At 44.9% G+C, this 54814-nt stretch carries 42 protein-coding genes and 1 other annotated feature; of the genes, 23 read left to right on the top strand and 19 right to left on the bottom strand.

Annotated features, from left to right (window positions below):
- The 5 genes from R7P67_RS19260 to carB form a co-directional block, all read left to right on the top strand.
- Window positions 1-1413, top strand: a 1413-nt coding sequence (locus tag R7P67_RS19260) for an SEC-C metal-binding domain-containing protein (RefSeq protein WP_318086044.1), incomplete at its 5' end; no start/stop codon positions are given.
- 155 nt (window positions 1414-1568) lie between these two features.
- Entirely contained in the window at window positions 1569-1967 is a 399-nt protein-coding gene (mutT, locus tag R7P67_RS19255) for an 8-oxo-dGTP diphosphatase MutT (protein WP_005387387.1), read from the top strand.
- Between the two features lie 110 nt (window positions 1968-2077).
- Window positions 2078-2887: a 4-hydroxy-tetrahydrodipicolinate reductase gene (gene dapB, locus R7P67_RS19250; RefSeq protein WP_065274178.1), complete on the top strand. Its 810-nt coding sequence runs from the start codon at window positions 2078-2080 to the stop codon at window positions 2885-2887.
- 481 nt (window positions 2888-3368) lie between these two features.
- Window positions 3369-4508 carry a glutamine-hydrolyzing carbamoyl-phosphate synthase small subunit gene (carA, locus tag R7P67_RS19245; protein ID WP_017821483.1) on the top strand — a complete coding sequence of 380 codons (1140 nt, stop codon included), beginning with the start codon at window positions 3369-3371 and terminating at the stop codon, window positions 4506-4508.
- A 16-nt stretch (window positions 4509-4524) separates the two neighbouring features.
- Window positions 4525-7758 (top strand): carbamoyl-phosphate synthase large subunit, encoded by a 3234-nt coding sequence (carB, locus tag R7P67_RS19240; protein ID WP_005381854.1) that lies wholly within the window; start codon window positions 4525-4527, stop codon window positions 7756-7758.
- 323 nt (window positions 7759-8081) lie between these two features.
- Here carB and R7P67_RS19235 read toward each other — a convergent pair whose 3' ends face one another.
- Window positions 8082-8507: a hypothetical protein gene (locus R7P67_RS19235; RefSeq protein ID WP_017633621.1), complete on the bottom strand. Its 426-nt coding sequence runs from the start codon at window positions 8505-8507 to the stop codon at window positions 8082-8084.
- A complete protein-coding gene (locus R7P67_RS19230; RefSeq protein WP_017633622.1) occupies window positions 8504-9373 on the bottom strand; it encodes a hypothetical protein in 870 nt (289 codons plus the stop codon). Before R7P67_RS19230 ends, R7P67_RS19235 begins: the two co-directional genes overlap by 4 nt.
- A gap of 304 nt (window positions 9374-9677) precedes the next feature.
- Between R7P67_RS19230 and R7P67_RS19225 the strand changes: the two genes are divergently transcribed.
- A complete protein-coding gene (locus tag R7P67_RS19225; RefSeq protein WP_017821480.1) occupies window positions 9678-10457 on the top strand; it encodes a TSUP family transporter in 780 nt (259 codons plus the stop codon).
- On the opposite strand, the gene R7P67_RS19220 is transcribed toward R7P67_RS19225, so the two are convergent.
- The 10 genes from R7P67_RS19220 to gltB (R7P67_RS19175) form a co-directional block, all read right to left on the bottom strand.
- Entirely contained in the window at window positions 10399-11253 is an 855-nt protein-coding gene (locus tag R7P67_RS19220) for a LysR family transcriptional regulator (RefSeq protein ID WP_064353625.1), read from the bottom strand. The two genes, R7P67_RS19225 and R7P67_RS19220, sit on opposite strands and share 59 nt — an antisense overlap.
- 128 nt (window positions 11254-11381) lie before the next feature.
- Window positions 11382-12002: a TRIC cation channel family protein gene (locus R7P67_RS19215; protein WP_005387377.1), complete on the bottom strand. Its 621-nt coding sequence runs from the start codon at window positions 12000-12002 to the stop codon at window positions 11382-11384.
- Between the two features lie 69 nt (window positions 12003-12071).
- Complete coding sequence (gene btuF, locus R7P67_RS19210; protein WP_237306520.1) at window positions 12072-12893, bottom strand: vitamin B12 ABC transporter substrate-binding protein BtuF; 822 nt, start codon at window positions 12891-12893, stop codon at window positions 12072-12074.
- Window positions 12893-13846 carry a cobalamin biosynthesis family protein gene (locus R7P67_RS19205; RefSeq protein WP_262652804.1) on the bottom strand — a complete coding sequence of 318 codons (954 nt, stop codon included), beginning with the start codon at window positions 13844-13846 and terminating at the stop codon, window positions 12893-12895. Before R7P67_RS19205 ends, btuF begins: the two co-directional genes overlap by 1 nt.
- An 11-nt stretch (window positions 13847-13857) precedes the next feature.
- Window positions 13858-14553 (bottom strand): 5'-methylthioadenosine/S-adenosylhomocysteine nucleosidase, encoded by a 696-nt coding sequence (gene mtnN / locus R7P67_RS19200; RefSeq protein ID WP_005381837.1) that lies wholly within the window; start codon window positions 14551-14553, stop codon window positions 13858-13860.
- Window positions 14554-14616: 63 nt separating this feature from the next.
- Complete coding sequence (locus tag R7P67_RS19195; protein ID WP_025768418.1) at window positions 14617-15045, bottom strand: DUF1499 domain-containing protein; 429 nt, start codon at window positions 15043-15045, stop codon at window positions 14617-14619.
- 91 nt (window positions 15046-15136) lie between these two features.
- A complete protein-coding gene (locus R7P67_RS19190) occupies window positions 15137-16549 on the bottom strand; it encodes an FAD-dependent oxidoreductase (protein WP_005381833.1) in 1413 nt (470 codons plus the stop codon).
- Window positions 16550-16569: 20 nt separating this feature from the next.
- The gene (gene gltB / locus R7P67_RS19185) at window positions 16570-21033 is read right to left on the bottom strand and encodes a glutamate synthase large subunit (RefSeq protein ID WP_262652803.1); all 4464 of its coding nucleotides are present in this window, start codon (window positions 21031-21033) and stop codon (window positions 16570-16572) included.
- Between the two features lie 448 nt (window positions 21034-21481).
- Window positions 21482-22951, bottom strand: coding sequence for a glutamate synthase subunit beta (locus R7P67_RS19180; RefSeq protein WP_005384582.1), 1470 nt, complete (start codon window positions 22949-22951; stop codon window positions 21482-21484).
- The gene (gltB, locus tag R7P67_RS19175) at window positions 22951-27501 is read right to left on the bottom strand and encodes a glutamate synthase large subunit (RefSeq protein ID WP_262652802.1); all 4551 of its coding nucleotides are present in this window, start codon (window positions 27499-27501) and stop codon (window positions 22951-22953) included. The genes R7P67_RS19180 and gltB (R7P67_RS19175) overlap by 1 nt, the downstream gene beginning before the upstream one ends.
- Before the next feature lie 551 nt (window positions 27502-28052).
- Here gltB (R7P67_RS19175) and R7P67_RS19170 point away from each other — a divergent pair.
- The 4 genes from R7P67_RS19170 (at window position 28053) to R7P67_RS19155 (ending at window position 33836) form a co-directional block, all read left to right on the top strand.
- Window positions 28053-29012, top strand: a complete 960-nt coding sequence (locus tag R7P67_RS19170; RefSeq protein WP_005384584.1) for a TIGR01212 family radical SAM protein — start codon at window positions 28053-28055, stop codon at window positions 29010-29012.
- 35 nt (window positions 29013-29047) lie between these two features.
- Window positions 29048-30793 (top strand): diguanylate cyclase domain-containing protein, encoded by a 1746-nt coding sequence (locus R7P67_RS19165; protein ID WP_262652800.1) that lies wholly within the window; start codon window positions 29048-29050, stop codon window positions 30791-30793.
- Window positions 30794-31030: 237 nt separating this feature from the next.
- On the top strand, window positions 31031-33385 hold the full coding sequence (gene arcB, locus R7P67_RS19160) for an aerobic respiration two-component sensor histidine kinase ArcB (protein ID WP_262652798.1): 2355 nt from the start codon (window positions 31031-31033) through the stop codon (window positions 33383-33385).
- A gap of 1 nt (window position 33386) precedes the next feature.
- Complete coding sequence (locus R7P67_RS19155) at window positions 33387-33836, top strand: hypothetical protein (protein WP_193837552.1); 450 nt, start codon at window positions 33387-33389, stop codon at window positions 33834-33836.
- An 85-nt stretch (window positions 33837-33921) separates the two neighbouring features.
- On the opposite strand, the gene arcA is transcribed toward R7P67_RS19155, so the two are convergent.
- Window positions 33922-34638, bottom strand: coding sequence for a two-component system response regulator ArcA (gene arcA, locus R7P67_RS19150; RefSeq protein ID WP_005381824.1), 717 nt, complete (start codon window positions 34636-34638; stop codon window positions 33922-33924).
- A gap of 361 nt (window positions 34639-34999) precedes the next feature.
- Here arcA and R7P67_RS19145 point away from each other — a divergent pair, with 361 nt between their 5' ends.
- Both R7P67_RS19145 and R7P67_RS19140 read left to right on the top strand, forming a co-directional pair.
- Window positions 35000-35407 (top strand): DUF3293 domain-containing protein, encoded by a 408-nt coding sequence (locus R7P67_RS19145; protein WP_262652797.1) that lies wholly within the window; start codon window positions 35000-35002, stop codon window positions 35405-35407.
- 63 nt (window positions 35408-35470) lie between these two features.
- Entirely contained in the window at window positions 35471-35953 is a 483-nt protein-coding gene (locus R7P67_RS19140) for a putative 4-hydroxy-4-methyl-2-oxoglutarate aldolase (protein ID WP_005381822.1), read from the top strand.
- Here the strand turns inward: R7P67_RS19140 and R7P67_RS19135 are convergent.
- Complete coding sequence (locus R7P67_RS19135; RefSeq protein WP_262652796.1) at window positions 35950-36420, bottom strand: ribonuclease regulator; 471 nt, start codon at window positions 36418-36420, stop codon at window positions 35950-35952. The two genes, R7P67_RS19140 and R7P67_RS19135, sit on opposite strands and share 4 nt — an antisense overlap.
- 440 nt (window positions 36421-36860) lie before the next feature.
- Window positions 36861-36980 (top strand) — a sequence feature (Thr leader region).
- A 53-nt stretch (window positions 36981-37033) separates the two neighbouring features.
- Here R7P67_RS19135 and thrA point away from each other — a divergent pair.
- The 4 genes from thrA to R7P67_RS19115 all read left to right on the top strand — a co-directional run bounded on the left by thrA (window position 37034) and on the right by R7P67_RS19115 (window position 42547).
- Window positions 37034-39493 (top strand): bifunctional aspartate kinase/homoserine dehydrogenase I, encoded by a 2460-nt coding sequence (thrA, locus tag R7P67_RS19130; protein WP_262643549.1) that lies wholly within the window; start codon window positions 37034-37036, stop codon window positions 39491-39493.
- Window positions 39494-39513: 20 nt separating this feature from the next.
- Window positions 39514-40470, top strand: a complete 957-nt coding sequence (gene thrB, locus R7P67_RS19125) for a homoserine kinase (protein WP_017635074.1) — start codon at window positions 39514-39516, stop codon at window positions 40468-40470.
- Window positions 40467-41747, top strand: coding sequence for a threonine synthase (thrC, locus tag R7P67_RS19120; protein WP_262652795.1), 1281 nt, complete (start codon window positions 40467-40469; stop codon window positions 41745-41747). Before thrB ends, thrC begins: the two co-directional genes overlap by 4 nt.
- A 140-nt stretch (window positions 41748-41887) precedes the next feature.
- A complete protein-coding gene (locus tag R7P67_RS19115; RefSeq protein WP_054822993.1) occupies window positions 41888-42547 on the top strand; it encodes an NADPH-dependent FMN reductase in 660 nt (219 codons plus the stop codon).
- A 111-nt stretch (window positions 42548-42658) separates the two neighbouring features.
- Here R7P67_RS19115 and grcA read toward each other — a convergent pair whose 3' ends face one another.
- A complete protein-coding gene (gene grcA / locus R7P67_RS19110) occupies window positions 42659-43036 on the bottom strand; it encodes an autonomous glycyl radical cofactor GrcA (RefSeq protein WP_005381814.1) in 378 nt (125 codons plus the stop codon).
- 326 nt (window positions 43037-43362) lie between these two features.
- Between grcA and nfo the strand changes: the two genes are divergently transcribed.
- From nfo to R7P67_RS19095, 3 genes are all read left to right on the top strand, one after another.
- On the top strand, window positions 43363-44247 hold the full coding sequence (gene nfo, locus R7P67_RS19105) for a deoxyribonuclease IV (RefSeq protein ID WP_262652793.1): 885 nt from the start codon (window positions 43363-43365) through the stop codon (window positions 44245-44247).
- A 289-nt stretch (window positions 44248-44536) separates the two neighbouring features.
- Complete coding sequence (ung, locus tag R7P67_RS19100) at window positions 44537-45217, top strand: uracil-DNA glycosylase (RefSeq protein WP_005382846.1); 681 nt, start codon at window positions 44537-44539, stop codon at window positions 45215-45217.
- A 113-nt stretch (window positions 45218-45330) separates the two neighbouring features.
- On the top strand, window positions 45331-45882 hold the full coding sequence (locus R7P67_RS19095) for a hemerythrin domain-containing protein (RefSeq protein ID WP_005381807.1): 552 nt from the start codon (window positions 45331-45333) through the stop codon (window positions 45880-45882).
- A gap of 236 nt (window positions 45883-46118) precedes the next feature.
- Here R7P67_RS19095 and R7P67_RS19090 read toward each other — a convergent pair whose 3' ends face one another.
- Window positions 46119-46304: a DUF3545 family protein gene (locus R7P67_RS19090; RefSeq protein WP_005381805.1), complete on the bottom strand. Its 186-nt coding sequence runs from the start codon at window positions 46302-46304 to the stop codon at window positions 46119-46121.
- 721 nt (window positions 46305-47025) lie between these two features.
- Here R7P67_RS19090 and R7P67_RS19085 point away from each other — a divergent pair.
- Both R7P67_RS19085 and yaaA read left to right on the top strand, forming a co-directional pair.
- Window positions 47026-48459 (top strand): alanine/glycine:cation symporter family protein, encoded by a 1434-nt coding sequence (locus R7P67_RS19085; protein WP_005381800.1) that lies wholly within the window; start codon window positions 47026-47028, stop codon window positions 48457-48459.
- Window positions 48460-48569: 110 nt separating this feature from the next.
- A complete protein-coding gene (gene yaaA / locus R7P67_RS19080; RefSeq protein WP_151514425.1) occupies window positions 48570-49346 on the top strand; it encodes a peroxide stress protein YaaA in 777 nt (258 codons plus the stop codon).
- A 109-nt stretch (window positions 49347-49455) separates the two neighbouring features.
- Here yaaA and srmB read toward each other — a convergent pair whose 3' ends face one another.
- Both srmB and R7P67_RS19070 read right to left on the bottom strand, forming a co-directional pair.
- Window positions 49456-50679 carry an ATP-dependent RNA helicase SrmB gene (gene srmB, locus R7P67_RS19075; protein ID WP_005381797.1) on the bottom strand — a complete coding sequence of 408 codons (1224 nt, stop codon included), beginning with the start codon at window positions 50677-50679 and terminating at the stop codon, window positions 49456-49458.
- Window positions 50680-50786: 107 nt separating this feature from the next.
- A complete protein-coding gene (locus R7P67_RS19070; protein WP_213972911.1) occupies window positions 50787-51506 on the bottom strand; it encodes a tRNA1(Val) (adenine(37)-N6)-methyltransferase in 720 nt (239 codons plus the stop codon).
- Window positions 51507-51836: 330 nt separating this feature from the next.
- On the opposite strand from R7P67_RS19070, the gene brnQ reads away from it, so the two are divergent.
- Window positions 51837-53147: a branched-chain amino acid transport system II carrier protein gene (brnQ, locus tag R7P67_RS19065; RefSeq protein ID WP_005381792.1), complete on the top strand. Its 1311-nt coding sequence runs from the start codon at window positions 51837-51839 to the stop codon at window positions 53145-53147.
- Window positions 53148-53233: 86 nt separating this feature from the next.
- Here the strand turns inward: brnQ and fldB are convergent, their stop codons facing one another.
- Entirely contained in the window at window positions 53234-53752 is a 519-nt protein-coding gene (gene fldB, locus R7P67_RS19060; protein ID WP_005381790.1) for a flavodoxin FldB, read from the bottom strand.
- Between the two features lie 157 nt (window positions 53753-53909).
- On the opposite strand from fldB, the gene xerD reads away from it, so the two are divergent.
- On the top strand, window positions 53910-54814 hold a 905-nt coding region (gene xerD / locus R7P67_RS19055; RefSeq protein ID WP_318086043.1), incomplete at its 3' end, for a site-specific tyrosine recombinase XerD.

Here is a 54814-nt window from a genome sequence, read left to right as displayed (position 1 = left end):
ATTGAAGATATCAAAGAGCGCGTTGCGAAAGGTCAGCCAACATTGGTTGGTACAGTATCGATTGAAAAATCAGAACTTCTTTCTAACGCATTGAAGAAAGCGAAGATCAAACACAACGTATTGAATGCGAAATTCCATGAAAAGGAAGCGGAAATTGTTGCTGAAGCGGGTATGCCTGGTGCGGTAACTATCGCGACCAACATGGCCGGTCGTGGTACGGATATTGTGCTTGGCGGTAGTTGGCAATCAAAAGTGGAAGCTTTGGAGAACCCAACTCAAGAACAAATCGATGCGATTAAAGCAGAGTGGAAAGTGGTACATGATCAAGTACTAGATGCTGGTGGTCTACACATCATTGGTACTGAGCGCCACGAATCTCGCCGTATTGATAACCAGCTACGTGGTCGTTCTGGTCGTCAAGGAGATGCAGGTTCATCTCGCTTCTACCTATCTATGGAAGACTCTTTGTTACGTATTTTCACTTCTGATCGTATGGCGAGCCTTATCCAAAGTGGTATGGAAGAAGGTGAAGCAATTGAATCGAAAATGCTTTCTCGCTCAATTGAAAAAGCACAGCGTAAAGTGGAAGGTCGTAACTTTGATATCCGTAAGCAGCTACTAGAATACGATGATGTGGCGAACGATCAGCGTAAGGTTGTCTACGAGCTGCGCGACGAATTGATGAACGTTGAAGACATCAGCGGTATGATCGAGCAAAACCGTGAAGATGTGCTAACAGCGGTTATTGATGAGTACATCCCGCCACAATCACTAGAAGATATGTGGGACGTTGAAGGTCTGCAAGAGCGCTTGAAAGCAGACTTCGATCTTGATGCGCCAGTGAAGCAATGGCTTGAAGAAGACGATAAGCTTTACGAAGAGGCGCTACGCGAGAAGATCATCAATCTAGCCGTTGAAGTGTACAAAGAGAAAGAGGAAGTGGTGGGTGCGCAAGTGCTTCGTAACTTCGAGAAATCGGTTATGCTTCAAACGTTGGATACGCTTTGGAAAGAGCACTTGGCAGCAATGGATCACTTGCGTCAGGGTATTCACTTACGCGGCTATGCGCAGAAGAACCCGAAACAGGAATACAAGCGTGAATCGTTTGAACTGTTTGAAGGTCTACTAGAAGCGCTGAAAACTGATGTGATTACTGTTCTATCTCGCGTTCGAGTTCAGCAACAAGAAGAAGTTGAACGTATGGAAGAGCAACGTCGTGCGCAAGCTGAAGAGGCCGCTCGTCGTGCTCAAGCGCAACACGCAGCAGCACAAAACCCTCTTTCTGAAGGTGAAGAATCTGAAGAAGGTTCAAGTCAGCCAATGGTACGTGATGAACGTAAAGTAGGTCGCAATGAGCCTTGCCCTTGTGGTAGTGGTAAGAAGTATAAACAGTGCCACGGCAAGATCGACTAACGTATTAGTCAGATAATTTTTTAAAGAGTCGCCTAGGCGGCTCTTTTTTTAAGCAAATTCTGTGGCTGTCGAATTTCATAAGTTTTGATAGCATCGGATAGTTTTAGAGATGCAAAGACCGTTGAAGTGTAACGGCTTGAGAGTTAGGAACCCCTATGAAAAGAATTCACATAGTCGCGGCTATTATTTTTAACCAAGACAAATCAAAAATTTTTATTACAAAGCGTCCAGACGACAAGCATAAAGGCGGGTTTTGGGAGTTTCCCGGCGGGAAAGTCGAGTCAGGAGAAAGTATTGAACATGCTCTAGCAAGAGAACTTGAAGAAGAAGTAGGAATTGAAGTTACTGAGCAAGCCCTTTTCGAGCATTTGGAATATGACTATCCAGACAAATCACTTAAGTTTGATTTTATTACGGTATCTAAGTTCAGTAATGAGCCTTACGGCCGAGAAGGTCAAGAAGGTCGCTGGGTTGAGATAAGAGAATTGGGTAACTATGCCTTTCCTGAAGCGAACGTGCCTATCTTGGAGCGTGTCGTAAAAGAGTTTGCTTAAGCCTGATGAACTTGCTTGTGGTAACCACGGTATGTTGTTAGTTTAAACAGATTAAGCGAAACGAGAGAACGAGAGCAAACCTCGTTATCCAGAGAAGGAGAGAAAGCGCAATGGTTCGTATTGCAATCGCAGGAGCAGCAGGCCGAATGGGCCGTAATTTGGTTAAAGCTTCACACCTTAATCCAGAGGCGACAGTGAGCGCGGGATCAGAACGACCTGAGTCCTCACTTGTCGGTGTCGATATCGGTGAACTTTGTGGTGAAGGCAAATTCGATGTGTTCTTAACGGATGATCTTGCTAAAGACGTCGATAATTTTGATGTAATCATCGATTTTACTGCCCCAGTAAGTACGTTGGCGAATCTTGAACTGTGTAAGAAGCATGGAAAGAGTATTGTGATTGGGACGACTGGTTTCAGTGATGCAGAGCGTGAGCTGATTGACGAAGCCGCTAAGCAAGTGCCTGTTGTCATGGCTCCTAACTACTCTGTTGGTGTGAACCTAGTATTTAAGCTTCTTGAGAAAGCAGCCAAAGTGATGGGCGACTACTGTGATGTTGAGATTGTCGAAGCACATCATCGTCATAAAGTTGATGCTCCTTCTGGTACTGCTATCGGGATGGGCGAAGCCATTGCTGGTGCGATGGGCAACAAGCTGAATGATGTAGCTGTCTATGCGAGAGAAGGTATCACAGGTGAACGTACTAAAGATGAGATCGGCTTTGCTACAATTCGCGCTGGCGATATTGTCGGTGAGCACACAGCCATGTTTGCTGATATCGGGGAACGAGTGGAGATAACGCACAAAGCGACCGATCGTATGACGTTTGCTAATGGCGCCGTCAAGGCCGCTGTTTGGTTGAGTGCCAAACCAGCGGGCTTTTATACCATGACAGATGTTTTGGGATTGAATGATCTCTAAATACATAATTATTCGCCGGCGGTAGCCGGCTTTTTTATATCTATAGAATTGTTTGTAAATGAAATGATTCTAACAGAAAGTATTTTGGTGCTTACTTTTGTTGTTGTTTTGGTTGTTTTGTGGGTGTTTTGGGTTTTGATGTCTAAAAACTAATGTCTTTTTTGTTGAGTGAACGTTTGCGTGAAAAACTCATACTTTTTTGTGATCTCTAAAAAGTTTAAATTTGTAAAATTCATTAAACCTCTATGCCTCTCTATGTAATAGCATGTAAAAGTTATCTTTTTGGGCCTTACTGATTCAAAATGACCTTACTCGCTAGAAATTAATCATTTATTTTTGATTGTAGGTTGACAGGTTTCGACTCCAACTTTAGAATACCGCCAATTTGTCTGAAATACCTATTTATGTAGATTTTATAGGTAAAGGAAGGCATGTTTGCAGTTTGATTTATTTTTTTTGCATTTTTATTCTGGAGGTTGTCTTGGGTAAATTAGCACTGTTGGTCCTAGAAGATGGGACAGTGTTCCGCGGAGTGTCCATAGGGGCAGATGGTCTTTCCGTTGGTGAAGTCGTTTTTAATACCTCGATGACGGGGTATCAAGAAATCCTCACTGATCCTTCCTATTCTCAGCAAATCGTCACTCTCACTTATCCTCACATTGGCAATACCGGAACCACTTCCGAAGATGAAGAATCCTCTTCCATTCATGCACAAGGCCTTGTGATTCGCGATCTTCCTCTAATCGCTTCTAACTTCCGTAACGAACAATCCCTCTCTGATTATCTTAAGTCTCAAAATATCGTTGGCATCGCTGATATCGATACTCGTAAGCTCACTCGTATCCTGCGTGAAAAAGGTGCTCAAAACGGCTGTATTGTTGCGGGCAATAACCTAGACGAAGCTTTGGCACTAGCGAAAGCAAAAGAATTCCCAGGCTTAAAAGGAATGGACCTTGCGAAAGAAGTTACAACAAAAGAAGCGTATCAATGGAAGCAAGGTTCGTGGACGCTTGAAGGTGGACTTCCAGAGGCGAAAGATGACAGCGAGCTGCCATACCACGTTGTCGCTTACGACTTCGGCGCAAAACGCAACATCTTACGAATGTTGGTTGACCGCGGCTGCCGCTTAACGGTTGTACCTGCAGAAACGTCAGCGGAAGAAGTTCTGGCACTAAATCCAGATGGCGTATTCTTATCGAACGGCCCTGGTGACCCAGAACCATGTACTTACGCGATTGAAGCAACCAAAGTGTTCCTAGAAAAAGGCCTGCCAATTTTTGGTATTTGTCTAGGTCACCAAATTCTGGCGCTAGCATCAGGTGCGCAAACGGTGAAAATGAAGTTTGGTCACCACGGTGCAAACCACCCAGTAAAAGATTTAGAGCGTAACGTTGTGATGATCACTTCGCAAAACCACGGCTTTGCGGCAGATGAAGCAACATTACCGGAAAACTTACGTGCTACTCACGTATCGTTATTTGATGGCTCTTTGCAAGGTATCCACCGCACAGACAAGCCAGCATTTAGCTTCCAAGGTCACCCAGAAGCGAGCCCTGGTCCACATGACGCGGCACCGCTATTTGACCACTTTATCGAACTAATCAAAAAACACAGCGCTTAATTCGGAGTAGTAGATAATGCCAAAACGTACTGACATTCAAAGTATTCTAATTCTTGGTGCTGGTCCGATTGTTATCGGTCAGGCATGTGAGTTTGACTACTCTGGCGCACAAGCGTGTAAAGCTCTTCGTGAAGAAGGCTACCGAGTTATCCTAGTTAACTCTAACCCTGCGACCATCATGACTGACCCTGAAATGGCAGATGCGACATACATCGAGCCAATCCAGTGGGAAGTTGTTCGCAAGATCATCGAGAAAGAACGCCCAGACGCGGTACTGCCAACCATGGGTGGTCAGACAGCACTTAACTGTGCGTTAGATTTAGAGAAGCACGGCGTTCTCGCAGAGTTTGGCGTAGAGATGATTGGTGCAACGGCTGATGCAATCGACAAAGCGGAAGACCGTTCTCGTTTTGATAAAGCGATGAAGTCTATCGGCCTTGAGTGTCCTCGCGCAGATACAGCGAAGAGCATGGAAGAAGCTTACAAAGTTTTAGATATGGTTGGCTTCCCTTGTATCATTCGTCCATCGTTCACCATGGGTGGCACTGGTGGTGGTATCGCGTACAACAAAGAAGAGTTCGAAGAAATCTGTCGTCGCGGTCTGGACTTATCTCCGACCAACGAACTTCTTATCGATGAGTCACTCATCGGTTGGAAAGAGTACGAAATGGAAGTCGTTCGTGACAAAGCGGACAACTGTATCATCGTATGTTCAATCGAGAACTTTGACCCAATGGGCATCCATACGGGTGACTCAATCACGGTTGCTCCAGCACAAACACTGACTGACAAAGAATACCAGCTTATGCGTAATGCATCGCTAGCCGTTCTACGTGAGATTGGTGTTGAAACAGGTGGTTCAAACGTACAGTTTGGTATCAACCCGAAAGATGGTCGTATGGTCATCATCGAGATGAACCCGCGTGTATCTCGCTCTTCTGCGCTAGCATCAAAAGCAACAGGCTTCCCAATCGCGAAAATTGCCGCGAAACTGGCTGTTGGCTTTACGCTAGACGAACTACAAAACGACATCACAGGTGGTGCAACACCTGCGTCATTTGAACCAACTATCGACTACGTCGTAACTAAGATCCCTCGCTTTAACTTCGAGAAATTTGCTGGTGCAAACGATCGTCTGACAACTCAGATGAAATCGGTTGGTGAGGTAATGGCGATTGGTCGTAACCAACAAGAATCTCTTCACAAAGCACTGCGTGGCCTAGAAGTTGGCGCAACTGGTTTTGATGAGATGGTCGATCTGGAAGCGCCAGATGCACTGACTAAGATTCGTCACGAACTTAAAGAAGCAGGTGCAGAGCGTATCTGGTACATCGCCGATGCATTCCGAGCGGGTATGTCAGTCGACGGTGTGTTCAACTTGACTCAAATCGACCGCTGGTTCCTGGTTCAAATCGAAGAAATTGTAAAACTCGAAGAACAAGTCAAGGCGGGCGGCTACGCAGGTTTGACCAAAGAAGTGCTTCGTCAGATGAAACGCAAAGGCTTCTCTGATGCTCGCTTGTCTAAATTGCTTGGTGTCGCTGAAAGTGAAATTCGCCGTGCTCGTGAGCAGTTTGATATTCATCCGGTTTACAAACGTGTGGATACATGTGCCGCAGAGTTTTCTTCTGACACGGCTTACATGTACTCATCTTACGATGAAGAATGTGAAGCAAACCCAACAGACAAAGATAAGATCATGGTTCTTGGTGGCGGTCCAAACCGTATCGGCCAAGGTATCGAATTCGATTACTGTTGTGTTCATGCATCACTTGCGCTGCGTGAAGACGGTTACGAAACCATTATGGTTAACTGTAACCCAGAAACGGTATCTACTGACTACGATACGTCTGATCGTCTGTACTTCGAGCCAGTAACTCTGGAAGATGTACTGTCTATCGCTCGCGTTGAAAAACCAAAAGGTGTGATTGTTCAGTACGGTGGTCAAACGCCACTTAAACTGGCTCGTGCTCTAGAAGCGGCTGGTGTGCCAATCATTGGTACTAGCCCAGATGCTATCGACCGTGCGGAAGATCGTGAACGCTTCCAAGCCGCTGTTGACCGTTTAGGTCTACTTCAGCCAGAAAACGCGACAGTAACAACGATGGAGCAAGCGGTTGAGAAATCGAAAGAAATTGGCTTCCCATTAGTTGTTCGTCCATCTTATGTACTCGGTGGTCGTGCGATGGAAATCGTGTACGACGAGCAAGACCTGCGTCGCTACTTCAACGAAGCAGTAAGCGTATCGAACGAGTCTCCAGTTCTGCTAGACCGTTTCTTGGATGATGCAACCGAAGTTGATATTGATGCTATCTGTGACGGTGAACGCGTCGTTATCGGCGGTATCATGGAGCACATCGAACAAGCGGGTGTTCACTCTGGTGACTCTGCATGTTCACTGCCTGCATACACGCTAAGTCAGGAAATTCAAGACAAGATGCGTGAGCAAGTTGAGAAGTTAGCATTCGAACTCGGTGTGCGCGGTTTGATGAACACGCAGTTTGCTGTGAAAGATAACGACGTTTATCTAATTGAAGTGAACCCTCGTGCTGCTCGTACGGTACCATTCGTATCGAAAGCGACAGGCGCTCCTCTAGCGAAAATCGCTGCACGTGTAATGGCGGGTCAATCTCTAGAGTCACAAGGCTTTACTAAAGAGATTATCCCTCCTTACTACTCAGTGAAAGAAGTGGTTCTGCCGTTCAACAAATTCCCTGGTGTTGACCCTCTATTGGGCCCTGAAATGCGCTCAACAGGTGAAGTAATGGGTGTGGGTGCAACGTTCGCAGAAGCTTACGCGAAAGCAGAGCTAGGTTGTGGGGCGGTTTATCCTGAAGGTGGTCGTGCGCTACTGTCTGTACGTGAAGGTGATAAAGAGCGTGTTGTTGACCTAGCTTCTAAGTTAGTGAAACTGGGTTACCAGTTGGATGCGACACACGGTACTGCTGTAATTCTGGGCGAAGCGGGTATTAACCCACGTTTGGTAAACAAAGTACACGAAGGTCGTCCACACATTCTTGACCGCATCAAGAACAACGAATACACCTACATCGTAAACACGGCTGCTGGTCGTCAAGCGATTGAAGATTCGAAAGTTCTACGCCGTGGTGCACTGGCAGAAAAAGTGAACTACACAACGACACTGAATGCAGCGTTCGCTACATGTATGTCTCATACTGCAGACGCAAAAGCGTCAGTAACTTCGGTTCAAGAGTTACACGCTAAAGTGAAAGCGAGTCTAGACGCGTAACAGATAAAAATCAGTAAGCTCATTAATCAGAGCTTACATGACAACCTCATTGCCCGCTCATTTGAGCGGGCTTTTTTATATCGAGGTTTTTCTAAAATGAAGAGCATTAAAGTGTGCTAGGAACGATTGGTATGCTTCGCTTTTGAAGATCATCAAGCTAATGATGGCAAGCGATGTACCCAAAGATGAATAAATAGTACTACCACTTGCTGCAACAAAATTAATGCTGTAGGACTGAGGTATTAAGCCGACCATAACTCTTTAAGCAGATAGGTAATTAGAAAAAGTTAAAATAAGCAGTGTCGAGCTTAAAAACATACTAACTATGGAGTGCTTCGGTAGGTTCTTTTTTCTAAGACTAAGTTATAAGTTGATTCTTCAGTATCAAGAGAGTATCCGTTACTTTTTGCAAAAACATCTGCTGCTAGTAGCGAGGGATAAAGAAGAAAAAAACTAGTTACCGATATAGTTAGGAATATCTTACTAGAGCTTTTAAACTCACTTTTAGTTAGGAAATTATTTGATTTTAATGTTTTTACGGACATTCTAGAGCATTCAAATAAGATCAAACTAGAGCCTATAATCAAAATATCAGCCTGATCAAAAGATGAATAACTTTCATTATTATAGATGTTAAGATAAAAGTCTGACAATCCATCAAAACCATATATTAACAGTGATATTGCTGATGCTAATAAAATTATTAAATAAAAAAACACTTGCGTTCGGTCGTAACTCCCTTTTTTCATCGTAACAAACCTCGCTGTATTTCTTGCGAGAAAATCATACTTTGAGTTTTACGTTGAATCTCATTATATTCTTCTTTTGCTCTTCTCTTTGCTTCTATATCTCTTTGCTTTAAGTAAATATCTATAGAGGCTATTAACTTCTGTGTTAAACCTCGTTTATCATTTTCTCTATTCAATAAAAGACCTACAGCCGAGCTTATCAGAATAGCCCCTAATAATGGGCCAGCACTTAAAGTTACAACACTGCCACCCACTGCTGCGGCAAAGTTTACAAATATAGCTGCTGCAGCTGACGATAACCCGATAGTGATTATATCACTAGCTAAAGTACCAAATAGTTTGGCTAAGGTTTGACGGTCATTGAGGAAAAAGTCAATCACTCTGTATGTGGATATTAAGATAATTGTTATTATGCCCCCACTTCTAATGGATTGTAATGCCCCTTCTGGTCCAACAGCGAACTTTGCCACAGTTGGAGTGGGAAGAAATTTTCCTAATCCAGAAAGCTTTGAGTGCATAGCAGGGGAGCCTGTGAGTATGATATGTGGAGCTCCAGAATAATTTTTAACGATAACAGAGCTATTATTTCCGTACAAATAGTTTGATAAGTTGGTTATAAAAACTAAGTCCTGTCCTGTAGCATAATAGTTTGCTGTATTTTCAAACATTCCCTTTATCTTTTCCCAACGTTCTAATTTCGCTTTATCTTTTACATTGTTCTTGACAACGATATCGAAGCTCTCGATAGATAAGATAATGGTTTCTTGATTTCGATGTTGATGATTTGATTTATAAAGAGGGTAGGTGCTTATACTACCACTATTTTTTGAGGATTGATGTCGTGATAAAGGGTAGTTGCTAGTCATGTATTTTCCTCAGATATCGGGCCTTGAGCGCTGACAATGTAAACTCTACATGCTGAACAGATCTTTCATACTCGTCTAGTTTTATATTTAAAGGTAAGCGTTTGATCTCATTATCAGGAATAGATTTGTGACAGTGATTCAATTCTTTCTGACAACTAAATTTTATATAAAAGTTTGGAGTCAAGTTTAAGCATTAATTCTATGAAAATTAGGAATAGATTGGTGTCTTGACTTTCCATTGGTAGTTTTGTGAATAAGTGCTACCGTTTCTTCCTCTTTGATACCTCTTCAAAAAGGAAGTGTAGTGGAAATCACGGTTGAGATTTTGTTGGCCTTATTTTTGGTTGCGACTGCCGCAGGCTTTATTGATGCGATGGCTGGTGGGGGAGGGCTCATTACGCTCCCTGCGCTTTTGGCTGCGGGGTTGAGTCCGACTCAAGCTCTAGCAACCAATAAGTTACAAAGTTCGTTTGGCAGTTTCTCTGCTAGCTGGTATTTCGTGCGTAACGGTATTGTTAGCTTAAAGGAAATGCGTTTTGCGATACTCTGCACTTTTATAGGCGCTGCAATCGGTGCCGAGGCTGTGCAGTTTATTGATGCTAGCGTACTCACCAGTTTGATCCCTGTTCTTTTGATAGCCATTTCCCTCTATTTTTTACTCGCGCCAAGTACGCGAAAAATCGATGGAGAACCAAAGTTATCTGAAGCGATGTTTGCGCTATGCATTGGTGGCGGGATCGGTTTCTATGATGGCTTTTTTGGCCCTGGGACTGGATCTATTTTTACTGTTTGTTTTGTTGCACTAGGTCACTTTTCTTTGGTCGAAGCCACAGCTAGAACCAAAATCCTCAATTTCACGTCAAACATTGCGGCACTACTCTTTTTTATCTTAGCTGGGTTGCCCGTGTGGAAGCTTGGCTTAACCATGGCTGTTGGCGGTTTTCTTGGTGCTCAGTTAGGAGCGAAGGTCGTGGTAAGTAAAGGACAAAAATGGATTCGTCCTCTAGTTATAGTGATGTCGATGCTTATGGCAACGAAACTTCTTTGGCAACAACATCAGCAATGGATTCTGTCAGTGCTTTAACTCGTTCGCTACGATATGTGCTGTGACGTAAGCAGATATGTATTGGTCGAACTAACTGATCTAGCTCTTCAAAGTCATAGCAGAACTTAGATGTGATATTAAGTGTCGTTAGGATAGATTTAGGGATTAAAGCGGGAGCCATACCTCCCAAAGCCAGTTGTGCTGCCGCAGTATACGAATCCATTTCCATCAAAGGTTCGATTCCGTGTTTGGATAAAATAGCTTGTTGATATGTGTTGGCAGGGTTAGTTAGGTCATTGGTCAAAATAGCTTTAGGTAGTTGTGAAAGTGAATGTCGACTGACAATTGAGAAAGGTTCATCGGCGAGGTGAAGGCTCATTAATCCATGATGAGGTGGTAGATAGCCAGCGCAAAATCCCAATGTTGCTTTGCCTGATTTCACATTCTCAATAATGCGTGGCGTATGATTGGTCGATATTCGTATGTACTGATCATGGGCAAAGTGTTCTGCCATGATCATGCTGAGGTATCCCGCCACTAAGGTTTCAGAGCAGTCCATTTTGATTAAAGAAGTATCTTCTATTTGTTGTTGATCGTGGATTTTTCCTCTTAACTCATTGAACGTGGGTTCTATTGTGTTTATGAGGGCAAGGCCATCGGAGGTCAGCTTTATGTGCCGACCATTTGGCTCTATCAATTTTTTTCCTAACTTCTTCTCTAGATTTGAAATACGTTTACTCACGGCAGATTGACTAATATAGAGTTGACTGCCTGTGCGGCTCATGGTTTTTTCTTTACTGAGGACAAGTAACGTTTCAATACCTTCAAGCAACATAATGATTAATGAAAGTTAGGAATGGTTGAGATAATTTAGCGAATTGCCCAAGAATTGGCGAATCAAATGAGCATAAATGAGAGGAGCCGACACTTGGTCGACTCCATAATGAGTGATGTTGTTGGTGTTTAACGGTTAATGGCGAAAGTTGGCAGGGATAGATGCCAACGAATCGCACCGAGACGTATAATGAGCGTTGAGATTACACCAGCGAGTAAAGCCGTTGAGTGGTCATAACCCATGTTTACCGCCATCGTATGGAAGATGCCGCCAATAATACATGCCGTAGCATAGACTTCACTTCTTAATACCATAGGAACTTCGCGAGCCAGCACGTCTCGTATAATGCCACCGCCACAGCCAGTAATAACCCCCATTATCACCGCGACCATCCCGGATGCATTGTAGGCGAGTGCCTTTTCTACTCCTATTCCCACAAACACAGCGAGACCGATGGCATCACAAACGGGTAATACCCACCATGAGAGTCGCTTGGGTCTTCGAATAACAAGCATGGTTAGTAGACACGTAACAAATATCACCCATAAGTAAGTCGTATCTGTTATCCAAAATACGGGAGTGGCACCAAGCGCCATGTCTCGGATTGTTCCGCCACCTATAGCAGTCACACTGCCGAGCACGATAACGCCGAATGGATCCATTTTTAAACGGCCCGCCAGTAATACGCCAGAGATAGCGAAAACAGCGGTACCGAACAAATCGATCATATAAAGCAGCATGGAGTCCATGTTACTTAGTACCTTTAAATAGTGTGAGAAAAAATGGGCGGAAATTGTACGGTATTTGCCACGAAATCGTTAGCGTTTTTGACGAACGCTTTTAAAGTGCTCACACACTTCCTTGATCGCGTTCAATGTGCGTGGTGTGGGACGGTTAATCCAATCAGAGTTTAGGGACCAGATGTGTTTGTTTTTAAGAGCAAGAAGCTCATTACTCCACTCAGTCCACATACCATCGTTACTCATTGCGTGACGAGAAGTAAAAATAACCTCTGGCTGTCGAGTAATGACTTGCTCGATGCTAACTTGAGGATAAGGCGCGCTAGATGCGGCGAAAATGTTCTCACCACCGCAAAAAGTAAAGACTTCACTTGGCCAGTTCTTTCCGGCGACAGTGATGATAGGCTTTTCACTCAACTGATAAAAGTAACTAACTTTCTCGTTCGTGTTGTACTGTTCTTTTAGTGTACTCAGCTGCGTTCTAAAATCTTCAGCGGCCTTTTTTCCTACTTGTGGAGTTTCGCTGTATTGGCTGAGTTGCTCAATATTATTGGCGATATCTTCTAATGAACCTGTAGTGGAGTAATAGATAGGAATACCGAACTGTTTAATTTTCTCCAACTCTTTAGCGGGGTTTCCGGCTGGCCAAGCAATCACTAAGTCCGGCTGAAGAGCAATAATGCGCTCTAATTTAATTCCTTGATAATTTGAGACTCTTTCTAGCTGCTTTGCCTGTTCTGGATAATCGCTCATTTCGCTGACAGCAACAAGCTGGTCTCCTAGCCCTGCTGCAAAGGCAATTTCGGTGGCATGTGGAGCTAAACTTATAATGCGTTGAGCGGGTTGAGCGAAGGTCGCTGTCGAAACAAACAGCGTTAATGCGAAGCATAATTTATTCATCATAATCCTTGATAAATTATTCCTAAAAGCAAACTTTGGATTGCGATCCAAGCCAAGACGCGCCAAACGAGGAGCGTATGTATTTGTGAAAGGTGAATAGCCGATGGCGCAATGCGCCCACCGATTTTTGCGCGCTCTGCACGCACACCTTGATAGATAGCAGGGCCGCATAAAGACAGTTGTAGTTTGTGTCCGATAGTACATAACACCCAGCTAGGTCCTGGTAAGGGCCAAGACTTCGCTTGCTGTTGTATTCCAGAGAGCACATTACTTGTATTCTTTCCGGCAGCTAAAAGTATGGCAAAGAGACGAAGTGGAATAATATCCAGAGTAGCAACCAGTTGAATCACAGGTTTACCAAACGGCAAATATTGGCGTCGGCTAGGGGACCACACTCGCGCTAATTCTGTTGTGAGTCGATACATTAACGCACCAATGCCACCTGTTAGTGCGTACCAAAATAGCACACCGATCACGTTGCGGCTGTATCCCATAATCAGGGTTTCTGAGCCAGCTTTACCTATGCCAACGATCGAGAGGCTACCAGTATCGCGATTAAGGTATGGTCTCAGTAATGCTCGACACTGAGCTTTGTCTTCCGAAGACATACTAGTTACGAGCTGTTTCGTTAACGTTTCGCTGTTGCGCCAGTCTAGCGCAAGGATCAATAGAACCAGTTCATATAAAGGGATTTGCCAAACAAATGGCTTTACTGCAATCAGTAATATCAAACAAGGAAACAGCATCAAGCCTAGTGCAAGACTGCCTGAGATTACACTCTGTGAGTAATTGTGATTATTGTTCACTTTGTTGGCTAGCTGTTCTGCTAGCTTTCGCCATAAAGTGATGGGGTGCACTGAATGGGGGATTGGCACTAGAAGGTGCAAGAGCAGTGCGCCCCACATTATAAGGAGCGCACCGTTGGCATAAAATGACTGAAAAACTTCTTCCATGAATGAGTCGTTTACTTAATGAGTTCCAGCATTTTGAATACCATTTCGGAAGAGCTTTTTGCTGCTAGAGGTAGAAACTCATCAAAGCTCATTGGTGATTCTTTATCAGCGACATCAGAGATTGCACGCACAACAACAAACGGTGTGTTGAATTGGTGACAAGTTTGAGCGATAGCAGATGCTTCCATTTCTACAGCGATAACTGACGGGAAGTGTTTACGAATAAACTCTTGACGCTCAGCAGTACAAACAAACGCATCGCCAGTACAAATTAGGCCGCGAACCGCATGAGTGTTTTCCATTTGTGCTAGGGCTTTTTCGGCTAAGTCCATTAGCTTGTCATCCGCTTTGAATGCAGCTGGTTGACCGGCCATTTGGCCAATCTCATAACCAAAAGCGGTTACGTCTGCATCATGATGACGAACTTCTGTAGAGATAACTACATCGCCAAGGTTTAAGCTTGAATCGAAACCGCCAGCAGAGCCTGTGTTAATCACAACGTCTGGTTGGTATTCATCAAGAAGGATTGTCGTGCCCACTGCCGCTGCAACTTTACCGATGCCCGATTGTAGTACGACGACTTCAACATCGTTAATTTGACCAGAGAAAAACGTACAACCTGCTTTATTTACAGTTTTGCAGTTTGTAATTGCTTGCTTCAGGATGGTCACTTCTTGTTCCATCGCACCGATGATACCAACTTTCATAACACTCTCTTTAAGTAAATATTTTAGTTGGCCGAGAGTATAGCACTCCCCGTTGGCAGTTTTCTATTTGATGAGCTTCGCTTGAGTGAGCTTTTCTCGTAATTGATCGGCGCGCTTTCTGTTTACGCCAAAGTCAGAGTAGCCCACACGAGATTCCGAGCGCACAATCAGTTGGTCTCCTGCTATTTTTAGTTCGAGGTCATCCACGAAGCGCATGATTTTAGATGTGCACTCGATACGAAGGTAGTTGCTTTCTTTCACCGCGGTTTTCGCGCCTGGCAGTTCAAGCGCAACTTGCTCAATAGCGTCGATGTTCGCTGAATCAACTAAGATAAATGGCGTTAGGTTGTATTTTTCTCGCGTGTCTTGGGTGGAGACGCAGTTTGGTTTGTCACCACAAGGTGATTGAGAACGATCCGTCATGGTTGTGACTCCTTGGCTACAAGCGGTTAAGCCGAGCAAAGTAATGGAAAGGAGAGCGGCTTTTTTCATTGTATTTACTCTTATAATTTTGTTTCTAATTATATGGATACAAAAGAAAAAGGATCCAATAACAGGACCCTTTTTGTGAGGTTAGCTGAGATTAAACTTCTAGGTAATCGAGAATGCCTTCTGCCGCTTTTCGTCCTTCATCAATTGCGGTTACGACAAGATCAGAACCTCGTACCGCATCGCCACCCGCGAAGATCTTTTCATTGCTGGTCTGGAATTGGAACTCTTGCTTCGCTGGGGCTTTGATACGACCCCATTGATCCAAATCGACATCAAACGGTGCTAACCAGTCCATTTTGTGCGGCTGGAAACCAAACGCCATGATAACAACGTCTGCTGGTAGAACGTGCTCGCTGCCTTCAACGGGCTCTGGACGTCGGCGACCCGCTTCATCAGGTTCACCAAGTGCGGTTTTCACCACTTTGACCCCCGAGACTTTGCCTGACGCATCCACTTCCACTCCCAAAGGCTGAAGGTTGAACATGAACTTCACGCCTTCTTCCTTTGCGTTTTTTACCTCGCGACGAGATCCCGGCATGTTGGCCTCATCACGACGATAAGCACAAACTACGTTGGAGGCACCTTGGCGAATTGAGGTACGAACGCAGTCCATTGCTGTATCACCACCACCCAGTACGACGACTTTCTTTCCTGCCATATCGATAAAGGGTTGGTTACTCTCAAGATCCATGACTTTGTAGGTGTTCGAAACTAAAAATGGCAGCGCGTCATACACACCCGGCGCATCTTCATTATCTAGACCTGCACGCATGTATTTATAGGTGCCAACGCCCAAGAAAACAGCATCGTATTCATCAAGTAGCTCTTGCATTTGGACATCTTTGCCTACTTCCATGTTCATGCGGAACTCGACGCCCATTTCAGTGAACACACGGCGGCGGTTTTCCATCACGCCTTTTTCAAGCTTGAATGAAGGAATGCCGAAGGTCAGAAGGCCTCCAATTTCAGGGTAGCGGTCAAACACGACGGGCTTAACGCCATTGCGCACTAGGATATCCGCGGCAGCCAAGCCAGCTGGGCCTGCTCCAATGATTGCGACCTTTTTATCGGTCCACTCCACCTTGGACATATCTGGCTTCCAGCCCATTTCAAACGCTTTGTCGGTAATGTACTTTTCTATGTTACCGATGGTGACGGCACCAAAGTCATCATTAAGCGTGCATGAACCTTCACATAGGCGGTCTTGAGGACAAACGCGCCCACATACTTCCGGTAGGCTGTTGGTTTGATGCGATAGTTCAACCGCTTCAAGAATACGACCTTCATTGGCAAGTTTTAACCATTGAGGGATGTAGTTGTGGACTGGGCATTTCCATTCACAATATGGGTTGCCACAATCTAAGCAGCGATCCGCTTGTGCAGTCGCCTGTTGTTTAGTGAACGGTTCATAGATTTCAACGAACTCGATCTTACGAACTTTGATAGGCTTTTTCGCAGGATCTACACGCTGCACATCGATAAATTGATAAACGTTCTGGCTCATGATTCAAACATCCTCCATGATTACTGTGCTTGAACACGCAGCTCTGCGGCACTGCGGCTCTGGTGACCAAGTAGCGTGCGAAGATCTGCCGCTTGTGGTTTCACCAAATAGAACTTTGGAATCCATTCATCAAAGTTCGCCAAAATATTTTCAGCATGACTCGACCCTGTTTCTTCAAGGTGTTCCGCAATTAGGCCACGCAAATGTTCTTGGTGGATGTAAAGATCGGACAATGAGATGGCTTCGACAGACTCAGTATTAACTCGACCTTCAAAGCTTTGGTTCTCATCCAGAACATAGGCAAAGCCTCCAGTCATACCCGCGCCAAAGTTCACACCTGTCGCACCAAGAATGGCAACAATACCGCCAGTCATGTACTCACAAGCGTTATCGCCAGCACCTTCAATGACGGCTATCGTACCTGAGTTTCGTACGCCGAAACGCTCACCTGCTTTACCGGCTGCAAATAGTTTACCGCCGGTCGCGCCGTACAGACAGGTGTTACCAATGATGGTTGCTTCATTACACTTAAATGCAGTGCCAAGGTGAGGTTTGATAACCACTTTACCACCCGCCATGCCTTTTCCCACGTAGTCGTTCGCATCGCCCGTGAGGTAAAGCTCTACACCACCTGCGTTCCAAACACCAAAGGACTGGCCTGCGGTGCCGTCAAGATAGATTTTGATAGGGGAAGCCGCCAACCCTTGGTTGCCATAGCGTTTTGCTATTTCGCCAGATAAGCGTGCACCAACAGAACGATCAGTGTTGATGACATTGTAGAAGAAACTTGCCGATTGACTGTTTTCGACCGCATGCATGGCATCATCAACGATCTTTTGGTTGAGCTCAGCTTTATCAAACGGTTTGTTTGGCTCTGTCCAAAATAGCGGATGGCCCTCAGGTGATACTGGAGCTTCTAGAATATTGGATAGATCCAGCTTGGTCTGTTTCGCTGTAAATCCCTCTACTGCCTCAAGTAAATCGGTACGACCAATCAAGTCCGTCAGCTTTTCAACGCCAAGTTCGGCGAGTAATCCGCGCACTTCGTCTGCCAGGCCGATGAAGTAATTCATCACCATTTCTGGTAGACCTTTGAAGTATTCTTTACGCAGTGTCTCGTCTTGAGTCGCAACCCCAGTTGCACAGTTGTTGAGGTGACAAATTCGTAGGAACTTACAACCCATAGCGACCATTGGCGCAGTACCAAAACCGAAGCTTTCTGCACCTAAAATTGCGGCTTTAACTACGTCTAAACCAGTCTTTAGACCACCGTCTACCTGTAGGCGAATCTTATGACGCAGACCATTAGCAACCAGAGCTTGTTGTGTCTCTGCCAACCCCAACTCCCAAGGGCTACCAGCGTATTTTACCGAAGTTAATGGGCTTGCTGCGGTACCACCGTCGTAACCCGAAATGGTAATAAGATCAGCGTAAGTCTTGGCTACACCCGTTGCGATGGTGCCGACACCTGGCTCGGAGACGAGTTTTACCGAAACCAGTGCATTCGGGTTGACTTGTTTAAGGTCGAAGATCAGCTGGGCCAAATCTTCAATCGAATAGATATCGTGATGCGGAGGAGGGGAGATCAGAGTCACGCCTTGTACCGAATAACGCAGTTTTGCGATTTCTGCGGTGACTTTGTGTCCTGGTAGCTGTCCACCTTCACCCGGTTTCGCACCTTGTGCCACCTTGATTTGCAGTACATCCGCATTAGTCAGGTAATGCGGCGTTACACCAAATCGGCCAGAAGCAATCTGTTTGATACGTGAGTTACGCTCAGTACCGAAACGGCGAGGATCTTCACCGCCTTCACCCGAGTTAGAGTAACCACCAAGACGGTTCATCGCCGTTGCAAGTGCTTCATGCGCTTCTGGGCTAAGTGCGCCAATGGACATTGCCGCTGAGTCAAAGCGTTTGAACAGTTCAGTGCGTGGTTCTATTTGCTCAAGTGGCAGCGGTGAGTCTGATTTTTTCAGCGACATTAAGTCACGCAGCATGGCAACAGGGCGTTGGTTTACCTGCTTAGCAAAGCTCTGATAGTCGTTACTTTCGCCAGATTTAACGGCCTGTTGCAGCGTGCCGACGACATCCGGGTTGTAAGCATGATATTCACCTCCATGGACGTACTTTAACAAGCCGCCATGATCAATCGATTTGCGTTTCGCCCATGCTTTACGAGATAAGTTTGTAAGATCTTGCTGGAAGTCGTCAAAATTCGCGCCTTCAATTCGAGTTGTGACGCCTTTAAAACACAGATCGACCACATCTTGGCTCAAGCCAACTGCTTCAAACAGTTGTGAGCAGCGGTAAGAGGCGATGGTTGAGATCCCCATTTTCGACATGATCTTGTACAGGCCTTTGTTGATGCCGTATTGGTAGTTTTGCATCACATCGCGGTAGTCTTTCTCTAGTGCTTTATCATCAATCAGTTTACCTAACGCTTCATAAGCAAGGTATGGGTAAACCGCAGTAGCACCAAAGCCAAGCAAGACAGCAAATTGGTGTGGGTCACGAGCTGTTGCGGTCTCAACAACAATGTTGGCATCACAACGTAAGTTGGCATCGATCAAGCGAGTTTGAACCGCACCGACCGCCATTGCTGCAGGAATTGGCAGCTTGCCTTTGACTAAAGCGCGATCTGAAAGCACGACTAAAACCGTGCCTTCACGAACGACTTGCTCTGCTTGCTCACACAGATCATTAATGGCTTGTTTAAGATCTTTTTGTTGTGGGTCGTAGTTGATATCGAGAATGGTATTACGGTAATGATCGTCACTCAGCTCTAGTAGTTGCTGCATGTCTGAATAGAGCAGTACTGGAGAATCAAAGGTTACACGATGCGCGTGGCCATCGGTTTCACAGAAGACGTTCATCTCTTGGCCGATGCTGGTCGCCAGCGACATGACGTGTTTCTCACGCAGCGGATCGATTGGTGGGTTGGTGACCTGCGCGAACTTCTGACGGAAGTAATCAGTCACCAAGCGCTCTTTCGAAGAAAGAACCGCCATCGGGGTGTCATCACCCATCGAACCGACAGCTTCTTGCCCCATATCACCGAGGACACGCAATACTTGATCGACTTCTTCATTGCTCATGGCAAACTGCTTTTGATAAGTCTTAAGCAAGTCTTCATCAAAGCTGCGCTCACCTACTTGATCTTCAGGCAGCTGAGAGAACGGTGTTAGTTTGCGAACGTTGTTCTCCATCCATTCGCGATAAGGGTGACGAGATTTCAGGTCATTATCGATCTCGCTAGACTGCCAAAGTTTACCTTTACGAGTGTCGATGACGAGCAATTCCCCCGGACCTACACGACCTTTTTTGGCAACTTCATCTGGGGCGTAATTCCAAATCCCTACCTCAGATGCCAGAGTGATCAACTTGTCTTTGGTAATTACATAACGCGCAGGACGTAGACCGTTTCGGTCTAGGTTACAAGCAGCATAACGACCATCGGACAGTACGATACCTGCTGGGCCATCCCATGGTTCCATGTGTTTGGAGTTGAAATCGTAAAACGCACGCAAATCCGGATCCATGTCAGGGTGGTTTTGCCATGCTGGCGGCACAAGCATACGCATGGCACGGAAGATATCCATGCCGCCAGCTAAAAAGAGATCTAGCATATTATCTAAGCTAGACGAGTCTGAGCCTGTCTCGTTCACAAACGGTGCTGCAGTTTGTAGGTCAGGCAGCAGTGGTGACGAGAACTTGTAAGCACGAGCGCGTGCCCATTGTCGGTTACCTTCAATGGTATTGATCTCACCATTATGAGCAAGGTAGCGGAACGGTTGAGCTAATGGCCAACGCGGTTGAGTGTTGGTAGAAAAACGCTGGTGGAACAGACAGATAGCAGATTCCATACGTAGATCGGCAAGATCAAGATAAAAGCGCGGTAAGTCCGCAGGCATGCATAGGCCTTTGTACACCAAAACTTGAGTCGACAAGCTACAGATGTAGAAATCCGGATCTTCGGTGATTTGTTTCTCGATGCGACGGCGTGCGATGTAGAGGCGACGTTCAATGTCGCGTTCGCGCCAACCTGCCGGTGCAGAGACAAAGACTTGCTGAATATTTGGAAGCGAGTTGGCCGCAATTGGACCGAGTACTTCTGAATTAGTTGGTACTTCACGCCAACCAGCCACAGTTAGCGTCTCTTGCGCCAGTTCTTTGTTGACGATGTCTTTAGCGAGTTGAGCTTTGACTGGATCTTGGTTGAAGAAAATCATCCCTACGGCGTATTGCTTGCCAAGGTTGAAACCATTTTCTTCGGCAATAAGACGTAAATAGGAATCGGGCTTTTGTAATAGAAGACCACAACCATCACCAGTTTTACCATCGGCGGCGATACCACCACGGTGAGTCATGCGGTCAAGTGCAGAAATTGCTGTACGTACCAGCTTGTGGCTTTGTTCGCCTTCCATATGCGCGATCAAGCCAAATCCACAGTTGTCTTTCTCAAGACTTGGATCATAAAGAGCCATTGCAATTCTCCCTTTGCTTATCCGTCATCCCGACAGATATATCAACACTGCTTACGTTGATATCGATGACTAACTATGCGTCATCTTTATAGCTTTATGTATAATTATTCAGTAAAAGTTGTGAAATATTTAACATTTTTTGAGTGTTTTATTTTCATCAACTTCACAAGCTATAGCTTATTGTAAAAAAGGTCAAGTTATTAGTGGATCATCACGTGAATATACGATTTACCATTTAATAAGCTAAAATAGTTTAATAATTTCAAATAGATAGAAAATTGATTGTTACAAAAAAGTAACATTTGATTCTGTGGGAGATAAAAAAGACCAGCATAAAATGCTGGTCAAAATAGAAAGATTGGAAGGAATTGTTTTCTTTCTTCACCGATAGCCATCGATATTGCTGATGGCTATTAGGCAATTGAAAGAGAGAAGCATGACTGCTTCGTTAAGCAGAAAGCATCAGTGAATCTGCTTTTGCTTCTAGGTTTGTGCCACCCATTAGGTAATCATCGATAGCACGGGCACATTCGCGGCCTTCATTGATACAACGAACCACCAAAGATTGGCCTGTTCGCATATCACCAGCAGCAAATACGCCTTCTTGGTTAGTAGCAAAATCTTGAGTTGCTACGTTACCGCGATCGTCTAGTGCGATATCCAGTTGAGCAAGTACGCCCGTTGGTTCAGGATGAAGGAAGCCCATCGCTAGGAATGCCATATCACATGGAATCACCCGCTCGCTGCCTTCAACTTCTTTAAAGCCTGGACGCTCGCCAGGTTTCGCCTCTTCCCAAACGATATCAGCCAAACGAAGACCAGTAACTTCACCTTTGTCGTTACCGATGAACTCTTTAGTTAGGATGTTCCAGTGACGATCAACGCCTTCTTCATGAGATGTCGAAGTACGTAGGATCATCGGGTACTGTGGCCAAGGCATATTGGCAGGACGCTTTTCTGGTGGAATCGGCATGATTTCCACTTGAGTTACACTTGCTGCGCCGTGACGGTTTGATGTTCCCACACAGTCTGAACCCGTATCACCACCACCGATAACCACAACATGTTTACCCGCAGCGTGAATTTCTTCCGTTTTCAGGTCCATGTTATTGGCGCGACGGTTGTTTTGACCTAGGAATTCCATCGCGAAGTGAACGCCTTTTAGTTCACGACCCGGAACGGGCAAATCACGTGGAACCGTTGAGCCACCGGTTAGTAGAACCACATCGAACTCTTGACGCAATTGTTGAGCATTTACATCAACACCGACGTGTTGGTTTACTTTAAACTCAATGCCAGCTTCTGCCATTAGATTGATCTTGCGATCAATGACTTCCATGCTCAGTTTAAAGTCTGGGATACCAAAACGTAGCAGACCGCCCACTTTCTCGTCTCGCTCGAATACCGTCACAGTATGACCAGCGCTGTTTAACTGCTCAGCAGCCGCAAGGCCAGCAGGGCCCGAACCGATGATCGCAACGGTTTTGCCAGTTCGAGAGCGTGGTGTTTTTGGTTTGGCGTACCCTTCACGATACGCCGTTTCCACGATGGTTTTCTCGATATTACAGATAGTAATTGGATCTTGGTTGATACCAAGTACACAAGCACTTTCACATGGAGCAGGGCAAACACGACCAGTGAACTCTGGGAAGTTATTGGTTGAGCTTAGAATGTTCCATGCTTCTTCCCAGCTATCACGATAAACTGCATCGTTAAACTCTGGGATGATGTTACCGATAGGGCAGCCGTTATGACAAAACGGCACACCACAATCCATACAACGAGAAGCCTGAGTATTGATCTTGTCACCAAACTCCTCGTTCAGAACGAACTCTTTGTTGTTCTTGATGCGTTCAGCTGGGTCGATCTTCTGTGGTAGTTCACGACCATGCTCTAAAAATCCAGTAGGCTTACCCATTATACGGCCTCCACTTGAGTTTCGTTTCCTTGAGACTGTGCTTCAGCTTTACGCTTTTGAAGAACCGCTTTGTAGTCACGCGGCATTACCTTAACCATAGAGGCTAGGCTTGCTTCAAAGTTGTCTAGGAAAGACTGAGCGACTTCACTTCCTGTGAATTGAACATGCTTAGTTAGCATGTCGAGTAATAGATCTCTGTCTTCTTGCTCGATTGGATCTAGGTCTACTAACTCTGGGTTCAGTTTTGACTCAAAGTCACCTGATTTATCCCATACGTAAGCCACGCCACCACTCATACCTGCGGCAAAGTTACGACCTGTTGACCCAAGGATGATGGCTGCACCGCCAGTCATGTATTCACAACCGTGGTCACCGACGCCTTCTACTACTACTTTCGCGCCTGAGTTACGAACACAGAAACGTTCACCAGCCATACCACGAATGAAAGACTCACCCGAAGTTGCACCGTAGAAGCACACGTTACCAACCACGATGTTGTCTTCCGCGACAATGCTTGATTTCGCATCTGGATAAAGTACTAAAGTACCGCCGGATAAGCCTTTACCCCAGTAGTCGTTCGCGTCGCCTTCTACTTCGAACTTCACGCCCTTAGCTAGGAATGCGCCGAATGACTGACCCGCAGAACCTTTGAACTTCACGTTCATTGGCTGAGGTAGACCGGCATCTTTGTACACTTTCGAGATTTCGTTCGACAACATGGTACCTGCAGAGCGGTCCGTGTTAACGATAGGGAACTCGGCATTCACCGCTTCGCCTTTCTCGAGTGCAGGAATCGCTGCTTGAATCAGCTTACGGTCTAGCACTTCTTCTAAGTTGTGGTTCTGCTGAGCTTGGTTGAATACACCATCAGCTTCACGTGGTTGCTCAACGTGAAGAACAGGAGACAGATCTAGGTTCTTGTATTTCCAGTGAGAAACGTCTTGGCGAATCTTCAGCTTCTGACCTTGACCGACCATCTCATCGATAGTGCGGAAGCCAAGTTCAGCCATGATTTCACGTAGACCTTGTGCCATGTATTGGAAGAAGGTGACGACGTCTTCTACGCGGCCATCAAAGCGCTCGCGAAGTGTCTTATTTTGAGTCGCGATACCAACAGGACAGGTGTTCTTATGACACTTACGCATCATAATACAACCTTCAACCACCAATGCTGCGGTTGCCACGCCCCATTCTTCTGCACCGAGTAGTGTTGCCACTGCAAGGTCGCGAGGTGTCTTCATCTGACCATCCGCTTGAACCACGATACGGTTACGTAGACCGTTCTTCAGTAGCGTTTGGTGCGTTTCTGCCAAACCAAGTTCCCAAGGAAGACCTGTATGACGGATTGAAGACATTGGGGATGCACCAGTGCCGCCGTCGAAACCTGCGATAAGTACAACGTCCGCTTTCGCTTTAGCAACACCAGAAGCGATCGTACCTACACCAGCTTCCGATACCAGCTTAACGTTTACACGGCCCGTGCGGTTCGCGTTCTTCAAGTCGTAGATAAGCTGAGCCAAATCTTCGATTGAGTAGATATCGTGGTGTGGCGGTGGCGAGATAAGACCGACGCCTGGAGTCGAGTGACGCGTTGCACCGATCCAGTCATCTACTTTATCGCCTGGTAGCTGACCACCTTCACCTGGCTTCGCACCTTGAGCCATTTTGATTTGCAGCTCATCAGCGTTAGTTAGGTAGTAAGAGGTTACGCCGAAACGACCAGAAGCCACCTGCTTGATTGCAGAGCGTTCCCAATCGCCGTTCTCTTTGCGCTCGAAACGCATTGGGTCTTCACCACCTTCACCAGAGTTCGATTTCGCGCCAAGACGGTTCATCGCAACAGCTAGTGTGGAGTGTGCTTCGTAAGAAATAGAACCGAATGACATAGCACCCGTCGCGAAGCGTTTCACGATGCTTTCAATTGGCTCGACTTCGTCGATAGAGATAGAACCGGCTGGGTTCTTAATGAACTCAAGTTGGCTACGCAGGGTTACCGCGTTGTCGCCCTGCTTATCTACTGCTGTTGCGTACTGCTTGAACTGATCGTAGTTTTTGTTGCGCGTAGACTCTTGCAGTAGAGAAATAGTCTCTGGGTTGAATAGGTGCTTCTCACCACGCTGTTTCCATTGGTAAACACCACCAACATCCAGCATTTGAATTGGGATTTCGCGTTGTGGGTAACCGATGCGGTGACGGATCAGCACTTCTTTGGCGATATCATCAAGGGTTAGACCTTGGATACGAGAAACCGTACCTGTGAAGTATTTGTCGACCACTGATTTGTGGATACCCAACGCTTCGAAGATTTGTGCGCCGTGGTAAGACTGTAGCGTCGAGATACCCATCTTCGAGAAGATCTTCAGAAGACCGCCATTAATCGCTTTACGGTAGTTGTTGAACAGATCACGAGGGTTCGCTTCTGGATCCAACTTCTTCGTACGTTGAAGTTCAATGATGGTTTCAATCACTAGGTAAGGGTTAACCGCATTCGCACCGTAACCAAGTAGTGTTGCAAAGTGGTGCGTTTCACGCGCGTCACCAGTTTCAACCACGATGTCACACTTCGCACGTAGACCTTTACGGATCAAGTGGTGGTGCACTGCGCCAACTGCCAGCATTGCTGGGATCGCAGCGTGGTTTGAATTCACTGCGCGGTCAGTGAGTAGGATGATTGAGTAACCATCGATAACCGCGTCTTCTGCGTATTGGCAGATACGTTTTAATGCACGCTCAAGTTTGCCTTGATCTTCACTAGCTTGGAATACGATATCCAACGTTTTCGCTTGTAGGTGCTCGTTATCGATCGCACGCAGTTTTTCAAGCTCTGAGTTCGCCAGAACCGGCGATTCTAATTCGACTTTCTGACAGTGAAGTGGTGTTTCAGTCAGAAGGTTTTGGTCTTTACCCAAGTAAGTGTTCAGCGACATAACCATACGCTCACGGATCGGGTCAATCGGTGGGTTAGTTACCTGTGCGAACAGCTGCTTGAAGTAGTTTGAAAGATGTTGAGACTGATGAGAGAGAACCGCAAGAGGCCAGTCGGCACCCATTGCTGATAATGGCTCTTTCGCGTCATTCGCCATTGGAACGATGATTTCGTTCACTTCTTCAGTGCTTACGCCAAACGCTTGTTGGCGGTGTAGAAGGTGTTCTGGCTTAGGTTGGCTGAATTGGTTGCTCGCATCTGGCAGCTTCTTCAAGCTCAGTAGGTTTTCTTCTACCCACTTCTCGTAAGGCTGTGCCGTTGCGATGGTGTCTTTCACTTCTTCATCAGAGATGATTCGACCTTGCTCTAGGTCTGCAACGAAGATACGACCTGGTTGTAGGCGACCACGGAACTCAACGTTTTCTGGTTCTATATCCACAACACCAGATTCAGATGCCATCACTAGGAAGTTATCTTTGGTCACCGTGTAGCGAGAAGGGCGCAGACCGTTACGGTCTAGTGTCGCACCAACTTGAACACCATCAGTAAAACATACGGAAGCCGGGCCATCCCATGGTTCCATGATGTTCGCATGGTACTGATAGAACGCGCGACGTTTAGGAGCCATGTTTTTGTTTTCTTGCCATGCTTCAGGAATCATCATCATCAATGCGTGTGGCAGGCTGCGACCAGACAGAACTAGGAGCTCAAGTGCCATGTCAAAGTTAGATGAATCCGAGCTGCCTTCCTGACAGATTGGAAGAAGCATGTCGATTTCAGCCTGAGTGAACAGGTCTGATTCTAGGATTGCTTCACGGGCTTTCATCCAGTTCAAGTTACCGCGAACTGTATTGATTTCGCCGTTGTGGGCAATGTAACGGAAAGGCTGTGCAAGACGCCATTTCGGGAAGGTGTTGGTAGAGAAACGAGAGTGTACCAGTGCCAGTGCAGTCACCATGGTCGGGTTTTGCAGATCGAGGAAGTACTGAGGTACTTGCTCAGTCGTTAACTGACCTTTGTACACTAATGTCTTGTAAGACATGGAGTTAATGTAGAAGTCGTCACCAATGTTCGAAACGCTTTCTAGGCAAACGCGTACGGTGTAATTACGAAGTACGTAAAGTTTGCGCTCTAGCTCTTCAGGCGTGATGCCAGGGCCGCCGGAGATAAACACGTGCTCAAATTGAGGCTCTGTGCTTAGTGGATCGGCACCAATCATGGAGTTGTCGGTTGGTAATACGCGGTAGCCGATGACTTCGAGATCTAAGCGTTTGGCATTACGCTCTAAAATGTCACGGCATTGTTCGCGTTTGTATTCGTCTTTTGGGAAAAGAACGACACCAACGCCATACTTTTCAAACGAAGGCAGTTTAATGCCTAGTTTAACGGCCTCTTCTAATAGGAATTCATGAGGTTTTTGCAACAAGATACCCGCACCGTCACCGCTGCATGGGTCACAACCTTGACCACCACGGTGTTCCATGCGAGCCAGCATATCCAATGCTTGAGTCACTACTTCATGAGATTTACGGTTTTTAAGGTGAGCAACAAAACCGATACCACAAGCGTCATGCTCCAGTTCCGGAGTGTACAGACCCTGTGGATTTTGCTCTCTATCTACCATAGATACATCCTTCCAGTTCAATGTCGACGCAAAAGTACCGGGCAGCAAATACTACCTAGACTATTGATTACGTCTTGTCCTTTATATTTATTATCGCCACCGATCTAGGTTGACCGGTCTTGATTCCTTTCCGTATCTCGCAGGAAAAGTTTTGCGAGAAAAACAATCCTTGGTGGTATCCCTTTATTTATTATCACTATCTAGTGATTTATATAGGTAGGAGTGGGATAACACCGACAAATCCCGCAGTGTGCTTTGTAATAAAAGTCACAAAAACAACGGGGTTGTGTAAGTATCCTACAATTTTGTCACTTCAGAATGCAATGAAAAACTCGGCGTTGTGACCCAATTTTTTCGTTTAATTATGCATTTTTAGTTTAACATTTACGCAACATGAACGATTTTTGCCTTTAATTATGCAAGTTTATTGATTTTGACCCGCATGATGGGTGTTTGAATTGATTAATATTGTGTGTTTTTTCTTGCAGGGATGTAATTTATTTACACAGATCGTAGTGAGATTGATTACGATTTATTGTTGGTGAGAATTTATGCAGTTACATGAGTTGGTCAATACAATCGGCCAAGATCTTCAGCGTCGATACGGTGAAAAGGTTCATAAGTTAACATTGCACGGTGGATTTAGTTGCCCTAACCGCGATGGCACGATTGGGCGGGGAGGATGTACATTTTGCAATGTGGCTTCGTTTGCAGATGAAGAAGTCCAGATAAAAAGCATTCACGAACAGTTAAAAGATCGCGCAGGTGAAATTCACAGAGCGAAGAAGTATCTCGCTTATTTTCAGGCCTACACCAGTACCTATGCAGAAGTACAAGTTCTCAAAAACATGTATGAGGAAGCACTAAAGGCTGCAGACATGGTTGGTCTTTGTGTGGGGACGCGTCCTGATTGCGTCCCTGATGCGGTATTGGATTTACTGTCGGGCTATGTACAGCAAGGTTATGAAATTTGGCTAGAACTAGGTCTTCAAACCGCCAACAATGACACCCTAAAACGTATCAATCGTGGTCATGACTTTGAGTGTTATGCCGAAATCACTAAGCGTGCGCGAACACTTGGAATCAAGGTTTGTACTCACTTAATTGTGGGTTTACCCAAAGAAACCCGCGCCGAAAATATTGAAACGCTGCAAAAAGTGTTGACCGTGGGAACGGATGGCATCAAGTTACATGGCTTGCATATTGTCGAAGGTAGCACCATGGCGAAAGCTTGGCGTGCTGGAAAGCTAGAAGCCCCTGAATTAGAAGAATATGTTGCGATCGCCAGTGAAATGATTCGTATGACACCACCAGATGTGATTTATCATCGCGTTTCATCAGCAGCTAGGAGGCCCACGTTATTATCGCCTCTGTGGTGTGAAAACCGTTGGCTAGCGATGACAGAAATTGGTCGAGATCTCAGTGCTCATGGTGCTCAAGGGAGCCTTACGGGGAATGCCTTTATCTATACTAAACCGGAATTAATAGCAGATCGCTCAATAAATAACTGATATATTTTAACCAGTGTTCTTTGAAGGTTTAAACGATGGATCAGTTACTCAATTGGCTTTGGGGTGGTCAAGGCGGTTATGGCTATGTCGTCTTGTTATTAATCGCAGGCGTGTGCGCGTTAGCACTGATCTATTTGCACTTTCAGACGTCACTTAAGCAACTAGTAACGGATTCTCCCTATCCAGTCATAGTGGTGGACACTAGCCATGCTCAGCTCTTGCTATCTAACCAGGCTGCGATGCAGTTATTAGGCATTCGCTCTTTGGGAACGGGGTATTTGTATCCTGCTTTATTCGATATTCATGAGCTTGAGCAGTTTCTCGATCGCTTCTCTAGTCGTCATTTTCGTCAGCAGGCTTTTGACTGGCGACTATCTGATAGTGAATCTATTAAAGTGGAGCTGTCAGGCAGAAAGAGTTTATTGCGCAATCATCGAGTTTGGATTCTTTATGCTCAGCCATATCAAGCCACTCACCAAGAGCAGCAACAAGAACTTGCGCAATTAATCATCGCACGTTCGGCATTAGACTCACTTTCAGAGCTGATTTGTACCCAAGACCGCCAAGGCAATCTGTTAACGACCAATCGAGCATTTGATCAATTCTGGCAAGGGCGAAGGGAAGAAGCTTGCGCATCCAAGGCCTTGGGTAAGATGACCAGAAAAAGCGAACGTATATGGACAACGGATCCACAAGGTCGAAGTTGCTTATTGGAAGTCAATCAAAACTCTCTTGTTTCGCCGAGTGGTGAGCTTATCGGAACGCTGTCTATTAGTCATGACGTGACTGAATGGCACAAGATGCAACAGAATCTGCGAGATGAAATGGAGCGTCGCAAAGATACAGAGGTGGCGCTAGCGCAAAGAGATACTATCTTACAAACGATTCTGGATGCCAGTCCGGACTCTATTGGTATTTTCAATGAGAACATGGTCTATCAAGCGTGTAATCAGCCTTTTGTTAAGGCGTTAGGCATTTCAAAAATTTCTGATTTGATAGGTAAGCGCCTCCAAGACGTGATTCCTAAAGAGATGTACGCGCGCTTAGCAGACAGTGACTTAGAAGCATTACGCCAGTTAGAGCCAGTTCGATACATAGATAAAGTCGTGAGTAGTGATGGTAAAAGTACGTGGTTTGATGTGGTGAAATCGCCTTTTAAAGATAAAGCATCAGGAACGAATGGTGTGCTGATCATGGCGCGTGATATTTCTGAGCGTTATCTTGCAGAACAAAAGTTGGAAAAAGCCAACCTAGAGTTAGAAAAATTGAGCTTTATGGATAGCTTAACTCAAGTATCGAACCGACGCCGTTTCGACGAACAACTGCAGGTATTGTGGTACCACCACGCTCGAGAAAAGCTGCCGCTCACCATCATGTTATGTGACATCGACTTTTTCAAAGATTACAACGACTGTTACGGTCACCAACAAGGTGATGAAGCGTTAGTCAGTGTCGCTACCGTGTTTACACAAGTCATCAATCGTTCTTCGGATTGTGTTGCGCGTTATGGTGGCGAGGAGTTTGGTTTTATCTTGCCGAATACCACCACGGAAGGTGCGCGCAACGTAGCACAGCGTATTCATGAGAAAATTCTACAGCTTGATATGGAACACGACAGTTCAGAAGCATCTGAACGCCTTACCGTCAGTATCGGTCTGGTCTCTTACATTCCTCAGCATGGTGATGAACCCGAAATGGGCATCGCTATGGCTGACAGTGCGTTATACCAAGCTAAAGCTGATGGACGTAATCGCACCTGTATTCACCCCAGTTCTTGCTAACGCTTTGTGACCGCTTGCTCTAAGTTGATAGCTGATTGTTTAAATCACCGTATTAAACACGTTAAACTTACAGAAGCCTGTGCGCTCGTTGGTTTATCTTTCTATCTCGTGTCACAAGCGCAGATCGCACCGTGTGTTTTTCACTAATCAAACAGACCTAAATTGCGTTAGGTCGAGTGCATTTACCTGTTTTTCATCATCGAATGGCGCTATCTAGCCACCACCATGGAGTAGTTAATGAAACCCATGAAAAATCTCGCCCAGTATTATGTCGACTTGCTAGTCAAACTGGGGATTGTTCGCTTCTCTATTTTGCTAGCCCTTGCGCTGGTGGCATTAGCTGTTGTGGTGCAGGTAGGGATTACTTTAGCTCTTAAAGGGCGAGTAGATGATATCGACATTGTCCGTTCGGTGTTTTTTGGTCTATTGATCACCCCTTGGGCGGTTTACTTCCTCTCTGTGGTTGTCGATCAACTAGAAGAGTCTCGCCAGCGTTTAACTAAGCTGGTGTCCAAACTGAAGGACATGCGTTCGCGAGATCAAGAGTTGAATTACCAACTTCAACAAAACATTGAAAAGCTTAACCAAGAAATTGAAGAGCGTATTAAAGCGGAAGAAGCGCGTGAAGAGGCGATGCAAGACCTCGAAAATGAGGTATTCCAACGCGAACGTACTCAATTAGAGTTGGCAGAACGTACTGCATTACTGCGTTCATTTATTGATGCCTCACCAGACTTAATTTACTACCGCAATGCGGATGGTGTTTTTTCTGGCTGTAACCGCGCGATGGAAGAGCTAACGGGCAAGAAAGAGCACCAGTTAGTCGGATTAAGCCCTTGGGATGTGTATAGCAAAGAAATCGCCGAGCATATCGTTGATACTGACCAAAAGGTTTTTTCCGATAATCAAGCAATTACTTACGAGCAATGGCTCGAATACCCAGATGGTCGCAAGCATTACTTTGAGCTGCGTAAAGTGCCATTTTACAGCAAAGATGGCCGCCACCTTGGTCTCGTTGGGTTCGGTCGTGATATCACTGAACGTAAGCGCCATGAAGAGTCGTTAGAGAAAGCAAGCCGCGACAAAACTACCTTCATCTCAACCATCAGTCATGAGCTGCGAACGCCGCTGAATGGCATTGTAGGCTTAAGTCGTATGCTTCTAGATAGTCCGTTGACAGAAGAGCAGCGTAAACACATGCAGACCATCAATGTGAGTGCGATTACGCTAGGTAACATCTTCAACGATATTATCGATATGGATAAATTTGATCGCCGTAAGTTAGAACTATTACCTGCGCCACTTAACTTCGAAGACTTCGTCGCAGAGATTGAAAGCATCTCAGCTCTGATGGCAGAACAAAAAGGGTTACGCTTTGACTTAGAACGTTTAAGCGATTTGCCAAAAGCAATTGAAGTGGATGCAACCCGTCTACGTCAGGTGATTTGGAACTTGGTCAGCAACGCAATGAAGTTCACCAAAGAAGGTGGCGTTGTGATGACAGTGAGCGCGGATGTCGAAGACGATTTTGCGACCATTATTATGGAAGTGGAAGACACAGGTATTGGTATCCCAGACGAAGAGCTAGATAAGATCTTTGCGATGTACTACCAAGTGAAATCAGGCAAGGACAACCTGCATGCGGTCGGTACAGGTATTGGTTTGGCGGTATCTAAGCAACTGATCAATATGATGGATGGTGACATTACGGTTACCAGTGAGGAAGGCTTTGGTAGCACTTTTACTGTATCGATCCACGTTCCGATTGTTGAACTAGCTGAGCCAGTCATTGATGCGAAACGCGACAATGTGCGCCTCAACATATTTATGGTCGAAGACATCGAGCTTAACGTAACTGTGGCTAAATCGTTACTTGAGAGCCTAGGGCACTCTGTCACCGTGGCAATGACGGGCCAAGAAGCGTTAGTGAACTTTGTGCCAGAAAAATACGACTTAGCGTTGTTGGATATCCAACTGCCTGATATGACGGGCTTTGATGTCGCCAATTATTACCGCAAGCATTATAACAATCTTCCTCCATTGGTCGCCTTAACTGCTAATGTAATGAAAGATCGTCGTGAATACTTAGATAACGGCATGGATGATGCGATCAGTAAGCCGCTGGCAGTGAATGCCATTCAGTCAGTGATTGATAAATTCTTCGCTCACCAGTTAGAACAACCTAAGGAAGTAGTGAGCGGTCCCGAAACAGTGGAAGAGCCAGTGCCTTCTCCTGTGATTGAGACACATTTGCTCGATATGGATATGTTAGAGTCTTACGTCGACATTGTTGGTGCAAAACCTGTCTACGACAGCATAAAAATGTTTGAAGATATGATGCCAGACTATATCGATGTCTTAGATTCAAACATGACAGCGAAAGATCAAGATGGGATTGTTTCTGAAGCGCATAAAATCAAAGGTGCTGCAGGTTCAATTGGCCTGAAACGTATCCAAAGTGTGGCGCAAAAAGCGCAATCGCCTGATATGCCAGCATGGTGGGAAAACATTTCAGACTGGGTTGAAGAGATCAAAAATGAATACCAAAACGATATTCAAGTCCTCAAAAGTTGGTTGGAACAAAGGAAATAACATGAAAAGAATCGCACCATTGGCATTAGCCATGGCATTGATGGCAGGCTGTAGTTCCGTTCCAAATGTGAATTGGCAACAAAACAGTCAGATTACGATTAATGAGGTTAATGTTGAGCTCAAAAGTAATTTATGGGTGAACCTCATGCCGAATATTGGGGACGTGGAAGAGCAAAGTATTCAAGGTGCACTTTACCTCGAAGGAGATCAGTTACTTCCTGCAAATCTAACGGCAGAAGCTCTTATTATTAAACAGGGGCAAAAAGAGTGGTTGGTGGACAGTGCGTCTTTAGATACTCGAACGCACAGTGAAAGCCGATGGGAGGTGGCGTTCTCGTCTCACATTGATGTGAACACAGAAAAGTCGGTTGATGTCGCAGTGCTTCTAGACGATGCGGGTAAACAGCGTTGGTTAGTCGAAAAGTACGTGAAGATTAACAAGGTTTATTAACCGCAATGATGTTGCATTAGTCGTTAGACCTAAAACAAAAAGGGCTTGCTCAATGAGCAAGCCCTTCGCATATTAGCGGTTAAATCTAGTCTTCTAGATCGCCACAGAAGCGGTAACCTTCGCCGTGGATAGTGGCGATGATTTCTGGCGTACCTGAAACAGACTCAAAGTGCTTACGGATACGACGAATCGTTACGTCTACAGTACGGTCGTGTGGCTTAAGTTCACGACCAGTCATCTTCTTAAGAAGATCGGCACGAGTTTGAATCTTACCCGGGTTCTCACAGAAGTGCAGTAGTGCGCGGAACTCAGAGCGAGGTAGCTTGTAGCTATCACCAGCAGGGCTTACTAGAGAGCGGCTGTTGATGTCTAGTACCCAACCGTTGAATTCATACTTTTCTACCGAGCGCTTCTCTTCTTGCACCGCGTTAGAGCTCATTGAGCGACTAAGTAGGTTACGTGCACGAATAGTTAGCTCACGTGGATTGAATGGTTTAGTGATGTAGTCATCTGCACCAATCTCAAGACCTAGGATCTTGTCTACTTCATTGTCACGGCCTGTCAGGAACATTAAAGCAATGTTCGCTTGCTCGCGTAATTCACGCGCTAGTAGAAGGCCATTCTTGCCTGGAAGATTAATGTCCATAATAACCAAGTTGACTGAGTTATCAGACAACACTTGGTGCATCTCTTCACCGTCACTGGCTTCAAAAACAGCGTATCCCTCTGCTTCAAAAATACTCTTAAGAGTGTTACGAGTTACTTGCTCATCTTCAACGATAAGAATCTGCGGGGTTTGCATTGGCGGTACCTAAATTTGTGACAAAATTGTGCTAATAGAATAAATTCTAGGCAAAAATATAACATACAGGTAATGTGATTTTGATAATAAATCAAGTTGATCAAAAAAACACTTCTTTCAGTTATCCGCCCTCCATGGAATTTTGCCAACTCACCAGTATCCAATGGCGACGTTTATTCTAAAGGGCTTGTTTACCTTTCATTTCCTGCTTTCAGTGGGGCCTGAAACGTAAACACCCTAAGATATTGAGCGGATTTTATATTGTTAACAGCATGCTAACAATGCTCAAATGTTAATTCCATTCAGTTTGTTGATTTATATCAATTGATGAAATGTAACTGTTATTAATCGTTTAAGACTTATGATAGAAAAAAGTAATACGAACATAGACGCATCGTTATGGAATGCTTATTCAGAATCTTTTTTCAGATTCGAAGCCGAGTGGCGTGTTTCAAACTATGCTGTGATAACCGCTTGGAACCCATACAGTAACTTGAGGTCCAAAGAAGAGAACAGCATAAACAATCGCGCGTTAGAAAAACAGCTACAGCACGTTAATTACGCGCCTGTCACGGTAGGTGATAGCGCTTTTACATGGTATGAGGAAAGCTTTGCCGTCGAGTTGTCGCCAGAGGTAGCCGTTGAATTGGCGAATGACTTTCAACAAAACGCGATTTATTACGTCATTAATGACCAACTTTATCTTATTGCGTGCTCGCAGCCGAAAGTTTTTCATACGTTAGGCTCCATTAAACCTCGGCTCGTATGAAGGTATAGAAAAGGATACTGCTCACTGAAGCACCGCTTGGGTGAGAAAATTCACGGAGGAAATATGAGAGACATTACACCCGATATTTGTGACCAATTTGAAGACCAAGTGAGCTTGCTTACTTTACCATTGCAGAACTTTGGTCAACGTAGCGCTTTTTACGGTGAAATCGTTACGGTGCGCTGCTATCACGATAACTCGAAAGTGCGTGAAGTACTGGGCGAAGATGGAACGGGTAAAGTATTGATTGTTGACGGGCATGGATCGTGTCAGAGAGCATTACTCGGCGATCAATTAGCGATACTCGGAATAGAAAATGGGTGGGAAGGCATCATTGTCTATGGTGCAATACGCGATGTAGCACAAATATCTCAAATGGACATTGGCGTTCAAGCTCTTGGAACTAACCCGTTTAAAACAGAGAAACGCGGGATAGGAGAGGTAAACGTAACCTTAACGATGCAAAACCAAATCGTTCAACCTAAGCACTACGTTTACGCGGACTGGAACGGTGTATTGATTTCTAAGCAAAAGCTGGACTTCTAAAAACGAAAGCCTAGACCAACTTCAAAGCCTTGTTGCCAATCTTGGTAATCAAGAGTCGCGTGAAAATCCAGTTTATCGGTAATTTTTACGCGACTTGAGACTTCAGCCGCGAGGCTACTGTCGTCTTGGCGAATACCTTCCGCTGTTTCGTTCTTGTAAGAGCGAACTGTACTTTTCAGCGTGACACGATCATTAAAGTGATAGCTGATCCCACTCAAAAAACCACTTTGATTTTGGGTAGGAGAGTTATTGACTCGCGCACCGACATAAACGTCTACCGAATCAAAAAGTTCGTAGGCGTAACCCGTATCGATATTCCAAACATCAAAACTGTCAGACTGGTAACTGTCGCTGGAAATGAATAGTTTATGAGGAGAAGGGGATGATTTACCTGGAAGCGGCGGAAGCTCGTTTGCTAGACAAACACCAGGCACAAAAAACAGCAACAGAAAAAGCCATCTTTTCATGTTCACCACTCCTTGTGTCAACTTTTTTATTAGTATGCGCCCAAAGCTTCTCACTATTAAAGCATAGAATATGAAAGCTAGCTCACCTATTTTCTAAATAATTCGATCCTATGAACATAAGTCACAGTTAAGTTGTTGTTATGTGTCACAACCCTCTCGAATTATTTGATCGTACGTTTTATGGCAAAGATTAGACTAGTTATTAGATAAAAAACCGAACTGGTGATGATAGTTAAGTCCTTTACAAAAACTAACTGTAGATTTCCAAATGATCAATAATGTGTAATTAACTATAAATATCAATGATATTGCTTAGCAGAAATCTCTGAAAGATGGAAAAACAAACAATTTTTTGTTGACTATGTATCAGAAACTCGGTAAACGTAGAGTTAAGCAAACACAATTAACGTTGAATATTTATTTATTTATGCCATCTAACAGCCTAGTAGTAATGACCACGACCATTATTATTACCGACACGACACATGTTGGGGCAGGCTGCTGAGCGAAAGAAATTCACAAAAAAGGCCTGTATCCAACAAGATACAGGCCTTTTTTTATGCTTTTTTATCCAGAATTTAGACAAATTTAAGAAGATATACCGGAGGAAGGGATGCGAGTATTGAAGTTTGGCGGATCATCACTAGCTGATGCAGATCGCTTTTTGAGAGCGGCAGACATTATTGCCAATAACGCTCAACAAGAAGAAGTAGCGGTTGTTCTTTCCGCTCCTGGTAAAACAACAAACAAATTGGTTGCGGTCATTGAAGGCGCATTGCGCAATGGTGAAGCAGAACTACAAATCAAAGAGTTGGAGGAGTCGTTTAAAACGCTCTTCACTCAAATCCAAGCAGTACTACCCAATATCGATGGTTCAGCTTTCGATAACCAAGTGAAAACTTCTCTCTCTCAATTACGCCAGTTCGTTCATGGCATCAACCTTCTTGGCATGTGCCCAAATAACGTCAATGCACGCATCATCAGCAAAGGCGAACGCGTTTCAATTCAATTGATGAAGGCAGTGCTTGAAGCGAAAGGCCAACCTGCGCATCTTATCGACCCAGTCGAGTATCTATACGCAAAAGGCGATCACCTAGAAGCCATGGTCGATGTTGAAGTTTCGACTCAGAACTTCCGCCAGAATCCTCTTCCTCAAGGTCATGTGAACATCATGCCTGGTTTTACTGCCGGTAACGAGAAAGGTGAACTAGTTACACTAGGTCGTAATGGTTCAGACTACTCAGCGGCGGTTCTTGCGGCGTGTCTGCGCGCAGATTGTTGTGAGATCTGGACTGACGTAGACGGTGTATACAACTGCGACCCTCGTTTAGTGGAAGATGCTCGCTTACTTAAATCTCTTAGCTACCAAGAAGCAATGGAGCTTTCTTACTTCGGTGCTTCCGTTTTGCATCCGAAGACCATTGCTCCTATCGCGCAGTTCCACATCCCATGTCTGATCAAAAACAGCTTTAACCCACAAGGTGCAGGAACTCTGATTGGGCAAGACACTGGTGAAGACAATCTGGCGATCAAAGGTATCACGACGCTAAACGACCTAACCATGGTTAACGTCTCCGGCCCAGGTATGAAGGGTATGGTTGGCATGGCAAGCCGCGTATTTGGCGCAATGTCTTCCGCTGGTGTGTCTATTGTTCTTATAACTCAGTCTTCTTCTGAGTACAGCATTAGCTTCTGTATTGAGGCAGAAGATAAAGCAAAAGCGCAACAAGTACTGGCCGATGCGTTTGAGTTGGAACTGAAAGATAGCTTATTAGAGCCGGTCGAGTTTATTGATAATGTTTCAATCATAACGTTGGTTGGTGACGGCATGCGTACATCGCGCGGTGTTGCATCTCGCTTCTTCTCATCTCTTGCTGAAGTGAACGTAAACATTGTAGCCATCGCACAGGGCTCATCTGAGCGTGCAATCTCAGCCGTGATTCCTGAAGATAAAATCTCTGAAGCGATCAAAGCGTGTCACGAGAACCTATTCAACTCTAAGCACTTCTTAGACGTATTCGTGGTTGGTATTGGCGGCGTTGGTGGTGAGCTGGTGGATCAGATCGAGCGTCAACAGGCGAAGCTTGCGGAAAAAGGCATCGTTATTCGCGTGTGTGGCTTGGCAAACAGCAAAGCTCTTCTGCTTGATAGTGAAGGTCTGCCACTCGATCATTGGCGTGATCGTATGTCGGCTGCGACAGAAGAGTTCAGCCTAGCGCGTTTGATTTCTTTGGTTCAACGTAACCACATCATCAACCCAGTATTGGTTGACTGTACATCAAGTGAAGATATCGCGAACCAATACGCTGATTTCTTAGCTGCTGGTTTCCATGTCGTTACACCAAATAAAAAAGCAAACACAGCAAGCATGGCTTACTACCATCAGCTTCGCGATGTTGCGCGCAGCTCTCGTCGCAAGCTGATGTACGAAACAACTGTGGGGGCGGGTCTACCGGTAATCGAAAACCTGCAAAACCTAATCTCAGCGGGTGATGAGCTAGAGCGCTTCAGCGGTATTCTTTCTGGCTCTCTGTCATACATCTTCGGTAAGTTAGATGAAGGTATGAGCCTAAGTGAAGCAACTAATATCGCAAAAGAAAATGGTTTTACTGAACCGGATCCTCGTGATGATCTTTCTGGTATGGATGTTGCGCGTAAGCTTCTGATCCTAGCTCGTGAAGCAGGCATGTCTCTAGAACTAGAAGACGTTGTGGTTGATCAAGCACTGCCACCAGGTTTTGATGATTCTGGTAGCGTTGATGAATTTATGGCGCGTTTACCTGAAGCAGACGCCTACTTTAAAGAATTATCTGCAAAGGCAGCGGAAGAAGGCAAAGTACTGCGCTACGTTGGTGAGATTAATGAGGGCAAGTGCACAGTAAGCATCGCAGCGGTGGATGAAAACGATCCAATGTATAAAATCAAGGACGGTGAAAACGCACTGGCATTTTACAGCCGTTACTATCAGCCAATCCCACTAGTGTTACGTGGCTATGGTGCAGGCACCGAAGTAACGGCTGCGGGTGTATTTTCTGACGTGATGCGTACTTTAGGTTGGAAACTAGGGGTATAACAATAATGAGTTCAAGTGATATGGATGTAGTGGTTTATGCCCCAGCATCAATTGGTAATGTAAGCGTTGGCTTTGATGTGCTGGGGGCTGCCGTGTCTCCAGTGGATGGCACACTATTGGGTGACCGTGTATTGGTGAAATCTGGGGCTGATCCGTTCAGCCTTAAAACGGCGGGTGATTTTGTTGAGAAATTGCCAACTGAACCAAAAGAGAACATCGTCTACGACTGTTGGCTCGTGTTTGCTCGTGAGTTAGACAAAAAAGGCGTTGAGCTAAAACCACTTGAGATGACGCTAGAAAAGAACATGCCAATTGGCTCTGGTTTAGGCTCAAGTGCATGTTCTATCGTCGCTGCATTAGATGCATTGAACCGATTCCATGGACAGCCACTTAACGAGACAGAATTATTGGCGCTGATGGGAGAGATGGAAGGCAAGATCTCTGGTGGTATTCACTACGACAACGTTGCGCCATGTTACCTTGGTGGTGTGCAACTGATGCTTGAAGAGTTGGGTATCATCAGTCAAGAAGTGCCTTGCTTTGATGATTGGTACTGGGTGATGGCGTATCCGGGTATCAAGGTATCAACGGCGGAAGCGCGTGAGATCCTACCATCTCAATACCGCCGACAAGATATCATTGCTCATGGTCGCCACCTTGCGGGCTTTATTCATGCGTGTCATTCTGGTCAGCCAGAACTTGCTGCAAAAATGATCAAAGACGTGATCGCAGAACCGTATCGTGAGAAACTGCTTCCAGGTTTTGCGAATGCACGTCAATACGCAGCGTCTGCGGGTGCATTGGCAACCGGTATTTCTGGCAGTGGTCCGACACTGTTCAGTATTTGCAAAGAGAAAGATGTCGCTGAGCGAGTTGCTCGCTGGTTAGAACAAAACTACGTACAAAACGAAGAAGGATTCGTCCACGTTTGTCGTCTAGATAAGCAGGGTTCGAAAGTAACAGGAAGTGAGCTATGAAGCTTTACAATATAAAAGAAAATGATGAACAAGTTTCCTTTGGCCAAGCCGTTCGCCAAGGGTTAGGTCGCAATCAAGGCCTATTTTTCCCATCGGAATTACCAAAATTTGAAGATATCGATGCGCTGCTTGCAGAAGACTTTGTCTCTCGTAGCACTAAGATTCTATCGGCGTTAATTGGGGATGAACTTACAGAGGAGAAAGTGAATGCTCTTGTTGATGCTGCATTCCAATTCCCTGCGCCTATCAACCAAGTAAGAGATGGTGTTTACGCACTGGAGCTGTTCCATGGCCCAACGCTTGCGTTTAAAGACTTTGGTGGTCGCTTTATGGCGCAATCTCTTGCAGCCGTTTCGGACGGTGGCAAGATCACCATTCTGACAGCAACTTCTGGCGATACTGGCGCAGCCGTTGCGCATGCTTTCTACGGTATGGAAGACATCAACGTTGTGATTCTTTACCCGAAAGGTAAGATCAGCCCACTGCAAGAGAAGCTATTCTGTACGCTTGGTAAGAACATCCATACTGTCGCGATCGATGGAGACTTCGATGCGTGTCAGGCGCTGGTTAAGCAAGCTTTTGATGATTCTGCACTGCGTGAAGAGATCGGTCTGAACTCTGCAAACTCAATCAACATCAGCCGTTTGATGGCGCAAATCTGTTACTACTTTGAAGCAGCTGCGCAAATGAGCAAGCAAGAGCGTGAAAACCTTGTTGTGTCTGTACCAAGTGGTAACTTTGGTAACCTAACTGCTGGTCTACTGGCAAAAGCGCTGGGCTTGCCTATCAAACGCTTTATCGCTGCAACTAATGCCAATGACACGGTTCCTCGCTACCTAGAAACAGGTAAGTGGGAGCCAAAACCAACAGTCGCAACAACATCGAACGCGATGGACGTGAGCCAACCAAACAACTGGCCTCGTATTGAAGAGCTGTGTCGCGTGAAAGAGTGGGGCTTGGAGACGCTAGGTAAAGGTGCAGTATCTGATGAGCAAAGCGCACAGTCAGTAAAAGATCTATACAGCATGGGTTACCTGTGTGAACCGCACGGTGCGATTGCTTACCGCGTTCTTGAAGAACAATTGCAAGACGGTGAAACCGGTCTGTTCCTATGTACTGCTCACCCTGCGAAGTTCAAAGAAGTGGTGGATGATATTCTAGAATCAGATATCGACCTTCCTGCGCCACTAGCGAAGCACGCTGCGATGGAGCTGCTATCGGAAGATCTCGACGCAGACTTTGACGCACTGAAGCAAGTACTGCGCCGCGTGCAGTAAGCTTCAAAAATACAGTCAGTATCAAAAACACAAATAACGAGAGGTGAATGAGCAATCATTCACCTTTTTTATTGTCGGTAAGTTTTAACTCTCTTTATGATTGAGAAACGAACTTAACTAAATGAGATGGAAAGAGAAGCATGCATTTTTTGATTTTTCTAGGTTCGGTGAGAGACAGCACGCCACCAAGACCAGCCCGTTTAGGAATGCGAGTCAGTAGAGCGTGTGAAAAACTCATCGTGAGTCAGCATTCGCAACATACTGTCGAAATCATTGACCCATTGGACTATGACTTTGGCGATGTGTTTAAGCCCGAGTTTGCTTATCACCGCTCTAAAGTGCCAGAGCACCTAAGCGAGTTGGCAAACAAAATCAAACATGCCGATGGGTATGTGATGGTTAGCCCGGAATACAACCATTCGATGAGTCCAGCCTTGGCAAACATGCTTAACCATTTTGGCAGTTCGCTGTTTTCCTATAAGCCAAGTGCGATCGTGACCTACTCTGCTGGGCAATGGGGTGGTGCTCGTGCTGCAGTGTCGATGCGTACTTTCTTATCTGAGCTGGGGTGCTTGCCTGTGTCGGCAATGATCCATATTCCGAAAGCACAAGAGGTGTTTGATGAACAGGGCGTTGCTGCGGATGAGTCGGATCAGGTGCAGTGGGACAGCTATATGAATCGCACTATGTATCAATTGATTTGGTGGGCAGAAGGGGCGTCACTGCAAAGAGATAGGCTTGATCCAACCTCTTTAGCGCAAGCGTTTCAGAAAGATCCTTCGCAAAGAAATGCACCTTAGAGGCGAGTTGCTTTCCATTATAGAAAGGGTTTAGAAGGATTCTGAAACAAAAAAAGCTTGGTCATTGCTGACCAAGCTTTTTAAATTCTAGCGAGCTAGTTTACTGAGAGATTATAGAGTCTCAGTAAAAGTACGAGCGATTACATCACGTTGTTGCTCTGGAGTTAGCGAGTTAAAACGTACTGCGTAACCAGAAACACGAATAGTTAGTTGTGGGTATTTCTCTGGGTGTGCAACTGCATCTTCTAGTGTTTCGCGTTTAAGCACGTTCACGTTTAGGTGTTGGCCGCCTTCGATACGAGGAGCAGTTTCGATTGCAACTTCACGGCTTTCGTATTCACCTAGGTCGCTGATTGCGATAACTTGGTCTGCTTCGTAGCCAGCAGTTGCAGCAACACAGCGAGCTTCATTTTTTTCGCTATCTAATAGCCAGATAGAGTTTAGTAGGTCGTCGTTTGCCGCTTTTGTAATTTGGATACCTTGGATCATCACTATCTCCTAGACCACTTACGTGGTGATTATTGGTGTTAATTTTCGAATTTTCGTTGAGCTGAGTATTATATAGCTAATATCCACTATTTTAATATTGATTTAAGTCAAAAAACAACCAAAAACATTATTTTTATTAAGGTAATTTTATTGAGTTAAATCAATAAAACCTTTGAAAACAAAATAATTACAATTTATTTGATAATATAAAAAATATTTAATAACTGGTTTTGTTGTAAATTTACTACAAATTGAGATTAAAGTTTAAACTGGTTAACGCAACTATCTGTATTTAGGTAGCAATACTGAAAGTCTAAAGTGATTAAATGACAAACATGAAAAACAAGCTTGGGAATAAACTCATTGGTGCACATGTCTCTGCTGCTGGTGGGGTCGATCAAGCTCCGTTGAGAGCTCGTGAAATTGGCGCGAATGCCTTCGCACTATTTACAAAAAACCAACGCCAGTGGGTGGCGAAGCCTTTAGAAGCAAAAACCATCAGTGCGTTTAAAGCGAACTGTAAAATGCTGGGTTTCGGAGCAGAGCATATTCTTCCCCATGATTCTTATCTGATTAACTTGGGTGCGCCGGAAGAAGAAAAGCTGAATAAATCCCGCGCGGCATTTATTGATGAAATGGAGCGTTGTAATCAGTTGGGGCTGACTTTGCTTAACTTCCATCCGGGTAGTCACCTAAAGAAAGTCTCTGAACAGGAGTGCCTCGCGATGATCGCCGAGTCGATCAATCTTGCGCATAAAGCGGTGCCGAATGTGATCGCTGTTATCGAGAATACGGCAGGTCAAGGCACTAACTTAGGCTGGAAGTTTGAACACCTTGCTGAAATCATCGAGCAAGTGGAAGATAAAGATCGTGTCGGCGTTTGTATTGATACCTGCCATACCTTTACGGCTGGTTATGACTTACGTACAAAAGAAGATTGCGAGCGCACCTTTGCAGAGTTCGACCGTATCGTAGGTATGCACTATTTAAGAGCAATGCATCTAAATGATTCAAAAGTAGAGTTTGCCAGCAAAGTAGATCGCCACCATTCTCTAGGTAAAGGAGAGATCGGGTGGGATTGCTTTGAGTACATCGCAAAAGACCCTCGTTTTGATGGTATCCCTCTGATTTTAGAAACAATTGATCCAGATATTTGGCAGCAAGAGATCGACACGTTGCGTCAATTCCATTTAGCGGCCATTGCCAGTTAATGGCGTAACCACAAAGTTGGCACCTTTCTTTCTTAGTCATTGAACATCAATCTCTGAATTAGCAAAGAAGGATGCCAATATGTCTCGACCACTCTCTTTTACTCCTTATGCTTACACTCGTCGCGTGCTTCGCTTACCGATGCCTAATCGTCACATTACCGGACAGGGGCATTTTCGAACGCCACAGAAGCATTAGTCTTTTATTACTTGTCTCAAGTTCGTGGTAAGTTTTTGTTTGTTTTAGTTTCGCTCGTTAGAATAGAAGCAAAATTTAGGACAGGAACTTTCCATGAATCAGTCACCCACTTGGCACGATGTGATCGGCGAAGAGAAAAAGCAGAGCTACTTTGTAGACACCTTGAATTTTGTTGAAGCCGAACGCGCCGCAGGCAAAGCTATTTTTCCTCCCGCAAAAGATGTCTTTAACGCGTTTCGTTTTACCGAGTTCAAAGACGTTAAGGTCGTGATTCTAGGACAAGACCCATACCACGGCCCAAATCAGGCGCATGGCCTGTGTTTCTCTGTACTTCCTGGCATTAAAACGCCACCGTCACTGGTTAATATGTATAAAGAGCTGGCGCAAGATATTGAAGGTTTCCAAATCCCTCAACATGGTTTTTTGCAAAGCTGGGCTGAACAAGGCGTATTGTTACTCAATACGGTATTAACGGTGGAGCAAGGTAAAGCGCATTCACATTCAAAGACAGGTTGGGAAACGTTTACTGACCGAGTGATTGAAGCCATTAATCAGCATCAAGAAGGTGTAGTGTTCTTGCTGTGGGGTTCACATGCACAGAAGAAAGGTCGTTTTATCGATCGCAATAAGCACCATGTGTTAGCTGCCCCACACCCATCGCCACTTTCTGCACATCGAGGCTTTTTCGGTTGTAAGCATTTCTCTCAAGCAAACCAGTTGCTTACATCACAAGAAAAAGCACCAATTAACTGGCATTTGCCATTAACGGTATAAATGAAGAGACAGCGATCATGGATGGTATGATCGCTGTTTTTTTGAGCACGCTCGAGGCTGATAGTAAATTTCTCATGTACACTTACTAAAAGTAGGTGTTAAGGAGAGACGCTATGATGATCGAAAGAATTCGACGCGAACATGGTTATATGGTTCGTCTGTTGGCGATACTGCGCCATAAGCTTAATGAGATAAAAAAAGAACGTGTAATCAACTATGCGTTAGTAAGCGAGATTGTTGATTACCTCTCTAATCATTCGGAGAAAGTACACCACCCGAAAGAAGATATCCTCTATCACCACTTTCTTGAACACTATGGTAAGCAACAAACCATGGAAAATTTAGAGAAAGAACATCTAGAGTTAGCGAGTAAAACCAGAGAGTTTTCATCCGTGATAGAGATGATCCTTCAGGATGCTGTTGTGCCACAAGACATGTTTGTCGCTCACCTAGAAGATTTCATAGAATCGCAAAGGCACCACTTGGAGCTAGAAGAGCGAAAAATTTTGCCTCTCATTGAAGAGTTATTTACCACAGAAGATTGGCAGCATGTCGAGAGCTTATGGAGCGTCAGTGAGGATGATCCTGTGTTTGGTGACACGATTGCTGATCGTTATAAGCAGTTGGCCGAACGTGTTCGTCAAAGTGATACTGAGTATGTTTAAGCCTGAGTGATGAAACCTGAGCGAGCGAAAGCCGTCTCTCGGGTTTGTGAGATACATTTCTTATTTATTGGGAATCAACCGAAAATTTAGTGTGCATATTTCTCGGCAAAAAGTACGGAAGATTCTCATTGAGTAATAATGGTATTCATACTTAAACCTTGGTACATAAACTCACGGTGTTTACGGTCACTGTAAACAAAAAACAAAAGGCACCTGTAAGGTGCCTTTTGTTTGAATTAGAGTTTAATGTCTTCCAAGTTATAATCGGTACAGACATCAAGTTCGCGCAGCTCTTTAAGCAAATTGCGTCTGTCGTTCATCTCTTCTATTTCACGCCACTTTCGCTTTACTGGTTTTGCACGAGATTTGGTTGTTGAGGTAGTATCCAGATTAAAAATGTCATCTAGTTGAAAGCCTTCCATAAGCCACCTTTACCTTTCTTAAGCTAAACTGTTGTAACCAGTCCTTGTGGAGTTTTTTTAGTACCACAATAGCCGTGAGAATAACCATGATATATTTCGCATTTGTGTCGGTAGCATGACATTTTCGTGCAAAAATATTCTCAAAATCACACTTTTTATTGCAACGATGTGGATAAAAAATGCACAAACGATCTCAAGAAAACGATTAAATAGAGAGATTTTCTATGTTAATTCGATTTGATGAATGGGTGCACTGCGCAAAGGTTAAAGTTGCATAAAATCAGTTTGATGAAATAGTGTTCAATTAGATGGTAAGTCACTAGCGTAAATTTATGTAACACCTTGTGAATACTAGCTTGTTCTTGTTTATACGGTTTACCATTCCATTTAATGAAGAATAATTATTTATGTTGGTGTTTGGTAATTGAAATGTTGCGCATTTTGAGTGTTAAGTCTTCTATTTATGTTATTTTTTGGTGACTTTATAGTGAAAAATAACAATGTTATTCTTATTGTTGCATATTGATTTTTGCGCTCCTAGGTTGCATTATCCGCCCGTCAAAAAATACGCTGGTACGTAAAATGGATGCATGAAGCGACGTTTACGATTCTAGATTGCCCATAAACATTACTTAAAAAGCTAAGCACACTTTGACACTTAGCAGGCAATTTGGTGGATGGCTAGGACGCATAGACTGGCGCAACTCACTTTGAGGTACACATGACAGACTTAATCAATTTGATGAACGATCTCCTCTGGGGCTCGATTCTGGTTTATCTTCTTGTTGGTGTTGGTATTTACTTCACCGTTCGATTAGGGTTCATTCAGTTCCGCCATTTCGGCCACATGTTCTCTGTTCTTAAGAACAGCCGTAAAGCAGACAAAGCTGGTATTTCCTCTTTCCAAGCGCTTTGTACTAGTCTTGCTGCACGTGTTGGTACAGGTAACATGGCGGGCGTTGCAGTTGCATTGACTGCGGGTGGTCCTGGTGCGATCTTCTGGATGTGGCTGATTGCAATGCTTGGTATGGCAACATCGTTTGCTGAGAGCACACTGGCGCAGCTATACAAAACCAAAGATGATGATGGCAACTACCGTGGTGGCCCTGCCTACTACATGGAAAAAGGCCTGGGCATGCGTTGGATGGGCGTGTTGTTCTCAGTTTTCCTAATCATCGCTTTTGGTTTGGTATTCAACGCAGTACAAGCTAACTCAATTGCCAATGCAATGAGCAACGCATTTGGTTGGAATAACCTGTATGTCGGTATTGCCGTTGTTTTACTGTCTGCAATTGTTATTTTCGGTGGCATCAAGCGTATCGCAAGAGTAGCTGAGATGATCGTTCCGATCATGGCACTACTTTATCTAGCCCTAGCGCTGTTCATCATGTTCTCTAACCTAGAGAAATTACCTGATGTATTGATGCTTATCTTTAAGAGTGCATTTGGTCTGCAAGAAGCAGCAGCAGGTGGTCTTGGCTACGCAATTGCACAGGCAATGATTAACGGTATCAAGCGCGGTCTATTCTCGAATGAAGCAGGTATGGGTTCTGCACCTAACGCGGCAGCTTCAGCAACACCTTACCCACCACACCCAGCGTCTCAAGGTTACGTACAGATGCTAGGCGTGTTCATGGATACGATCGTTATCTGTTCTGCAACAGTGGCTATCATCCTGATGTCTGGTGAGTATGTCGGTCAAGCAACAGAAGTGACGGGTATCGAGCTAACTCAGCGTGCATTGAGCTCACAAGTTGGCGATTGGGGCGGCATCTTTGTTGCTGTGGCAATCTTCTTCTTTGCGTTTACTTCAATCATTGCAAACTACTCGTATGCTGAAACGAACTTAATCTTCCTAGAGCACAATCATAAAGCGGGCTTAAGCATTTTCCGCGTTATTGTTCTTGGTATGGTGATGTTTGGTGCACTAGCTTCGTTACCAGTCGTATGGTCGCTTGCTGATGTCTCTATGGGTCTGATGGCGATAGTTAACTTAGTGGCTATCATCTTGCTATCTGGCATCGTGATTAAACTGGCCAAAGATTACAACCGCCAGCTTGGTGAAGGCAAAGTGCCAACATTTGATGCGAATGATTTCCCAGAGCTGAAATCTCAGCTTGAAGAAGGCATTTGGTACAACGATAAAAAAGACTAAGTGAGCTATCACTCATAGTTGAAAGCTATTAGTACGATGTAAAAAGCCATGCAGACAATGCATGGCTTTTTTTGTACCCTATTAAAAACAAAATTAGAGAAGGGAAAGTCATGCTTATCGTAGTTTCTCCAGCGAAGACTCTTGATTACGAGTCTCCGTTAGCGACAGAAAAATTTACTCAACCTGAGTTGGTCGAATACTCAAAAGAGCTTATCGATGTATGCCGCAAACTGACTCCTGCTGATGTTGCCTCTTTAATGAAAGTGAGCGACAAGATTGCCGATTTAAATGTGGGCCGATTCCAAGAGTGGAGTGAAACGTTTACCACGGAAAACTCACGACAAGCCATTCTTGCATTTAAAGGTGACGTTTACACAGGGCTAGACGCCGAAAGTTTATCTGAAGCGGACTTCGAATATGCTCAAGATCATCTGCGTATGCTATCGGGTCTTTATGGTTTACTAAAACCACTTGATTTGATGCAGCCATACCGTCTTGAAATGGGTACCAAGCTTGCAAACGACAAGGGTACGAACTTGTACCAGTTTTGGGGCAACGTTATTACGGACAAGCTTAACGAAGCGATTTCTGCTCAAGGTGATAATGTCCTTATCAACCTTGCATCAAATGAATACTTTAAAGCGGTTAAGTCAAAGAATTTAGATGCGCAAGTGATCACGCCAGTATTCAAAGATTGTAAGAATGGTCAATACAAGGTCATCAGTTTTTACGCGAAGAAAGCGCGCGGTATGATGGCGCGTTATATCATTGAAAACCGTGTTGAGAGCGTGGCAGACCTGACTAAGTTTGATACGGCGGGTTACTACTTTGTGGAAGATGAATCGACGCCAACAGAGTTAGTATTTAAACGCGAAGAGCAAAAATAAAGCTGATTGAGACGTAATCGACGTTAATCTCTATCAGCACAAACGAAAAAGGGTTGGCATTGCCAACCCTTTGTTATTTTCTAGCTTGAGCTACTTGGCCCCAACAAGATTACTTCTTCTTAGCGGTTTTCTTTTTCGCTACTTTTTTCTTGTCGTCTTTTTTCTTTTTCTTCTTAAACACAGGCTTTTTGTGTTTAGGACGCATCTCTTTCACGAAACGCTCTTTGATGTCTTCTTTCACGTAGCGCGCAACGCGATCCATCATTGGTTGGTCGTGTGCTTCTACGATTGAAATAGCGTTACCTTTCTTACCTGCGCGAGCAGTACGGCCGATACGATGAAGGTAAACATCAGCCGTGCGTGGCATGTCGTAGTTGATAACGTGTGATACATCCGGAAGATCGATACCACGCGCAGCAACGTCCGTCGCGAGCAGCACATTCACAGTTCCATCGCGGAAGCGAGAAATCGCATTGTTACGACGATCTTGCGGCATTTCACCTTGAATCCAAGAACATGGAATCTGTGCACTTTCAAGCTGCGCTCGTAGCTCAGCCAAACGCTCACGAGTCTTTAAAAAGACGATAGTGCGCTCAGCTTGCTGAGTAATAATGTGTTTTAGTAATTCCAGTTTGTGTTCAGCATCATCAGCTCGGTGGTACCACTGAGCAATTTTCTTACGCTCACGCAGCGGCGATTTTGCATCGATCTCTGCTGGGTCATTCAACAGATCAGCGGTAAAGCCTTCTACGCCTTTCCCTTCTAACGTTGCTGAGAACAGAAGGGTTTGCTTACGCCAGCGACATTCGTTAGATAGGCGATCGACAGTAGGGGCAAAACCCATATCTAGCATACGGTCTGCTTCATCAAGGATTAACCATTCGATTGCACGACAATCAAAACGTTCTGCATCAATGTATTCTTTTAAACGGCCAGGTGTCGCAACCACAATGTCTTGTGTTGTTGCAAGGATGTCGGCGTGCTCTTGGTACTGAACACCACCAGTGATGGTGAAAATGTTGAGTTTGGTATTTTTTGCCAAAGCACGTGCTTGATCGGCAATTTGCATCGCCAGTTCGCGAGTAGGCGTTAGGATCAAAATACGCGCAGGCCCAGGCTTACGACGAGGGAAGTCTTGCAAGTATTGCAATGCTGGCAGGACGAAGGCGGCCGTTTTACCAGTTCCTGTTGGCGCTGACGCTAGAATGTCACGACCGTCCAACGCTTGTGGAATCGCTTCTGCCTGAATTTTTGTTGGGCGTTCGTAACCCATCTCTTCAATGGCTTCAAGTAGGTTTTGGTCTAGATCAAGTTCAGCAAAGGTTCTGATCACAATGAGTTCTCCACAAGCAAAGCTTGGTTAATGGTTCGCCACAACAGCATAGAATACAAAAAGGTCGCACATTATAAAGTGATTGGTGATAAGGATCACATGTTATTTCACATCTTAAGATAAAACTCGCGAGTTAACTGGATGAAATCATCACTATAGCGGTCATTTGAACGGATAACTAAATGTGACGTTTGCGAATCGCAAGGTCGTTTTGACAGTTCAAATAACAATCGGTGTACTGGTTTCTTTTCTGATGGTTGCACACGACAGATCCTCGATAGATACCAACCTTGGTTTAATGCTAGCTCAATGAACTGCTCGCCTTCGGTGATTGGCAACACAAAACTAGCTCTCCCTTCGTCATCAAGCAAATGATAGCAACGCTGCAGCAATACGTTATGGCCTAGCGTATCTGTGTGCCTCGCGGTTGCACGTTGACTGTGTTTCGATTGCTCGCCGCTGTTGAAGTAGGGCGGGTTACAAATGATGCGTTGGAATGGATGTGTCGGCGTAAAGTGCAGTATGTCGGTGTGATGCACACTTACACGATCTGACCAAGGAGACTGGGCCGTATTTTTTTGCGCGGCAGCAACGGCTGTTAATTCGATATCGACCGCGGTTATTTCAGCTTCCGTAAAGCGTTGAGCACACATCAGGGCAAGCAGGCCAGTGCCAGTCCCAATATCGAGAATTTTAGCGTCGTTAGGGCTTTGAATCCAAGCACCAAGCATTACCCCATCTGTGCTGACTGGCATACCACTCTCGCCGCCCTCAATACAAAATTGCTTAAAATTGAAGCCTTTAGTTTTCAGTTTTTTGTTCTTCATGATTGTTTTATATTTGCTCAATAATTAAGTAGATTGCTCTATTGTTTATTAATTGTATAGATTGTTGTTTTGTTGGTTATTAAATTGTATTGTTAATTGATCGAGATAAAGAACTGGTCTGTTATTTGGATCTGGTTATATCCACTGCTTTTAAGTTTGAAAACTAAATTAATATGGTGTTTTTTTCTTAAAGGTTGCCAAATGATGAGTCTTTCGTCATTATGCGGCGAAAATTTTATAGATTGAACCACGTGTACTTATTGACTTTAGGTATACAAAAAGTGGTCTAAGCATACACAACATTCATTAATTAAAAGACAAGGGTTATCTGTGAAGCAGACGTTAAAACTAACAGATATTATCGCAGTAGGCTTTATGCTATTTGCGTTCTTTTTAGGTGCGGGCAATATTATCTTTCCACCTCTAGCGGGTCAGTTAGCGGGTGAAAACTTAATGCCAGCTATGTTTGGTTTCTTGCTAACAGCGGTAGGTCTACCTCTTATTACTATCGTTGCTATTGCTGTTGCTGGTGGTTCTTGGGATCACTTGACGCAAGATCTTCCGAAAAAAGCGGCAGTTCTTATGGCTGCACTGATTTTCATCATCATTGGTCCTGCGTTTGCAGCGCCTCGTACTGGCCTAGTGGCTTACGAGATGGCGGTGAAACCTTTCTTCCTTGAGGCGTCACAAACGCATCTGACAGCGTTCTCAGTGATCTTCTTTATCGCAGCAATGATGTTCTCATGGTTCCAAGGCCGTTTGATCGATCTCATCGGTAAAGTACTGACACCAGCATTGTTCGTTGGTTTGATCATTCTTGCTGTCGCTGTCTTCCTTGATCCTCAGGGCGATATGATTGGCGCGCACGGTGAATACCTAACGCAGCCTCTGACCAAAGGCTTCTTAGAAGGCTACAACACAATGGATACGTTCGCGTCATTGATGTTTGGCATGCTGATGGTTGATGCACTGCGCGGTAAAGGCATTACTGAGCGCTCTGCAACTACTAAATATCTGATCTATGCAGGTTGTATTGCTGCTGCTGGTCTTGCGTTTGTTTACATCTCACTATTTTACTTAGGTGCGACGAGTGCAACGGTTGCTGCTGGTGCTGATAATGGTGGCCTAGTGCTTAGCCAATACGTTCAAGCGTTGTTTGGTCCATACGGTCAAATCGTTCTGTCTGTCATCGTATTGCTAGCGTGTCTGACAACCGCGATTGGCTTGATTTCTGCGTGTTCAGATTTCTTCAGCTCGAAAACACCACTGTCATACAAGCAATGGGTACTGATTAATGGTTCTGTTTGTGCATTGGTTGCAAACGTTGGTCTTGCGCAGCTGATTTCTCTGTCAGTGCCAGTATTGTTTGCGCTGTACCCTGTGGCGATTGCGTTGGTTGCACTAACATTTGTGCGCAGCAAACTGCCGAATCCACGCTTTGCTTACCGTGCAGTACTGCTTGTATCTCTACTGTTTGCGTTGGTTGATGCGGCAAAAGTATCGGGTATTGATGTTTCTGCGTTTAACATGTTGCCACTATTCGAAGTCGGCATGGGTTGGGTGCTTCCAACATTTGCGGCTATCGTGTGCATGTTCTTCATCGCGAAACCTCGCCCAGAGCTAGCACAAGAAACCGCGTAATCACTTCGCGTTATCAAGATAATAAAAAGCCCGGTGAATTACTTCATCGGGCTTTTTACTTTTTTAATGATTACGTGTTTGCGCTATCAAAGCGTGTCGTGGAATTCCACAAGAACTTGTTCACACCATTTTTCGATGCGTTCATCACTCAGTTCGTACTGTGAGTCTTCATCTAACGCAAGTCCAACAAACTTGCTGCCATCTTCGATCAATGCTTTCGATGCTTCAAATTCGTAGCCTTCATTTGGCCAGTAACCGATAAAGGTTGCGCCTGTGGCTTGTAATTCATCGTGAAGTAAGCCCATCGCATCTAAATACCACTCTCCGTAACCTTCTTGGTCACCCAGACCAAACAGCGCTACAACTTTGCCTTTCAGTGGCGTGGTCGCGATGTCTTGCCAAATCGCGTTCCAATCTTCTTGAATTTCACCAAAATCCCAAGTTGAGATGCCAAGGAGTAATAAGTCGTAGTCCGCCATTAGTGATAACGGTGTCTCTTTCACATTGTGAATGTCGACAAGGTCTTCACCAATAAGGGTACGAATTTTCTCTGCTGCCATTTCGGTGTAGCAGGTCGTTGAGCCGTAAAAGAGTCCGATTTTCATTATATTCGTCGTTATTTGTGTTGCTGTTGTGGAAGATTCTAACCATAAATTGAGGAAGATTGCAGCGAATATCCTATGTGGGATGATTTTTTATGGTATTGGATTGGCAGGTGCTTTAATCTAAATACTGTAAATATAAACAGATAAGGAAGCATTCATGACGGCACAACAGCCTGTCAATCAACAAGATTTTTCGCTTGTTGAGCAATTCTTAGATGCGATGTGGATGGAGCGTGGCCTATCAGAGAACACGTTGGCTTCCTACCGAAACGATTTAATGAAGCTGCTCGTGTGGATGGAAAAACATCGATACCGTCTTGATTTTATCAGTTTGTCTGGCTTGCAAGAATATCAAAGCCACCTTGTAGACTTAGATTACAAACAGACGTCCCGTGCGCGTATGTTGTCGGCTATTCGTCGTTTATTTCAATACCTGCATCGTGAGAAGGTGCGTGCTGATGACCCGAGTGCGCTCTTGGTTAGCCCTAAACTGCCACAACGTTTACCCAAAGATATTAGTGAAGAGCAAGTGGACGCGTTGCTCGAAGCGCCAGACCCGAATGACCCTATAGAATTGCGCGATAAAGCGATGCTAGAGCTACTCTACGCGACAGGGTTGCGTGTGACAGAGCTCGTCAGTTTGACCATGGAAAATGTTAGCTTGCGCCAAGGGGTGGTGCGCGTGACTGGTAAAGGTGGTAAAGAGCGCCTGGTTCCTATGGGGGAAAACGCGGTCGATTGGATCGAGACGTTCATTCAACAAGGGCGCCCTGCGTTACTTGGTGATACATCATCTGATATTGTTTTTCCTAGTAAACGCGCAAGACAAATGACTCGTCAGACGTTTTGGCACCGTATTAAGTACTATGCTTTGATAGCAGGGATTGATACTGATCAGCTGTCGCCGCACGTACTGCGTCATGCCTTTGCCACGCATTTATTGAACTATGGCGCAGATCTCAGGGTCGTACAGATGCTTTTAGGACATAGTGACTTATCGACCACGCAAATTTATACTCACGTGGCGACTGAACGATTGAAGCAGATCCACAGTCAACACCA

The organism is Vibrio sp. Vb0937, assembly GCF_033338855.1.
The sequence above is the reverse complement of the archived record's forward strand: the minus strand, read 5'-3'. Positions and strand labels throughout refer to the sequence as shown.

Bases quoted from the DNA above. Each gene is read 5' to 3' on its own strand.
- mutT (WP_005387387.1), top strand. From the start codon at position 1,569: ATGAAAAGAATTCACATAGTCGCGGCTATTATTTTTAACCAAGACAAA.
- dapB (WP_065274178.1), top strand. From the start codon at position 2,078: ATGGTTCGTATTGCAATCGCAGGAGCAGCAGGCCGAATGGGCCGTAAT.
- carB (WP_005381854.1), top strand. From the start codon at position 4,525: ATGCCAAAACGTACTGACATTCAAAGTATTCTAATTCTTGGTGCTGGT.
- R7P67_RS19235 (WP_017633621.1), bottom strand. From the start codon at position 8,507: ATGAAAAAAGGGAGTTACGACCGAACGCAAGTGTTTTTTTATTTAATA.
- R7P67_RS19230 (WP_017633622.1), bottom strand. From the start codon at position 9,373: ATGACTAGCAACTACCCTTTATCACGACATCAATCCTCAAAAAATAGT.
- R7P67_RS19220 (WP_064353625.1), bottom strand. From the start codon at position 11,253: ATGTTGCTTGAAGGTATTGAAACGTTACTTGTCCTCAGTAAAGAAAAA.
- R7P67_RS19215 (WP_005387377.1), bottom strand. From the start codon at position 12,002: ATGGACTCCATGCTGCTTTATATGATCGATTTGTTCGGTACCGCTGTT.
- btuF (WP_237306520.1), bottom strand. From the start codon at position 12,893: ATGAATAAATTATGCTTCGCATTAACGCTGTTTGTTTCGACAGCGACC.
- R7P67_RS19205 (WP_262652804.1), bottom strand. From the start codon at position 13,846: ATGGAAGAAGTTTTTCAGTCATTTTATGCCAACGGTGCGCTCCTTATA.
- mtnN (WP_005381837.1), bottom strand. From the start codon at position 14,553: ATGAAAGTTGGTATCATCGGTGCGATGGAACAAGAAGTGACCATCCTG.
- R7P67_RS19195 (WP_025768418.1), bottom strand. From the start codon at position 15,045: ATGAAAAAAGCCGCTCTCCTTTCCATTACTTTGCTCGGCTTAACCGCT.
- R7P67_RS19190 (WP_005381833.1), bottom strand. From the start codon at position 16,549: ATGAGCCAGAACGTTTATCAATTTATCGATGTGCAGCGTGTAGATCCT.
- gltB (WP_262652803.1), bottom strand. From the start codon at position 21,033: ATGGCTCTTTATGATCCAAGTCTTGAGAAAGACAACTGTGGATTTGGC.
- R7P67_RS19180 (WP_005384582.1), bottom strand. From the start codon at position 22,951: ATGGGTAAGCCTACTGGATTTTTAGAGCATGGTCGTGAACTACCACAG.
- gltB (WP_262652802.1), bottom strand. From the start codon at position 27,501: ATGGTAGATAGAGAGCAAAATCCACAGGGTCTGTACACTCCGGAACTG.
- R7P67_RS19170 (WP_005384584.1), top strand. From the start codon at position 28,053: ATGCAGTTACATGAGTTGGTCAATACAATCGGCCAAGATCTTCAGCGT.
- R7P67_RS19165 (WP_262652800.1), top strand. From the start codon at position 29,048: ATGGATCAGTTACTCAATTGGCTTTGGGGTGGTCAAGGCGGTTATGGC.
- arcB (WP_262652798.1), top strand. From the start codon at position 31,031: ATGAAACCCATGAAAAATCTCGCCCAGTATTATGTCGACTTGCTAGTC.
- R7P67_RS19155 (WP_193837552.1), top strand. From the start codon at position 33,387: ATGAAAAGAATCGCACCATTGGCATTAGCCATGGCATTGATGGCAGGC.
- arcA (WP_005381824.1), bottom strand. From the start codon at position 34,638: ATGCAAACCCCGCAGATTCTTATCGTTGAAGATGAGCAAGTAACTCGT.
- R7P67_RS19145 (WP_262652797.1), top strand. From the start codon at position 35,000: ATGATAGAAAAAAGTAATACGAACATAGACGCATCGTTATGGAATGCT.
- R7P67_RS19140 (WP_005381822.1), top strand. From the start codon at position 35,471: ATGAGAGACATTACACCCGATATTTGTGACCAATTTGAAGACCAAGTG.
- R7P67_RS19135 (WP_262652796.1), bottom strand. From the start codon at position 36,420: ATGAAAAGATGGCTTTTTCTGTTGCTGTTTTTTGTGCCTGGTGTTTGT.
- thrA (WP_262643549.1), top strand. From the start codon at position 37,034: ATGCGAGTATTGAAGTTTGGCGGATCATCACTAGCTGATGCAGATCGC.
- thrB (WP_017635074.1), top strand. From the start codon at position 39,514: ATGGATGTAGTGGTTTATGCCCCAGCATCAATTGGTAATGTAAGCGTT.
- thrC (WP_262652795.1), top strand. From the start codon at position 40,467: ATGAAGCTTTACAATATAAAAGAAAATGATGAACAAGTTTCCTTTGGC.
- R7P67_RS19115 (WP_054822993.1), top strand. From the start codon at position 41,888: ATGCATTTTTTGATTTTTCTAGGTTCGGTGAGAGACAGCACGCCACCA.
- grcA (WP_005381814.1), bottom strand. From the start codon at position 43,036: ATGATCCAAGGTATCCAAATTACAAAAGCGGCAAACGACGACCTACTA.
- nfo (WP_262652793.1), top strand. From the start codon at position 43,363: ATGACAAACATGAAAAACAAGCTTGGGAATAAACTCATTGGTGCACAT.
- ung (WP_005382846.1), top strand. From the start codon at position 44,537: ATGAATCAGTCACCCACTTGGCACGATGTGATCGGCGAAGAGAAAAAG.
- R7P67_RS19095 (WP_005381807.1), top strand. From the start codon at position 45,331: ATGATGATCGAAAGAATTCGACGCGAACATGGTTATATGGTTCGTCTG.
- R7P67_RS19090 (WP_005381805.1), bottom strand. From the start codon at position 46,304: ATGGAAGGCTTTCAACTAGATGACATTTTTAATCTGGATACTACCTCA.
- R7P67_RS19085 (WP_005381800.1), top strand. From the start codon at position 47,026: ATGACAGACTTAATCAATTTGATGAACGATCTCCTCTGGGGCTCGATT.
- yaaA (WP_151514425.1), top strand. From the start codon at position 48,570: ATGCTTATCGTAGTTTCTCCAGCGAAGACTCTTGATTACGAGTCTCCG.
- R7P67_RS19070 (WP_213972911.1), bottom strand. From the start codon at position 51,506: ATGAAGAACAAAAAACTGAAAACTAAAGGCTTCAATTTTAAGCAATTT.
- fldB (WP_005381790.1), bottom strand. From the start codon at position 53,752: ATGAAAATCGGACTCTTTTACGGCTCAACGACCTGCTACACCGAAATG.